We start from the raw sequence: 57,671 nt of genomic DNA, 5'->3' as shown, positions 1-57,671 counted from the left end.
TCGATCCAATGGCACGGCGTGACGCGGTCGTGGGGGGACGGTCCCGAAGTCGTGTTTCTCAGCAATCCACTCGCCGATCCCGTCATGTGGTCAGAGCCGGTCCGTCCTCGCCTGCTGGAGCTCGGGTACCGGGTCACCACGTTCGAGCACCGTTGCACCGGCCTCGACTGGCGTAGCGCCGTCGCCTGCACCACCGACTTCGTGCGATCCCGGCCCGATCCGGTTGCTGTCGTCGGCTGGTCGCAGGGCGGCGCGCTGGCCCAGGAGGTCGCCCTGGCCCTACCGGAGCACGTCACCTGCGCAGCGCTGCTGGCCACCTACGGGCGTCAGAACGAGATCGACAAGACGCTCCAGGAGTGCTGGGACCTCCTCGCGGAGGGAGGCGATGAACTCGCGCCGCTGCGGCTGGCGATGTCGCTGCTGACCGCCTTCCCGCCGGCGCGGCTTGCCGACGACACCTTCGTTGCGCGAATGCGCCAGACCGGGCCCGAATGGGCAGGTCGCCCGGACCCGGCCCGGCGCCGGCGGTCGGCGCAGTTCATCGCGACCTATCAGGACCGTCTCGAGGCGCTCAGCCGGGTCAGTGTTCCGGTCCTGGTCATGGCCTTCGCCCTCGACGCCGACACCTTCGCCGACCGCGCCCGCGAAGTCGCCGAAGCGATCCCCGATGCCGACTTCATGGAGCTGCCCGGACTGGGACACGCCGCTCCCATCAGCGACCCGGACCGGGTCTGGCCGCCGGTGCTCGAGTTCCTGCAGCGGCATCACACCGGTCGAACGGTACGGAGCGCATCGCGCCGACCGTCCATCAGCGACTCCGGGAACCTCTCGACGGGCACTACGGCGTCTCGAGCGTGGCGAACCGGATCGTGTCACGGGCGTCGCCGTCCGGGTAGGCGCCGGTCTCGTACAGGAGCCCGACGACGCCGGGCGCCAGCACGGCCAGATCCGAGTAGCCGGCCCGGTCATCGCTGAGCGGTCCCACCTCGGACCAGGTCACGGCATCGTCGTCGCTGCGCCAGATCGTCATGGTGCGCCGCGTGTCCGGGTCCGACGGCGAACTGAACAGGACCGCGGTCCCGGGTGGCGCCGGTGCACCCACGGGGGCCACCCGCACCACCGAGCCCTGGATCCTCGGCGTGGTGATCAGGTCGGGGACTCCGGCGAACGGCGCCTCGAAGCTGTCGCCGCCATCGGTGGAGACAGCGTGCTGCCGGGTGAGCGGCGCGTAGGAGTTCTGCCGAGCGAACGCGTGCAGGCGCCCGCCCGCCGTCTCCACGAGGCCGAGTTCCTGCGGGATGTCGCCGCCTTCCCCGCCGGTGACGGTCGCACCACGGAACCACGTCTGCCCGGCGTCGTCGCTGCAGAGGAGCCCGCCGTGGCAGGCACCGTCGACGTCGTAGTTGATGCCCACCAGCAATCGGCCGGCACGCGGGCCCTCACCGAGCTCCAGACCATGCTGCGGACCTGTCGCGAACCACCCCACGCCGTCGGGCAGGACGTGGGAGATGTTCCGTGCCGGCGAGAAGGTCCTGCCGTCGTCATCGCTCACCTGGGCGAACGGAGTGCGCGTGCGCACGCCCGCCGGATTGTGGCAACTGAGCAGGGCCACCCGGCCGGCGTGTGGTCCCCGGGTGACGACCACCGGCGCCGGGTTGCCCCGGGTCGCCTGGCCGTCAGGACCGGTGAGCCCGGAGTCGTCCTGCCCGGCGCCGCGCAGCAGGACCTGCAGCGGCCCCCAGGTGGCACCGCCGTCGGTGGAGCGGCGCAGCACCAGGTCGATCGGTGCGGCGTCATGACACCAGGCGTCGGTGTGGATCGCTGGCATCCTGCCCTCGGCGAATGCGAGCAGGGTGCCTGCCGGAGTTCGGACCAGGGCCGGGATGCGGAAGCACTGGTAGCCGTGGGTATCGCGTTCGAAGACGGTGATCGGCGCGGGCATGTGAAAGCTCCTGTGGCTGAGTGGCGGGTCGTGGTGACGGCGGGGCGCTGCGGAGTCAGCCCTTGACGGCGCCGATCATCATCCCCTTGGCGAAGTGCCGCTGCAGGAACGGATACACGATCAGGATCGGGACCAGCGAGACGACGAGGATCGCCATCTGCAGCGACGGTTGGGCGGGCAGGTTCTCGGCGACGCTGAGGTCGGTGTTGGACAGTGCCGTCTCGTTGATCACGTAGGTACGCAGCACGAGCTGCAGCGGCCAGAGCCCGGAGTCGTTGAGGTAGATGAGCGCGTTGAAGTACGCGTTCCAGTAGCTCACCGCGTAGAACAGGCCGATCACGGCCAGGACCGCCTTCGAGAGGGGGATCACGATCCCCGAGAAGATCCGCCACTCGCCGGCGCCGTCGATGCGGGCACTCTCCAGCAGCTCAGCTGGGATGTTCATGAAGAACGAGCGCAGCACCACCACGTTGAAGCCGCTGATCATGGTCGGCAGGATGAGTGCCCACAGGGTGTCGATCAGGCCGACGCCTCGCACCAGCAGGTAGGTGGGGATGATCCCCGCAGAGAACAGCATCGAGAACAGGATGATGAGCAGCATCGGCCGGCTGGCGAAGGAGCCGGGCCGGGACAGCCCGTACGCGAGCAGGCACGAGGTGAACAGGCTCAGCGCCGTACCCACGACGGTCACGCCGACGCTGATCAGCGCCGCCTGGGTGACGACGCCACCGGAGAGGATCGAGCGGTAGGCATCCAGGTTCACCGCGTCCGGCCAGAGCACCAGTCCGCCGGCCCTCGAGATCTGGTCACGGGGGGCGATGGACGTGGAGATGATTGCAACGAACGGCGCGATCACCACGGCGCAGAAGACTCCGAGGACCAGCGCCTTGGCCAGTTGTACGTACCACGGCGGCAGCGGGGTGCCGAGGACGAGCCGCCGGCCGCGCCGCTGCCGGCTCGGCGGCATCACGGTCCGGTTCGACGGACGTTCCACGGTCCGGGTCGCGCTCATGACTTGTAGACCCCCTGTTCTCCGAAGATGTGGGCGACCTTGTTCGCGCCGAGCACGAGGATCACCCCGACCACGCCCTTGACCAGACCCACGGCGGCCGAGACGCCCCATTGCCCGCCGACGATGCCGTTGTTGTAGACGTACGTATCGAGGACCTCGCTGACGCCGCGTCCGACGGCGGCCTGCTGCAGGATGATCTGCTCGAAGCCGACCGAGAGCGAGTCGCCGAGGCGCAGGATGAACAGCAGGATGATCACGCCCTTGAGCGCGGGCAGCGTGATGTGCCACATCTGCCGCAGCCGTCCTGCGCCGTCGACGGCGGCAGCCTCATAGAGCTGAGGATCGACCGTGGAGAGCGCCGCAAGGAAGATGATCGTGGCCCAGCCGGTGTCCTTCCAGATGATCTGGGCGGTCAGCAGCAGGTGGAAGACGTCCGGGTTGCCGATGATCTCCAGGGCCGCCATGTCATGGCTACGCAGGAAGTTGTTCAGCAGTCCACTGCCCCCGAGCATCTGCTGGAAGACCGCGACCACGATCACCCAGGACAGGAAATGCGGCAGGTACAGCACGTTCTGCACGAGCCTCTTGATCCGGTCCGAGAACAGGCTGTTCAGCAGGAGTGCGAGCACGATCGGCGCGGGAAACACCAACAGTGCCTGCAGCCCCGTGAGGATCAGGGTGTTCCGCAGCGCGGCCAGGAACGCGGGGTCGCCGTTGAAGATGATCCGGAAGTTCTCCAGCCCCACCCATGGGCTCTCTCCGATGCCGAGGAACGGCTGGTAGGCCTTGAACGCGATGACGTTGCCGAGCAGCGGCACGTACTGGAACAACAGCACGGCCAGCATGCCGGGCAGCGCGAACAGCACCAGCATGCGGTCCCGGCTCAGCCGGCGCCACCATGGCAACCGCGGCCGCCGGTGTGCGGCGCCGACCGGCTTGCTCGGCGCCGCGGCGACCGGTGGTGCGAGCCGCTCAGCCGTGCTCGGCGGCATACGCCTCCTCCAACTCACCCCGGATGGCGTCGCCACCGTTGACGCGCCAGGTCTCGACGGCGTCGGTGAAGGTCTCGATGCCCGCGTTCCCCTGCACCACCTGGTTCATGGCGTCGTTGACGGCGCCCTCGAGCTGGGCGTTCATGCGGGACTTGGTCTCCGAGTACAGGCCGTACGACGCGTCGTCGACGAGGCGATCGACCATCGCGGCCTGCACTGCGGCCTGCGTCTCGGGGACGTCGGGGCGGCCGGGCAGGTAGAGCGCCATGGGAGCGTCGCTGATGTACTGCAGGCCGATCCCGACCTCGGAGCTGCCGAGCGCGGTAGGCACCGGGTCCGTCCCGGTCAGCTCGTAGTGCTCGCCCTCCACACCGAACTTGCGGAACAGGTACTCCTCGGTGCCGAACGGTGCGGCCATCCAGTTCGCGATCGCGAGCAGGACCTCGGGGTCGTGCGTGGTCTCGGCGTTGAATGCGGTGATGTTGTTGTTCGCCGCACCCATCCAGGGAGATCCCTGGCCGCCGTCCCGTCCCGGCACGTCGAGCATGTTGAGCCGCATCTCGGTGATGGTCGGGTTGTCCGTGTAGAACTGGTTCCACGCGACGAAACTGTCGTGGATGAAGGTCGCCGTCCCAGCGGCGAGCCACTGCTTCTTCGCACCACCGGTGGCCGTGTACGCGTCCGGGTTCACGACCCCGGCGGCCCAGACCGCGATCATGTCCTCGATCGCGCCGAGCATCTCCTCCGTCTCGTACATGTGGGTGAAGGCGCCACCATCCTCGGCCCAGAGGTAGGGCGTGCCCCACATCTGCTGGATGTACTGGGAGGGCATCGAGGCCCACGCCCACCGATTGGCTCCCGGCGCCGTCATCTCGGCGCAGAGGTCCATGAACTCGTCGAAGCTGCCCGGATTAGCCTCGCTGATGCCCGCCGCCTCGGTCAGGTCCTGGCGGTAGATCGGGGCCGATGTGCGCGACATGCCGCGGGGCACCGGGACCGCGAAGATCTTGCCGTTGAAGCGGGTGTCCGGCCAGGACTGGGGCGGCAGGTTCGCCAGGAACGGGTAGTCCAGCACGGCGTCGCCCGAGAGGTACTCGGTCAGGTCGAGGCAGGTGGCTTCGAGCAGGTCCGGTAGCTGGGCCACGTCCTTCGGGATGTTCAGGATGTCCGGGATGTCCCCACCGGCGATGCGGGTGGCGAACTTGTCCTTGTACTCGTCGTTGGAGGACATCGAGATCTCGAGCGGCGAGCCGATCCGCTCCTCGACCGCCTGCCAGAACGAGTTGGAGTCCCGGGTGGGCGGGATGGCCCCCGGGATGTTGGTCATGAAGCTGATGACCTCACCGTCGCCGAGGTCATCGGTGATCATGCGCTCGGGGCCCGAGGGGTAGGCGCGGAACCCCTCGTTCATCCCTTCCGCGGCGGCTGGGAAGTCCGGGGTGGCACCCTCGAACCGCTGGTAGGTCGGAAGGTCGACGGTCGCGCCGCCGCCGCCTCCGCCACCACCTCCGCCGCCGCTTGGCGACCCCTCGCTGGAACAACTGGCGAGCACGCCGCCGCCGAGTGCAGCGACGGCTGCGGCGACCCCGCCCCTGAGCACGGTGCGTCGGTCTGTCTCTAGGAACTTCAATGAACGCGACATCCGGTTCTCCTTCGGACCTGGACTGGTACAAGACCGAGCCACTATGACATAGTACGTCCCATGTCCTCAAGAGCCCAGATCTCGGGTCCTCCGGCGGCTGCGAACGAGCGCGAACTCTTCACGGCGGGCACGCTCGGCTACGCCTCGTTCCGGATCCCGGCCCTGCTCGCATCGGGTCGACACCTGCTGGCGTTCTGTGAGGGACGCCGCGACTCAGCCGGCGACACCGGTCGGATCGACGTGGTGGTGCGGCACTCCACCGACTCCGGCTCCACCTGGGCACCGATGACCGTGGTGGCCCGGCGCCCGGACCACACGACCGGCAACCCGATGCCGTTCCTCACCGCAGCAGGCGAGGTCGTCCTGCTGACGGTCACCAACGGGGCGTCGGTCTCCGAGTCGGACCTGATGCGCCCGGGGGTCGCCGAGGACGACCGGCGCCGCGTCTGGGTCCAGCGCGCACCGAGCCCTGGTGAACCGTTCGGCAACCCGATCGAGATCACCGACCAGGTTCGTCGCCCGGACTGGGGCTGGTTCGCCACCGGTCCCGGTCACGGGCTCACGCTCGCCAACGGTCCGCACCGCGGCCGTCTGGTCGCGGCGTGCACCCACTCGGTCCTCTCCGACGCGCCCGGTGACCACGCCTACGGCGGCCATCTGCTCCTCAGCGACGACGACGGTCATACCTGGCGAGTCGGCGCCGTAGACTCCACGGCACGTCCGGCGGGTGCGGCGCTGAACCCGAACGAGGCCACGGCCGCGGAACTGCCCGACGGCGTCGTGTACGTCAACGCGCGCAACCAGGCTCGCGTAGGTGGTCGCCTGGGCGCGTGGTCCGAGGACGCCGGGGAGGGATTTCGGGCGCCCTTCCGCCCGCACCCGGAACTCGCCGTACCCGCGGTCCAGGGCAGCATGCTGGCCACCGGCGCCGATGAGTTGTGGCTGAGCACCCCGGGGCATCGAACCGAACGCCGCGACGTCACCCTCTGGCGCAGCGGCGACGCCGGCGCCACCTGGACCCGCGGCCCCGTGCTGCACGAAGGTCCCGGGGCCTACAGCGACCTGACACTCCTGTCGAACGGGTCGCTCGCAGCCCTCGTCGAGTGCGGGTCGCAATCCGCGTACGAATCCATACGCTTCATCCAGTTCAGCCCTACGGAAGGAATCTCGTGACGAGCCACGGCCGCCTCGCCGGCGTCATCCCACCCCTGTGCACCCCACTCACACCCGACGGGAGGGTCGACGAAACTTCACTGGATCGGCTCGTCGACCACCTGATCGAGGGCGGCGTCCACGGACTTTTCGTGCTCGGCACCACCGGTGAGGTCAGCGGACTCACCGACGCCCAGCGCGAACTGGTGGTCGCAGCCACGGTGGCGCGGGCGGCCGGACGACTGCCCGTGCTTGCCGGCGCGATCGACACGGGTACGGACCGGGTGGTGGACCAGGCACGGCGCGCCGCGGCCGCGGGTGCGGATGCCGTGGTGGTGACCGCGCCGTTCTACGCGGCGACGCATCCCGAGGAGATCCGCCGGCACTTCGCCGAGGTCGCGGCGCGCGTGGACGTGCCGGTAGTGGCCTACGACATTCCGTCCAAGGTGGGCACGAAACTGTCGCCGGACACGGTCATCGAGCTCGCCACCGAAGGTGCGATCGTCGCCGTCAAGGACTCCAGCGGCTCCGACGTCTCCTTGCGCGCCCTGTTGTCGCGGCGGTCCGCACGGGGCCTTGACCTGTCCATCTTCACGGGGTCCGAGCTCACCGTCGACTACGCGATCGGGCTGGGCTGCGACGGTGTGGTGCCGGGTCTGGGCAATGTGGACCCGGCCGGCTACCGGCTTCTGTTCGACCTGGCCCGCGCGGGCAAGGTCGAACAGGCACGCGCCGAGCAGGACCGCCTCTTCGAACTGTTCAGGATCACCACCGTCGCCGACAGGGCCCAGCGGTCGGCCACCTCGGCCGCTCTCGGCGCGTTCAAGGCAGCCCTGGTGGACCTGGGGGTGATCGCCGGAGCCACGCTGGCGCGACCCGGCGTACCCCTCGACGAGGCGGAGCGGGCAGAGGTCTGCGCACTCATCGCCGAGTTCGGACCGCGGATCGGTGCGATAGTAGGTGTTGGAACGATCGGATCGGGAAGCGAGGAGCCCGCGGGGCAATGACGACGCAGAGCGGAGCAGGACGGGCCCTGGCCAGCCAGGCCGTGACCCGGACCAGGATCCGCGACCTGATCGTCGAACGCAGGCTGAAGGCCGGCGACCCGCTGCCCACCGAACCGGAGTTGATGGCCGAACTCGGCGTCTCCCGGAACTCGCTGCGCGAGGCGATCAAGGCCATGCAGGCCGTCGGCATCATCGACGTGCGGCACGGCTACGGGACGTTCGTCGGCTCGGCCGGGCTGAAGTCCCTGGAGGAAGGGCTCGGCTTCCGGCTCTCCCTCTCCGCGAGCGGAGACCTCACCGACGTCCGGGAACTGCTGCAGTTGCGGCGCGCCCTCGAGGTCGGCCTCGCCCACGAGGTCACCGCGTACTGGTCCCAGGGCTCGCGGGCGCCGCTGGAGGCTGTGGTCGCGGAGATGGATGCGGCCGCGGCCGAGGGCCGGTACTTCCCTGATGAGGACTGGCGCTTTCACGCCACTATGTATGAGCCCTTGAACAACGGTCTGATCCTCGACCTGCTCCGCGTCTTCTGGCGGACCTTCCAGCACGTCGACGAAAAACTGCCGGGTCCGCGCTACACGCCCACGGATGCCGTGAGCTGGCACCGGGAGATCTGCGATGCACTCGCCTCCGGTGAGCCTGAGCGCGTGGCCCAGTCCCTCGTCGACCACTTCGACGGGATCAGCGTTCGGCTCGCCGCAGCCGGGAAGCCCGGCACCACGATCACGAAGGACTGATCGCAGACTCCCCCACGATCTGCCGTGACGACCGGACAAGCCGTCGAAGTGAGCGTGGACGGCTCGAACCCTGAACTTCACGATGTCGGCCTCTCTCAGCGTGCGCGACTGCTCCGCCGCCGGAACGTGCCAGGGCGGACGGGCGGTTACGACACGCCTGTGACGTCTGCCGGGTGGGGTGGTCGGGTCTGTGGATGGTGTGGCATCCGGGGGTGATTCGGTCGGTCGTGGGGACTGTTCGAGGGTCTGGTGCCTCGTTGTCCACAATGGGTTGACATCCTCCTTGTCTCGTCGGTCAACTCCCGTAGCGTGGTTCTCACTAGCACACACGTTCGAGGGTGGGGGTGAGGATCATGGACTGGACCACGGGTCAGACGCCGGGCGAGGGCGCACCCGAGCAGGGCACCGGTCCGGTGGACCTCGCCTCGGACCCGCGGCGCGAGGCCAGCCTGGGTGCGTTGTTGGGCGGGTCGTTGGATGACCGGCTCTTCGTCCTCGACTGTGTCACCGCCGCGATTGCGGCCGCGGACCCGTTCGAGGAGCAGCATGAGCACACCGGGCGGGTGTTGGGTGCGGCGAGTGTGCGGGCGCACCGCGATATCGAGATCCTGACCGGTCGGCGGTTGGACTGGCTCGCGGCCGAGCGCGCCGAGGGCATGTGGGACTTGTCTGGGAAGGTCCGCACCTACCCCCAGCACGTCGCGCGCACCCACAGGATGTCCTTCGCGCGGGCCGCGCGTGAGGTCCGCCTGGCGGACCGGCTCACCAACGACCTGCCCGAGGTCCGCGCAGCCCTGCGCACCGGCGACCTCGGGGTGGAGCAGGCCGGCCTGATCGCGACCCTCGCGGCCTCGAGCCCGGCCCGCCGGGCCGCACTACGCCTACCCGCACGCGGCATGCGCGACAGTGCTGAAACGGACCCGACCCAGGCGGGCGACGTAGCGCAGACCGGCGAAGGCCCGGAGACGGGCGACGGGCCGGCAACGGGCGACACCACGGAGACAGCCGACACCACGGAGACAGCCGACACCACGCAGGCGGGCGAGGCCGCAGGGGCGGGCGCGGCCGACGATGGGGCGGTCGCGGCCGGCGGTGAGGCGGGCGGGGCTGCGGGCGTGGGTCCGTTCGATGATGATGCGACCGCGGAGTCGGTGATCCTCAAGCTCGCCAGTGCGGGGTCGTTCGAGGACCTGCGGGTGGTGTGCAAGTACTTCGCCGCGCTCTCGGACGCCGAGTCCGACGAGCGCGGCTACCGGGAAGCGTGCGAGCGGGAGTTCTTCGACCTCGCCGCCACCACCGGCGGGTTCCACCTGTCCGGGTTCCTCACCGAAGAACACGGCCACCTGGTCAAGGAAACCCTCGCCGCCCTCACCCCGGTCCCGGCTGCCGGTGATACCCGAACCGCCAGCCAACGCCGCGCCCAAGCCCTCGCCGACGCCGCACAACTCATCCTGAACCAAGGCCTCGCCGGCACCGGCCAATCCGTAAGACCACACATGGGCGTGCTGATCAGCGCCCCCGAATTCGAACACATCCTCGCCACCAGCGCCCACCACGGCTGGGGCACCACCGACACCGGGGCCGAGCACCCCGAGGCCGAGCACCCCGGCGCCGAGCAACCCGGGGCCGGGGCCGCTGGGGTGGACATCCCCGACTGGGCCCGCCTGGACCCCGACACACAGGCACTCCACGCGTGTGACGCGCGGCCGGTGTTCGGTCGGGACCTGCCACCGCTACGACCGGGCACGAGTGGGCTGACGACCCTCAGGGCCCTCGAGGGCGTGGACTGGGCCGCGATCTTGTCCCAACCCCCAGCGACCTGGGCCGACGGCACCGGCCCCGTCCCACCCTCAGTACTACGCCGGATCGCCTGCGGCGGCGAGATCTACCGCGTCATCTTCGGCCCCGACTCCGAAATCATCAACGTCGGACGCGCCCACCGCCGCTTCACCAACGCCCGACGCCGAGCCATGATCGCCAGAGACCGGCACTGCACCTACCCCGGCTGCGCCGCCCCACCGCCACTGTGCGAGGGACACCACTCCGTCGTCCACTGGGCCGACGGCGGCGACACCGACCTGCACAACGGCGCCCTCCTATGCTTCTACCACCACCGCTACGTCGACACCCACCAGATCACCATGATCTGGAACGGCGGAGAATGGCAATTCTTCACCAAAGACGGCGACCAGATCCACGGCCCCGGCCCCTAACCAGCACGCACGCCCCCGGGGCGTGCCGACCGGGCTGTCCAGGTTGGTCGCGACAACGGCGATCGAGCCGGCGCGCTGGCTCAGGACCGCCCGTGCCGTCACGCTCGCCCGTACCCACGTTCCTCGATGGCGCAGCCAGGCGCGCACCCCTTCCGACTACCAGGTGTCGTGGTGCAGCACCGAGTCCACGCCTTCGCGCGGCGCCGGTCGGAACGTCTCCCCGGTGAAGTACGCGGTCGGGAGCAGCACCCCCTGGCGCACATGTGCGGGCACGCCGAGCAGATCGGCGACCTCCCGCTCATACGGCAGATGCAGCGTGGTCCAGGCCGTGCCCAACCCGCGGGCACGGGCAGCGAGCGCGTAGCTCCACGCCGCTGGGAGCAGCGACCCCCACAGGCCCGCCTGGTTCCCCTCAGGCAGCTCGGGAGCCTCGATCGCGGCGATGGTCAGCACCGGAACCCGGCCCATGACCTCGGCGAGATGGTCGGAGGAGGATGCCACACGGGCCTGGGCAGCGACGCGGCCGGACGGGACGGGGCGGCTCGCCCGTTGGCTCCGATAGGCGCCGTAGGAGCGGGCGTAGTACTCGCCGATGGCGGCGCGCTTGGCCTCGTCGGTCACCACGATCCAGTGCCATGCCTGCCGGTTGCCGCCGCTCGGGGCCTGCAGTGCCACCTCGATGCACTCCCGGACCAGGCCGAAGGGGACCGGGCGGTCGAGGTCGAGGCGCTTGCGCACCGAGCGGGTCGTGCTGAGCAGTTCATCCGGGGACAGCGAGAGCGTCATGTCTAGATCCTGCCCCAACCCGGCCGCTCCCCCGGTCCGGGCCGCGATGGCTCACATGGCGGACAGCGGATCTCACCGCTATGACAGGCGAATGTGTCGCGGCACGCGCCCTCGAAGGCCTGCCCGAGCCCGCCGCGACGGTAGCGTGTCGGCGTGCAACGACACCACGAGCCGATCGCGTCCGCCCTCGACCACCACCTCCCGAATCGCGAGGCCGCACGATGACCGGCGCGGGACTGGTACTCGGGGCGTACGCGCTGTTCGCCGGCCGTGAGCCCGACGAACTCCCCGATGCCTACCGTGCCCTTGAGAGCCTCTCTGACGTGGATGCGCTCGAGATCCCCCTCGAGAACGCCGTCGGCGCGACGCCCGGCTGGCAGGCGGGCGCCGACGGGCTGCCGACGCTCGTGCCCGAGGGCTGGGACCTCGTGATCACGTGCATCCCCACGGTGATGGGCCAACTGTCAGCGAACGCGAACTACGGACTCGCGTCGACGGACGCCGATGGCCGCGCGGCAGCGGTCGAGGACGTGCGCCGCGCCCTCATGCTCGCGCAGCGCTCCGCGGACCTGGCAGGTCGGCAGCGCATCCGCGCCATCGAGATCAACAGCGCTCCGACCGGGACCGCGTCCGTCGGTGAGTTCGAGCGGTCCCTGACCGAGCTGCTCGAGTCGGACCCGACCGGCACCACCCTCGCCGTCGAGCACTGCGACGCCCCGCGGCCCGGCCGGAACCCGGAGAAGGGCTTCCTCGAGCTTCACGCCGAGCTCACCGTGATCGAGGCCGTCGCGGACCCCCGGCTCGGCGTCACGGTGAACTGGGGCCGGAGCGCCATCGAAGGCCGCTCCGCCGAGACCCCCGAGGAGCACGTCCGGATGGCGGCGGCGCGCGGCCGACTGGCCGGCCTCATCTTCTCCGGAGCCACCCCCGCGGCCGGGGCCTCGGGTGTGGAATGGCAGGACGGGCACATCGCCCCCCGCGGCGCGGGTGGCGGCGACGCCTGGCCGGAGAGCCTCCTCGGATCCGAGGAGATGCGCTGTACGTTCGCGGCCGCCGCGCCTTCGGCACCGGCCTACCGGGGCCTGAAGGTCACCGCCGGTCCGCCGAGCCGGACCGTGGCGGAACGCCTCAAGGTCGCACGCGACGCCATCGCGATGCTGCTAAACGCGGAACGCCAGGCCGCCGCCACTACCTGCTGAGGCCGTCCTGAGGACTTGCGTTCGAGCGCGCTTCAACCCCTAGCGTCGGCGCCATGGACAAGGACACCTCACCAAGGACATGGCTCATCACCGGCGCGACCTCCGGGCTCGGACGGGCCCTCGCCACTGCCGCACTGGAGGCCGGGGAGAACGTCGTCGGAACCGCACGCCGCCGCGGACGCTTCCAGGACCTGACCGCACGCTACCCGCGGCTTCTGCCCGTCGAGCACGACGTGCGGGACACCGAGCGGGCACGCGGGGTTGTCGACGAGGCGATCGCCGCATTCGGGCGAGTCGACGTCCTCGTGAACAACGCGGGGCAAGGGCAGGTAGGAGTCGCCGAAGAGATCGGCGATGTGCAACTGCGAGACATGATCGAACAGCATCTGCTCGGGCCCGCCGCGCTCGTCAGGGCGGTGCTTCCGGCCATGCGCGAGCGCCGGAGCGGGACGATCGTGCAGATGAGCAGCCAGGGTGGGCGGCTGTCGTTCCCCGGCGTCGGCAGCTACTCGGCAGGTAAGTTCGCACTCGAGGGGTGGTCCGAAGCACTCGCCGGCGAGGTACGACCGTTCGGGATACGTGTGCTCGTCGTGGAGCCGAGTCGGTTCCGCACGGCATTCAACGCACCCGACGTGCTCCACGCGGCCCGAGCGGACGCGGCGTACGGGCACGTGGCCGCTGTACGTGCGAACATGCGCGACGCGGACGGTGCCCAGGAGGGCGACCCCACCCGGGCGGCGAGCGTGATCCGCGAAGTCCTGGAGATGTCCGATCCACCGTTCCGCCTCCCGCTCGGCGCAGAGGCCGTCCGCAACCTCATCGGCACGTATGAGCGCAACCTCGTCGAGGTACGACGCATGGCCCCCATCGGTGAGTCCGCGGACTTCCCGGGCCTTCCACCCGCGGTGCGTGCCTTGTGACGGCCGCGACCCCGGAGGTAGGTTCATAGGCATGTCGACAGATCTGCTCGTCGCACAACTCCTCGACGCCGCGCCGGATTCGACCGGGGCACCGATCGGCGCGCTGCACCGGCTGCTCGACGACTCTGCGATCGACGAGTCCGATCCCGCGAAGAGCATTGCGGAGGCCGCCGCGCTCGTCGGACTGTCACCGACGACGCTTCGGTACTACGAGCGGCAGCAGCTGGTGCGACCGGCTCGTAATGCCGCCGGCCACCGGGAGTACTCCGCCCTCGACCTGCGCCGCCTGGTGTTCATCGCCCGCATGCGCCTATCCGGAATGAGCATGCAAGAGCTCACCCGCTACATCGCACTGGTCGACGACGGGCACACCACTCAACAGGAGCGGCAGCAGATCATGAGTGCGCAGCGTGACCGAATCCTGCACCGGATCCGCGAGCTCACGCTGGCCCTGGAGGTGACCGAGTACAAGATCCGGACCTACGGCGCCCCCGAGTGAGCGAGCGCGGCCATGCTTCAGAGCGATGGCGTCAGATCCCGTCCCGGTGGGTGAACCGGCCGCCGAGCAGGGTGGCCAGCACCGGCATCTCCCGCAGCCCACGGACCGGGTCCGCGCCGAGTGGGTCCGCGCCGACCAGCACGAGGTCGGCCGCGTCCCCGACCCGGACGCTCCTGCGCCCGTCGGCAGCGCAGGCGAGCGCCAGGGCTGCGCCGATGCGCTGCTCGGGGTGCCACGGCTCGCGCTCGTCCTTGGTGCGGGCCACCGCGGCGGAGATGCCGAGCCAGGGATCCAGCGGGGAGACCGGCGCGTCCGACCCGAGCCGGATTCGCGCGTCTGCCGCGGCCAGCGACGCGAGCGGGAACGCGTCCATGGTCCGGCCGGGCCAGTACACGTCGGCGACGTCGCGGTCATCGAGGAGGTGCTCGGGCTGCACGCTGGCCGTGATCCCGAGCTCGGCGAACCTGGGCACATCGGCGGCCTCGATCAGCTGGGCGTGCTCGATCCTCCCGCCGACGCCGGCTGCGGCGAACACATCGAGGGCGATCGTGTTGGCCCGGTCCCCGATCGCGTGGATGGTCGTGGTCAGGCCCGCGCCGTGGGCCCGGACGACCAGGTCGAGCATCTGTTCCCGGCTCCACTCCTGCACGCCGTGGCCGCCGTCGGGATAGGCATGCCGACAGTGCGCGGTGCGGGTGTTCAGCGCGCCGTCGGAGATGATCTTGAGCGGCCCGACGGTGAGCAGCCCGCCGGTTCCGTCGACCTCGGCGCCGGTTCGGAGCCCTGCGGCGATGGTCTGCTCGAGGCGTTCCGGGTAGCAGCCGGCCCGGACCCGCAGCTGATCCACCCCGGTGCCGATCCGGCCCTGCCAGGCGGAGACGTTGTCCGCCAGTTCCAGGTCCACGATCCCGGTCACCCCGCGTGCCGCGGCGGCCCGGACGGCCCTCGCCACAAGTTGCTCGCGCAGTGCTTCGGGCGCCTCTTCGTAGTCGCGGGACGCCTCGAACCAGGGGCCCTCGCGGACCATGCCGTCGGTCCCGACCGCCACGCCGAGCAGCCGCGCGCCGGCGCCGTTGACCCAGGCGCTGTGCACGTCGCCGCTGACCAGCACCACCGGAACCTCGCCTGCCACGGCGTCGAGCGCGGCCAGGGTCGGCCCATCGGGCCAGAGTCCGTCCCGGAACCCGAAGCCGTTCAACGGGCCGCGGTCGCCGGGCTCGCGGGCGTCGAGGTGGTCGGCGACCGACCGCAGGACCTGCGCCGCGGACGACGCGGCGCTGACGTCGAGTCGCTCGCGGAGCAGTGCCCACTGCTGCATGTGCACGTGCGCGTCCCACAGGCCGGGCACCAGAACGGCACCGTCGGCATCGAGCGACGCCACCGACTCGACCAAGGAATCGGTGCCATCGACGCCCGACCGGCCTCCGCCGTCGGACATCGACGCGACCCGGCCGTCTCGGATCAGCACATCGATCGGCTCGCCGCCACCGGGACGGCGCACGTTGCGCAGCAGCATGCTGCTCGGGTCCCTCGGAGTCGACACAGCGGCAGCGTATCCGGCCCGGCGTGGGACGATCACTGCCATGCCGGTCGTCGAGTCAAGCGTCGTTGTGGACCTAGATCCCGCGACTGCGTTCGCGGTTTCCCAGACCACCGGGGACGTGCGGCTGCGCTGGGACCCGTTCATCCGCCGTCAGCGCTTCCTCGACGGTGCGACCACGCCCGCGAAAGGCGTGCGCACGATGACCCGGCACCGCAGCGGGCTGCGGATGGTCAGCGAGTACGTCTCCTACAACCCGCCCCGCAACGTCGGGATGAAGATGGTCACCGGACCCTGGTTCTTCGCTCGCCTCGGCGGTGGGTGGCGGTTCGAAGCGGCCGACGGCGGACGTACCCGGGCGATCTGGCGGTACAACTTCTCGTGTCGGCCGGCGTGGCTCGCTCCGCTCGCGGAGCGGGTCGGCGCCTGGGTCCTGCAGGGCGACATCGACAAGCGGATCGCGGGCTTCGCGGCCGGCTGCGCCGACCCCGTGGTGGTGGCGGCCGCAGCCACCACCACGCCCTGACGGCGGCGGCGTCCGAAGCCTCACTCGTCGGAGACCGGGACCGGCACGCACTCGCCCACCGGACCGTCGGCAACCGCGACGCTGGTGGCCGCCATCTCGCCGGGTTGCAGCCCGTCGCGCGTACCGATGTACACGACGACCAGGGTCTCCCCCTCGTTCAGTGCACCCGCGGGGACCGTCACGGTCACGCCGGCGTCTGCGATGACGGGCTCGGCCATCCAGTCCGGGTATTCGTTCTCGCCGGCGAACCGTCCGGTCGCGCAGGTCGTGTTCTGCGGGAGCAGCGTGACGTCCGCGGCGATCCCGTGACTGGCCAGTGCTGTTTCCAGGCCGGCGGCTTCGTCCGCGTCGAGCAGGATGAAGGACACGTCACCGGCTGAGTTCTCCGAGACGGCGTACGCGGGAGGGCCCGCTGTGGTGCCGAGCCCCCAGATGGTCAGCCCCACGGTGGCGGCCGCGACCCCGGCGATCACCCAGCGTCGACGTGGCGGCACGCCCTGCTTCCGGGCGGGCGCCGCGATGGCGGCGGGCGTTCGCAGGGCCACCACGTCGCGAAGCTCACCCAACAGGCGCGACTCGAAGTCATCCAGCGGTTCCTCGGTTCGGGTGTTCATGATGTGACCTCCTTCAGAGCCGAGCCCGGAGACTCGGACGTGACGAACGCACGCAGGGTGCGCCGGGCGCGGTGAAGCCGAACCCGCGCGGTGACCGGCTGCACCCCCAGCACACGTGCCGCATCGGCGACGGTCAGGCCGTCCAAGGCCACCAGTTCCAGCACGGCTCGCTCGTCGTCGGAGAGCCGTGCCATTCCCACGTAGACCTGGCGTGCGCCGAGTTCTGCGTCGAGCCGTTCCTCGACCCGACGCAACCCGTCACCATCGAGTAATGCCCGTCCACTGATCCGTGAGATCGCACGCCGTTCGCGCGCTGAACTGCGTGCCCACTGAGCAACGACGTTGCGTGCGATCCCATACAGCCAACCCACCGGCGTCCCGCGGGTGGGGTCGTAGCCTGCGGCGGACTCGATGGCGGCCAGGAAGATCTCTGCGGTCAGGTCGGCAGCGGAGTGCGGATCACCGACGCGACGCGCAACGAATCCCTCCACGGCACGGACGTGGGCTCGATAGAACCGTTCGAAGGCATCGGGATCGGTGCCGATGCCCTTGATGTCGTTCATACCCATACTTGGCCGTCCGCGTCCGAAGCGTTACGGACCGCTGGCCCTGGTGAACCGGCGGAGTATCGATCATGGGGTCAGGCTGTCGTGAATGTCACCAGGCCGGCCCACAGGAGCGGCGAGTCCGCCACCGTACGACTCGAGCGCCAGGCGGCGAGGCGCTCGCGCTGCCAGGCGCTGAAGGCGGCGACGGCGTCCGGTGCGTCGTGCGCGGCGTCGACCGCAAGCACCGCGTCCGTGATCGGGTTGCCGGCTACGTCCGCGAGCGAGGACAGTGCGTGCTCGGTGAGCAGCGGCCAGCGGGTGCCGGTGACCAGGGTCGCACCGGCGCGCACCACGGCGCCGACCAGGCCGTAGGGGTCGCGGAACCGGGCGTCCGCACCGGAATCGCACCCGATCAGGGCGACCCGCTCGGGCATCGGCCAGCGCTGCGGGTCGGCCAGCAGGTCCCGCGCCGAGAGCGGACGGTGCTCACGCATCGGCTCGGCCAGACCGGGCGTGTCCGCGCTGCAGGACAGGTGCAGTTGGCTGTCGTCCGCCTGGCCGCGTTCGGTCGCGGCAGCAGTGACATGCCCGACGTAGACGAACCGCTTCGGGCCGGCCCGCAGGGCGGCGGAGAGCCAGTCCCGGTCGGCGTCGGTGCGGCGGAAGAGGCTGGTCAGATCGTCGCCGGGCACGTCGACGCGGCCGGCGCGCGCGTAGGAGTCGAGCTGTTCGAGGAGCCCGGCGTACCGGGCGTCGCCGGGCGTGACCCGGCCGAGCACGGAGCCGAGGGCGGACGCGGCGGGCCAGCCGGGGATCCGCGGGTCGAGGGCCATGACGGTATCGGCCGGCGACGAGGTCGCCGGGACCTCGGGTGCGGCCCACTCGGCGGCACCCGCCGCGCCGGGCGGGGCGACCACGGCACGATCCGCACCGGACGAGGCGGGGACCGCACCCGCCGAGGCGGGCACGGCACCACCCGCACCGGACCGCCGCAGCCGCCCGAACAGCCCGCCACGCGCCGGCCGGGCGTCGGTCGCGGACGCGCCGGACGCCGTCGCCCCACTCCTGTCGCGACCACGGAACCGGCCGCCGCCGGACCACACGGAGCGAGCCCCGCCGTCGGCGGCGTCGTTCCCGCTGCCGGGCCCGTGGCCCGGCGCCACCACGGTGACGTCGGCGATCTCCACCAACCGCACGTCGGTCGTGTCCACCGCGAGCAGCTCCCACGGGACCGCCGCGGTGCGCGGCGACGGCTGCACCCGCACGTGGGCGCGGACCCCGGCCTCGTGATATGCCGCGAGCTGGTCGACGAGCTGGGTGGCCAGGAACACCCGCGCGAGTCCGACCGCCAGCTCCCACTCCGCGTCATAGTCCACGAGCGGGCCGGACGTGAGCAGGTCGGTGTAGGAGGCGACCTTGTCGACGCCGGCTGCGACCGACGGCAGCCCCTGCGCGAGCCGGCTCAGCACGCGCTCCATCTCCTCGTGCTCCATCCGACCGACACCGCCGGGCGCACCGTCGATCCGCCAGTTGCAGAACGTGCCGTGCCCGGTGTCCACGTAGGTCAGCACGACCGTGGGCCGGTCGCCCGGCTCGGCCCAGCGCTGGAGGAGCTCGGGTGAGCGCAGTTCCTGTCCGTACCTCGTCCGCGCCGTGGCGTACTCCTCGCCGAGGACCTCGCCCTGCCCCGGGGCGAGCAGCATCCTCGGCACCGGCTTCACGGCCACCGCCGGGCCGCTCGGGAGCATGAGCTCGACGGCCTCGTCGGCGCTCGCACCAGCACCCTCGACCGGCCGGGCCGCGGCGGCCGGCGGGAGCACCACGGTGGGGGTTCCGCTCGCGGCCTGCCACTCGATCAGGGCGAACACGGCCATCCCGTTCGAGGACTGCAGCGCGGCCCGGAACGCGGCATCCCGGGCCGGGTCGGCCACCTGGGTGACGAACCGCTCCCGCTGATAGCCGGACGGGAACTGGGTGCGCATCGCGTCCAGTGCCAACGCGGCCGGGATGGCGTAGTCGACGGCGCCCCCGAGCAGCAAATCGTTCTGATGGTCCTGGGACAGCGTGTACGGATCGGTGTTCGCATCGACGCCGGTCCAGTCCAGGTTCAGCGCAGCCCGGTCATGTTCCTCGGGCACCCAGGCGAGCATGAACTCGGCCTGCATGTAGTCGATCTCGGCGATCGCCCGGAGCTCGCCGCGGCTGCGGAACGCCTCCCGGACCTCCTCCATGTGTGCCGCGAACTGCGGGCCGTCGCCGCGCTGGGCGGCGAGCCTCGCCAGCACCAGCCCCACCTGGGCGCTCTCCAGGTGCGCGCCGAGCCGGGTCAGCACGTCCTGCGCGCGACCCAGGTAGTCGGCCGCGCCGTCGAGATCGTCCTCCAAGGAGGCGATCGTGCCGAGCAGTCGCAGCGCCTGCCCCTCGGGCATCATCGAGCCCTGCCCGGTGGCGGCCACCAGGGCATGGTTGGCGTGCATCTTCGCCTCGTCGAACCGGGACTCCCGGGCCGCCTGCGCGGCGAGGTTGTTGCGGGTGGTCGCGAGCATCTCCACGTCCTCCGGACGCGGCGCGGTCATCGACTCGAACACGTCGACGGCCCGTTGGGACAGCTCGGCGGCCTCGACATCCCGGCCGCTCTGCGCGCATACCGAGGACAGGTTCGTCAGCGCACTGCCCTGCCACTGCTTGAGGGACTCCTCCGGCTCGGCCGGGATCTGCCGGAGCATCTCGCGCAGCCGCTCCTCGGCGGCTGCCCACTCCCGCCGGTACATGTGCAGGGTGGCCCGGGCCTCGAGCAGCGCGAGCTCCAGGTGGGTACGTTCGGATCCGGCGGGCAGCGCTCGGATCGGCCGCTCCACGGATCTCAGGGTCCGCTCGGCCTCCTTCCACCGGCCGGCCATCTGGAGCTCGATGCCGGTATGGATCTGCCGGCGGATGGTGTCAGAAATCCTCATCGACGATCCTCGCCGCACCCTGCGCGAGAATCGCTGGCGAGGCCAGCAGGTCCCGCGCGGCGCCGCGCACCCGGTCCCGATCGGCGGCGTCCGGCCCGGACCTGGGCACGGCGTAGCCGGGCAGCGTCACCGCGACCGTCAGCGTGGTCCCGGTCTGCGCGGGTACCGGCGCCTGGGCGCGCCACCCGTTCTCGTCCGGACGCAGATCGAGGACGACGGCGGTGCCCGCCTCGTCCGTGACGCTCGCCCTGAGCGTGAGGCCGGCTGGTCGGCCGGGCAGACCAGCGACCTCGACGATCAGTTCGCGGCCGGTGCCGGTGCGGCGCAGGCTCCACGCGACGGCGGTCTCCGCGGCGTCGACCAGGCCGGCCGGCAAGCCGGCCCAGGTGGCGCCGTGGCGGCCGCGGGCGAGTTCGATCCCGGGGGCGGGGCTCGCGCCGGCGGCGAGCGCGAACTGGTCCCGGATCGGCGTCGCCTCGGGTGTCAGTTCCAGTTCGAGGGCGTCGGCCCAGTCCAGGGCTGCGGCGCGCGCCTGGGCCACGGTCACCGACTCGGGCGACTGCGGTTCGAAGTTGCCGTTGAGCGCGTCCAGGGTGGCCAGCGCGCGAGCGACGCCGGTCGCAGCAACCGCGCCGAGCGGGTCGTCGACGAGGCCGTCGGCCTCGTGCTCCAACCCGACCCGCTCCAGAAGCAGCAGGTCCGCGTCGAGGGGAGGGACGCCGTCGAGCACCGACGCGGGCCACCAGGCCTGCGCCCAGCAGACGTGGCCGAGGCGGTGCGCGACGCCGGTCAGCGGGCCGGCCTCGGCGGCCGCGACCACGGGCACGCCCGGCTCGATCCCCGTCGGCCCCGCGGCGAGGTCGGCCACGGCGAGCGCCACCTCGGTCCCGTAGACCTGCCAGAGCCATTGCTGGGCGGCGTCGGGGTCGTCGAGCACCGCGTGGGGTGGTGACGTGCGCGGGCTGCCGACCGGCCAGGTGAGCGAACCGCCGACGGCGTCGACCACGCCCGCGCGCCACGGCGGGGGTGGGGTGGCGCCGGCCGGGTCGATGATGACCGCGCCGAGGGGGTCGACGGCGATGCTGACGTCGGTCACTGGGGCACCGCCTGGGCGTCTGGTTGCGGTGCCGTGGCGTCGCCGAGGCGGGACAGTGCGCCCCGGACCCGGTCGCGGTGGTCGCGGATCACGGACAGGGCGACACCCTCGAGGACGTCCAGGGCCTCCTCGTGGTCGGCGAAGGGCCGGGACCTGGCGTCGCGGCCGTGCAGTCTCGACCACAGGCGGCGCACGTACCTCGGGGCGGGTGCAGCCACCTCACGGGCGACGTCGCCGAGGACGCCGCCGGCCTCACGGTCGCCGTCGATCGGGAGCCGGCGCGCCTGCCACACGTAGGCCTCGCGCTGCCAGCGGCGGTTGATGCGCCGCTCCAGCTCGGACCCGGGGGCGCTGCCAGGGCGACCGATGCTCTCGATGGGGCGCAGCCGGTGGGCCAGTTCCACGCCGACCAGGAGCCCGGCGCGCAGCGTCGGGTCGGTGTACCCGCACGGGGAGGCGGCGCGGTCCACCTCGTCGGTCACGACGTCGGAGATGTCGCCGAGCTCGTCCCGGCCCGAGGCCGAGCGGACCAGCGTGAACACCCGCTCGTAGATGCTGCGATCCAGCGGGAGCGCCAGGTCGGAGGTGGAGGCGTGCTCGCCGATCTCGGGGGCGGGCGGCAGGTCGTGGACCGAGGTGCCGTCCACGCGGGCGGCCCCGCCGGCGAACCACCAGTGCCGGCCGAGGCCGGCGCCGGCGTCGGCATCGACGAGGTCCTGCCAACGTGCCGCGGCCTGATCGGCATCGTCCAGGACTGGGGCGGCGGCGAGCCGGTGCGTGGGCCGAATCGGGTCGGCGCCGGCCGGGTCGGCGCCCGCCAGGTAGGGGGTAGCCGCCGACTCGGAGCCCGCCGGCTCGGGGGCGGGCGTCTCGGTCCCCGGCGCCTCCGCGGAGGTGTCGTCGTCCGAGCGGGCCGACCACCTGCGGCTCAGCCGGTCGGCGTGCTCGGCGCGGGTGGCCGGGTCGGCGAGGTGCTCGCGGAGGCGGGCGACGCTCGGTCCCGCGTGGTGGACCTCGGCGAGGACCTCGCCGGCGAGCCGGGCGCCGTCGGGCTCTGTCGGTTCGCCGTGGACCGTGGCGAGTTCGAAGGCGCGCTGGAAGTAGAGGTCCTGCGGGTGGCCCTCGGTGATGCCGGCCCCGCGGCGGGCCCGCTTGAGCACGGTGAACCAGGCCGCCGTGTGCGACAGGACCGTCCCGGCGTCGGCGAGGATGTCGGTCAGCTCGGCGGCGGCGTCGGGCGTGAGCGCGGTGGCCGCGAGCTCGGGTCGCTGGCCCGGCCGGATCACCAGCGGCTCCAGGATCAGCTTGACGGTCCGGGACAGCGGGCCGCCGGTGGCGTTGCTCAGCGGGTCCAGGCCGGGCGTGTGATCGGTGGCGGTGGCGCGCCACGCACGGTCCAGCACGAGGGCACGCGGCAACGTCGTCGCGACGCGCTCCCCCTCGGTGCTCACCCGCCCGAGTCTAGGAGACACCGGCCGCAGGTGCGGACGCCGGCACCTGCGGGGGCGTTCTCCACCTCGGCCAGCCAGGCAGTTGGTGCGCTGCCGGCGCCCGGGCCGGGCATGCGCGGGTGGGTCGTCGATCGATGCGGGGCATGCGCCCACGGTGTGCCCCCTGGCTGGTTGCGGTGCGGTGGCGATCGGATCGCGCTGACCATCGGATCCTGCCGGGCTCCGGCGGCTACCGATCCCACTTCAGCGGCTTCTGCCGGGCGGCACGCTGGGCCACGGGTGAACGTTCGGTCGCCTGCGTGAACCACGTCGGAACGGGTGGTGAGCAGTCGCCGAACCTGGGACCGGTTGCGGCCACGGCCTCCTAGCGTCGGTGATGTCACAAGGAGTCAGCAGTCGGCCGGGCCGCAGCAAAGCCGCCCCCGAGAAGCTAGGAGCACAACGATGGGACTGTTCAAGCGCAAGACCATGGCCGAGCGTCAGGCCGAGGGCATGCAGATGGCGAACGACATCGCCGAAGGTCGCGGCCTCACCGGCAAGCTCACCCAGGCGTTCATGGGTCGCGAGTTCACCGAGTCGATGCAGCAGGCCACCGGGGCGATGAACCAGGGCCAGACCGCCGCGCAGCTGCGCGGCGCCGGCTACCCGACCACACCGGCCCGGGTGCTCGGCCTGCAGGACACCGGCCAGCTGATCAACTACGACCCGGTGATCCTGCTCGTCCTGGAGGTCAACGGGCAGCAGCTGCAGCTGCAGTCACTGGTGTCCAAGCTGGAGATCCCGCGCACCGGGGACCACGTGCTCCTGGTGAACGACCCGCAGCAGCCGGGCAGCTACCTGTACGCCGGACTCGCGCCGCAGGGGGGCGCGGGATCGCCGCAGCAGGGTCAGGCTCAGTGGGGTCAGCCGGGCCAGACCTCGTGGGGACAGCAGCCGCAGGCCGGCCAGGCACAGACCCAGCAGGGCGGTCAGGCGCACCCCGAGCAGCCGAGCGCCCAGCCCTGGGACCGCCCGCAGCAATGACGCACGACCGGTTCACCCTGCAGACCTGGTACCGCTATGACGAGTTCGTGCAGCTGGTGGCGGCCGCGCGGGACCGGGACGTCGGGTACCACACGTACGTGCGCGAGCCGTTCGAGCCGGCGGCGTCGGCGGAGGTGTTCGTCGACGTCCCACCCGACGTTTCCGCGGACCACCGGGAGATCCTGCCGCCCGCGGTGGCCGAGCAGGGCCTCGCGCTCTTCTACACGGACGGGCTGTTCCAGGACGTGATCGACGTCCTGGCGGAGCAGCACGCGGAGATCGGATTCGACGAGGCGCTCGCGGCCATCGTTCACTACGCCAGGCACGACGTCTTCCTCGAGTAGTACCCGCTCGGTCGATCGGGGTCGGCGCGGCGATCCCCGCCGGGCCAGGTTGATCGATCCGACGAAGGCCGGCCGTGTCGCGAAGGCCGCGATGGCTAGCATGACCGGGTGACGGAGCACCTCGAGCAGGCGGACTGGCGGCCCATCCTGGCCGCGCTGGCGAACCCGCACGCGCGCCGCCTCTTCGCCGCGATCGTGCTGGACGAGTCCCCGGGCTCGATCGGCCTGAGCCCGTCGAAGCAGCGGCAGGCGACCGCCATGCTGGTGCGCGCGGGCCTGGTCCGGGAGGTCGAGGGTCAGCTCGTCGAGCAGCCGGGCGTGTTCGGCCGGGTCCTGGTGGCGGCCGCCGAGCCGCGCGCCACCGGCCCCGAGCGGTTCCTGGACGAACGTGGCGAGATCGACCGCTACCCCTACGATGCCACCGAGCGACGTGCGCTGCTGCGGCTGGTCGCCGACCGAGTACTCGCCGTCGACGAGGTGCTGTCCGAGGCCGAGCTCAACGAGCGGCTCGCCACGTTCGGGCCGGACACCGCCGCGCTGCGGCGGGCCATGGTGGATGAGGAGATCCTGGAGCGCACCCGCTCCGGGTCGGAGTACGCCCGAGTGGCGGATCCGGCCCAGTGACCGGAGCGCGACGTCTACCCGCGCAACGGGCTCACGCGTCCGCCGAGCCCTCGCGGTAGATCTTCGCCCGGGCGATCCTGCCCTCGACCAGGTCGAACACCGCGACGAGTGCAGCCTGCTTCGCCTCGCCGTCGTGGGTCCAGGCCTCGGTCATCTCGGCCACGACCACACTGCCGCCGTCGACGACTCGGATGAGATCGAGTTGTGGCGTGATGGACGCCATCGCCGCCTGGAAGAACTCCCGGAGTTCGCCGCCCGGCACCGTGTAGTCGCCGGTGACCCAACTGGCGTCGGCGGTGAAGTCGCTGAACAGCGCCTCCGCGTCCCCGGCGTTGAAGGAGTCGATGTGATGGCGGACGAGGGCCTCTGCGGAACTCACGCCTTGAGGATGCCAGTCGCGCCGCGGCCGGGGCCAATCCGATGGGCCAGCGATTGGGCCGCGCGTAGGTCGGCGATCTCCGCCGGGGTGCTGCTGCGGGCGATGAACGCGATCTCGGTGAGGTGCTGCCCCTGTTCGGCTGGGATCCGCTCGGCGAAACCGGCTGGGTCGGCCAGCAGCGCCGCATAGAGCGCGGCCCCGTCCATGCAGAACACGTCGACCAGGACCGTCCGACCATCGAGCGCCTGCATGATGTTGCCGGGATTCGTATCGAGGCCGTCCCACCAGGGCACGGTCCGCCGCGCCGTGGCATCGAGGTCCTCGGCCACCTGCCGAACCGCATCGAGGTTGGCGTCATCGCGAGCGTCCCAGGACGCCCGCACCCGCTCCGCCACGCCGGCGGGAGCGGGCAGGAGGAACTCCATGATCGTCAGCTGCCCACCGCCGTCGAGCGCGACATCGCTCTCGACCCGGGGCAGGTGGGCCGAGTCCGGCAGTCGTCGGCACAGGTCCACGAACACCGGGTAGGCCGGGTCGAACGGCGAGACCCGCGCGGCCAGGAGGCCGTCCGGGGAACGGAGTGTCACGGCCCAGTCCCCCACGCCGCACACGTTCCACCCGGCGCGCACCAGGTGCGCGTGCGCCTCCCGGTGATCGTGGCCGGCCAGCCGGGTCGCAAGCTTCGCCGTCGAGGTCATCGGCGCACCGTAACCGGCCCCGCAGTTTCGATGCCAAGGAAATTGATGTGGCCAGCACCGGTCGGCTCCGTATCGTGACCACGGCTGCACCGAGCAGACGCACGGCACCGCAGAGTGGGGAGTGGAGATGCTGGCATCGGAGGTGACGCGTGCGATCGGCGCGGCTCGCTCGATCGCTGCGTCCGTTGGCCTGGCGGCCGACGACGCGATCGTCCTGCACAACTCGAACAAGCTCGCGGTTCGGCTGCTGCCCTGTGACGTGCTGGTCCGGGTGGCACCCGTCGAGCATCAGGGCGCACAGTTCGAGATCGACCTGGCACAGCGGCTCACCGATGCCGGCTGCCCGGTGGGCGTTCTCGAGCCCCGGGTGGAGCCACGCGTCCACCACCTCGACGGCTTCGTCGTCACGTTCTGGACGTACTACGAACCGGTGACGACAGGGCCGCTGCCACCGGCCGAGTATGCACTGGCGCTGCGGCGGCTCCATGCCGGGATGCGTACCGTCGACCTACCGATGCCTCATTTCACGGACCGGGTCGAGGAGGCGCAACAGCTCGTGGCGGACCGCGAGCGGACCCATGAACTCCCCGAGGCCGACCGAGCGCTCCTCGGTGACACCCTGCGCGACCTGAGACGCGCGATCGGCGACCGGGGTGGCGTGCAGTTGCTGCACGGCGAGCCGCACCCCGGCAATCTGCTCGCCACGGAGCACGGGCCGCTGTTCATCGACCTGGAGACGTCGTGCCACGGCCCGGTCGAGTTCGACCTCGCTCATGCCCCCGAGGAGGTCGCCGAGCATTACCCGGATATCGACCCGGTCCTGCTGCGTCAGTGCCGGATCCTCATGCTGGCGATGATCACGGCATGGCGCTGGGACCGCGCGGACCAGTTCCCGGACGGACGCCGAATCGGCGAGGAGTGGCTCGGCCAGATCCGCACGGCGCTGGCGCGAGACGGCCTCGGCTAGTCCTTCGCAAGCGCCGCGCGCACGGCGGGGATGACCTCGCGGCCGTAGAGCTCGATGTTACGCACCGCGAGATCGTGCGGCAGGGTGCCGGCGCTGTACTTGAGGTCGAACCGGGACAGGCCGAGGGCCTGCACGGCTCGCACGATCTTCGATGCCACCGTCTCCGGGGACCCGACGAACAGCGCACCGTCCTCGCCGACCTCCTCCTCGAACCGCTCCCGGGTCATCGGCGCCCAGCCCCGCTCGGCCCCGATCCGGGCCATCCCGGCGGCGTAGTGCGGGAAGAACTCGTCCCGGGCCTGGGCGTCGGTGGGTGCCACGTGGCCGGGCGAGTGCGCGCCGATCGGCAGGGTCTCGCGACCGAACTCCGCGAGCGCGCGGTGGTAGAGGTCGGTGTAGGGCGCGAACCGCTCGGGCGCTCCCCCGATGATGGCGAGCATCAGCGGGATGCCGTACTGCGCGGCTCGGACCACGGACTGGGGCGAACCGCCGACCCCCAGCCAGGTACGGAGGCGGCCGGACGCCGTCGGCGGATATACCGACTGTTCCGTGAGCGCGGCCCGCACCGTCCCGCTCCAGGTGACCGGCTCCTCCTCGAGAACGTGCGTGAACAGGTCGAACTTCTCCTCGAAGAGGGTGTCGTAGTCCTTCAGGTCGTATCCGAACAGCGGGAAGGACTCGATGAACGAGCCACGCCCGAGGATCACCTCGGCGCGCCCGTCGGAGATCGCGTCCAGGGTGGAGAACCGCTCGAACACGCGCACCGGGTCGTCCGAGCTGAGCACGGTGACGGCAGACCCGAGCCGGATCCGCTCGGTGCGGGCTGCGATCGCCGCGAGCACCACATCCGGGGCGGAGACCGCGAAATCGTCGCGGTGGTGCTCCCCGACGCCGATGAAGTCGACGCCCACCTGATCGGCGAGCACCCCCTCGGCGACCACGTTCCGGATCACCTCGGCGTGGCTCAGCAACTGCCCGTCGCCACCGGTCGTGACGTCGCCGAAGGTGTCCAACCCGAGTTCGATCTCTGCCATCATCACTCCACTCGATGCGTTTGCATGTACCTGTGGAGGTCAAGGCGGGACGGCCCGGCGTTATTCCCGGCTCAGATGAGGAAGATCGGGATGACGCCCGGGTTGTGGGCGTGCACGATCGCGAGGAACACCATCAGGTCGAACAGCAGGTGCACGATCAGCACGTAGGTCAGCGACCCGGTCTTGGAGAAGATGTAGCCCTGCAGCAGCGCGAACGGGGCGGTCAGCAGCGGTCCCCACTCCCGGTAGCCGAGCTCCCACAGGAACGAGACGAAGATCGTGGCCTGGAGCAGGTTCGCCTGCCACATCGGGAAGTGCCGGCGGAGCAGCACGAAGCAGGTGCAGATGAAGAAGAGCTCGTCCCAGGTGCCGACGGCGTTCACGCCCACGAAGAACCGGCCGAGCTCACTGGCGTCGGTGATGTGCGGCCAGTTCAGGTACGCGCCGGAGTCGATGAAGTAGAACGGCAGGATCAGCCACCCGAGCACCGGCACGGCGATGATGTAGGCCTTCTCGAGGCGGGTCCACGGCTGCCCGGTGCGCCACGGGAACCGGATCGCGCGGCGCTTGTAGAGGAACCGGTCGATCAGGAAGGGCGCCGTCACGGCGAGGGCGAGCACAATCCCGATCGTGAAGAACCGGTCCCAGCTCACGTCCGCCTCGACGGAGGTCGTCGAGACGATCGCGACGCCCACCCCGATCAGGGTCAGGTCCTTGCCGAGCTCCCGCCCGACCACGAATGCCCCGGCCAGGCTGGCCACCAGGAGCAGGTGGCCCCAGCCCGACAGTTGCAGGCCGAACAGCAGGAAGGCCGAGAGGCTGACGCCGACGGCAGGCACGAGCGCGAGCGAGCGTGCCGGTCGGTCCGTGGCGGGCAGGGCGGTCTCGGAGGCCGGCATGCCCCCAGCATGGCAGGAGTCCCGCGGGTCGGCCGCCGCGTCCGCCTGACCTCCGGTGCCGACCAGCCGGCGGATCGCCCACGGCCCGCGCGGCGAGTGCGACCGGCCGGCCGGTACCGCGTCAGGCTGCCGTCCAGCGCGGATCGCGCCCGGTCCAGGCGACCAGGCGTGCGTAGGCATCGGCGTCGTCGGGAACCGCGACCGGTGCGGAGAACGGGATCGGCCCACCGCGCGGCTCGGCGGGCAGCATCTGCTGGTAGGCCGCCAACGCGATGACGGCCAGCTCGCTGTCGAGTGCATCGGTGCGGTCGGTTGCGGCGGCGAGATCCCACGAGTGCACGGTCAGCTCGCCGACGTACGAGCCGATCGCGGCGGCGCCGGAGACCTGCCCCCAGGGCACGGTGACGGCTCGCGTCAACGACTCGTCGTCGGCGAGCACCTGCTCGGTGCCGGCACGGCCGGCGGCCCAGTCCGCTGCCCAGTCGGTGCTGTCGACGTGGCTCGGCGCCTCGAAGAACGGACGGCCCTCCAGCACCACGCCGATCCGACGGACCACACCCTGCAGGTGACCCACCAGGGCGGCGACGTCGAACTCGGCGCAGGGCGTCGGCAGCGCTGACTGCGACTCGTCGGTGTCGGCGATCAGAGCACCGGTCTGGTCGAGGACGCGGGCGAGCAGCGGTCGAGGGTCGGCCCGCAGCACGGATTCGGTGGTTGTCATGGTCGTTCTCCCTTGCTGGACTGTTCGGGCCGGTGCGGCCCGTCGGAACCAGTTCATCGCGCAAACCTGACACCTAGTGTCGGGTTTGCGTGGCAGTCTCGAACTCATGCGCGCAGACCGGTTGATGCACCTACTCATGCTGCTGCAGCGCCACCGACGGGCGACGGCGGCCTGGCTGGCCGAGCAGCTCGAGGTGAGCGAGCGGACCGTGCTGCGGGACATGGACGCACTGTCCGCGGCCGGGGTGCCGGTGTACACCGAGCAGGGCAGGGGCGGCGGCTGCGTGCTGATGGACGGCTTCACCACCAGCGCATCTGGTCTGACGCCCGCGGAGGCGCAGGCCCTGTTCGCCTGGACCGCCCGGGAGGCATCCGACCAGCTCGGGCTCGGTGGAGCGTTGTCGTCGGCGCTGGCGAAGATCGCCGCGACCGCGCCGAGCCTGGCCGTCGAGCACGCCGAGTCCCTGGGCGGCGTCGTGCTCGCCGATCGCCGGACCTGGTTCGCCGCGGCGGAGGCGGTGCCGGTCCTGCCGCAACTGCGCGAGGCGGTGATCGGGCGCCGCCGGGTGCGGATGACGTACACCTCGGCCACCGCGACCGCTCCCGGGACCCGCACCGTGGACCCGATCGGGATCGTCGATCACGCGAGCCGCTGGTACCTGGTCGCCGAGCATCGCGGTCAGGTCCGTAGCTACCGGGTGTCCCGGATCGGTGGGGTGACGGTGCTGGCTGCGCCGAGCACACCGGTGGACGACCGGCCGCTGACCGTGATCTGGGAGGAGCTGCGCGCACGGTTCTCCGACCGGCTGAGTCCGGTGGCGGTGACGCTGCTGGTGTCGCCGGGCCGGGCCGGAGTGCTGCGCCGGCTGGTGGACATGCAGGTGGCGTCCGACAGCGCCATCGAGGTCGAACCGCCCGTGGTTCCCGGCGGCGCGGAGACCTGGCGCGTCACGGTACGTCAGAGCGAGGTGATGGCGGCCGTGGCGGTGCTGTTCGTGCCGGAGGTGACGGTGCTGGAGCCGGCGTCGATGGTCGACCAGATCCGCGCAGCCGCACGCCGAGCGCTCGAGCACTACCCGCCGACGAGGACCGCCGGGGCGCCGTGACGTTGGCCGCGCACCTGGGCCGTGCCACGCGCCGGGTGGACCGCCCGACGGCGGAGGCTCAGTCCGCGGTCAGCCCACCCGCCTGCGCCACCAGTTCCGCGGCCCGCAGCCGGTCGGTCACGGTGGTGGCGTGCAGCGCGACGATGAGTTCGTCGGCGTCCGCGTGCTTGGCGAACGTGGTCAGGTAGTCCCCGACCGTGGCCACGGTGCCGACCGCGGTGTAGCGCATCATCTCGAGCAGGTGCTGGCCCTGCGGGGAGGCGAGCACCATGTCCGCCTCGTCGTCGGTGAAGTCGCGCTTGCCGCCGAGGATCAGCGCGACCCGGCTGCGCTGGGTCGCGAGCAGCTGGGCCTGTGCCTCTGCGTCGGTCTCGCCGGTCGCGACACCGACGCCGGCGATCACGTACGGTTCGGCAAGCTGGTCCGACGGCGTGAACTCACGTCGGTAGACCGCCACCGCCTGTTCGAGGGCGGCCGGGGCGAAGTGCGAGGCGAACGCGTACGGCAGGCCGAGGGCAGCGGCCAGCTGGGCGCCGAACAGGGACGAGCCGAGGATGTACAGCGGCACATTCGTGCCGCTACCCGGGTAAGCCTCGACGCCGGGCAGCAGGCTCTCGCCGGCGAGGTAGCCGTGCAGTTCCTGGACATCCCGCGGGAAGGTGTCGGAGGAGGTGGCGTCCCGCCGCAGGGCGCGCATGGTGACCTGGTCGGTGCCGGGGGCGCGGCCGAGGCCGAGGTCGATCCGGCCGGGGTGCAGCGAGGCGAGGGTGCCGAACTGCTCCGCGATGGTCAACGGGGAGTGGTTCGGGAGCATGATCCCGCCGGAGCCGAGGCGGATGGAACGAGTGTTCGCCGCGACGTGGGCGATCAGGACAGCGGTGGCCGAGGACGCGATCCCCGGGCTGTTGTGGTGCTCGGCGTACCAGACCCGGCGAAAGCCCGTGCGCTCGGCCGTTCGGGCCAGCGCCACACTGCCCTCGAGTGCCTCCCGGGCGGTCTCGCCCTTTCCGACGGTGGCCAGATCGAGCAAGGACAACGGGACGGACATGGTGACCTTTCGCGAGGGTGGCGCGGGGGAACCACACCGCGTCCTTGGCGGCAACGCGAGTCCCGGCCGGGCTATTCCGATCCACCGACGGTCGGCCCCGCGGCACCCCACGGGGAACTCGTCAAGACCTCATCGCCCAGCGCGAAAACGCCTATCCGGATGTCGGTACCTCCGCCTAGCGTCTGTGTTCGTGACCACTCTCAGCGAACCCGACCTCACCAGTCTCCGCTCCACGATCTCCGGCTCCGTGCTGCTGCGCGGCGAGCCGGGGTTCGCGGACGCCGTCCGCGGCCAGAACCTGGCCGTCACGCACGAACCCGAGCTGGCGGTCGGTGCCGCCAGCGAGGCGGACGTGAGCGCCGCCGTCGCGTTCGCCGCCGCGCACGACCTGACCGTCGACGTGCTCGCCACGGGGCATGGCTCGCACGCGCCGGTCACTGCCGGCCTGCAGTTGCTCACCGGAGATCTCGACGAGGTGAGCGTCGATGCGACCACCCGGCTCGCCACGATCGGCGCCGGCGCCCGCTGGTCCGCCGTGGTCGAGAAGGCCGCGCCGCTGGGCCTGGCGCCCGTGACCGGTTCCTCCACTCATGTCGGCGTGGTCGGGTACACCCTGGGCGGCGGCCTCGGCCCGCTCGTGCGCAGCCACGGGTTCAGTTCCGACTGGGTCCGGTCCGTGCGCGTGGTCACGGGCGACGGCGCCGCGGTCACGGCCTCCGCCACCGAGAACCAGGACCTGTTCTGGGCGCTGCGCGGCGGCAAGTACGGCCTCGGCGTCGTCACCGAGATCACCATCGAGCTCGCGCCGGTCCCGTCCCTGTACGCCGGCAACCTGCTGTTCGCCACGGAGCACCGCGAGCAGGTCCTGCGCGGGTGGGTGGACTGGCTCCCGACGGCGCCGGCAGACGTGAGCACGTCCGTCGCCCTGATCACCATGCCGCCGCTGCCGTTCATCCCAGAGCCGCTGCGCGGTCAGCGCGTGCTCGCGCTGCGGTTCGCGCGGCCCGGGTCGGTCGCCGACGGCGAACGGCTCGCCGCGCCGCTGCGCGCGCTGGCCCCGGCGCTCACCGACAACCTCGGTGACCTGCCGCTGGCGCAGGTGGCCCGGATCCACGGCGACCCGGAGGACCCAGGCGAGTCGTGGTCGGCAGGAACCCTGCTCCAGAGGCTCGACCAGGGCTTCGTCGACGTGCTGCTGCGCACTGCCGCCGCTCCGAGCAGCCCGCTCGCGGTCGCGGAACTGCGCCACCTCGGCGCTGCCACCGCCACGGACGTGTCGGAGGGCTCAGCCGCCACCGGTCGCGGCGCGATCGCTGCCGTGTCGACCGTCGCCGCCGGACCGGAGCCCGTGCGTGCGCAGGGGCCGGCCGCGTTCGGGGCGTTCAAGGCAGCCGCGGGACCCTGGCTCGCGGAGCACGAGAACGTCTCGTTCGGTGACGCGAGCACGGCCGAGTCCTACCGGGCCATGTGGTCGGCCGAGGCGTACGAGCGCCTCGCGCGGGTGCGCGCCGACCACGACCCGGACGGCATCCTCAGTCCGCCCTGGCTGCGCTCGGCCTGAACCCGGTCGGCCGGCTGAGCCCGGCTCGACACAGCACGGCCCGCCGCCCCGTCGGGGACGGCGGGCCGCCGTCTGTCAGTACTGGTGCCCCGGCGGGGGCTCCCAGGGCGACGGCGGCTGGGCCGGAACCGGCTGCGGCCGTGTCCGGTCGTACTCGGGCGCGACCGGGGCCTGCGGGGAACCCTCGGTCGCCTGGATCTCCTCGGACTGCGCGATCGCCTGCACCCCGGCCGCGGGTGTTGCCGCATCGGACGCGTCACCGTCCTGGGCGTAGGCGTACTCGGGGCCCGTCGGCTCGGCCGCGCCCTCCGCGACGGATCCGGCGTGCTCGGCACCCTCGACCCGCTCGGCTCCTTCTGGCGCGATCGCACCCTCGACCCGCTCGGCGCCCTCGGCCGCGACGGCGCCGTCGGCGGCCGCATCCTCGGTCCGCACGGCCGAGATGTCGAACTCGAGGGTGATCTTCTCCGAGACGAGCACGCCGCCGGTGTCCAGTGGGACGTTCCACTGGAGTCCGAAGTCGCGGCGGTCCACCCTGCGGGTGCCCTCGAAACCGGCCCGGAGGTTACCCATCGGGTCCCGCTCCACGCCGACCAGCGTGATCGGGATGGCCACCTGCTTGGTGACATCGCGGATGGACAGGTCTCCGACCACCATGTAGGTGTCGTCCTCGACCTCATCGACGGAGGTACTCCGGAAGACGATCTCGGGGTAGGTCTCGACGTCGAAGAAGTCGGCGCTGCGCAGGTGGTCGTCGCGCTGACTGTTGCGCGTGTCCACGCTCGCCACCGCGAGCCGGACCTCGACCGTGGAGTTCTGAGGGCCATCCGGGTCCACGTACATGCGGCCGTCGACCTCGTTGAAGGCGCCACGCACCTTGGTCACCATCGCGTGCCTGGCCGAGAAACCAACGCGACTGTGGGACGGATCGAACACCCACTCGCCGCTCAGGGACGCATCGAGTACGGACATCGTTCTCCTCGTTGGGGACGCCCGCACGTCGGAAGCGGGCACGTGGGTGCACACTACCGGCCGATCGCAGCCGTCCGGACAGCGATTCCGCCGTCGATCACGCCCGTGCTGCGTGACCGACCGGCACCGATACCACCCCGGTCCGTTGCATCTTGTGCCACTTCGCCGGGCCACCGCGCAGCTCCAGCCAGAGCGCTGACACCACCACGGCCGCCATCACCGTGGAGTAGATCGGCCAGAGCGCCAGGGTCCACAGGTGGCGCAGGTCCCGCGGCGATCGGTTCAGCAGCACGGCGTAGACGACCACGAGCACCGACATGGCCAGGCCGAGCCACCCGATCACCGATGCCGCCGATCCGGTGAACGCAGGCTCCCCGACCGCGAACGCGAACGGGAGGCAGGCCAGCACCACGAGCTGCACCATCGGCATCACGACCATGCTCAGGGTGTTCACGCCGAGGTACAGGCCGAACAACCCGAACCGCGGATTGCCGATCATGTCCCGGTGCAGGCGCATGGTCTGCAGCAGCCCTCTCGCCCAGCGCACCCGCTGCCGCCAGAGCGTGCGCCAGGTGGACGGCGACTCGGCGTAGACCAGCGCGGCCGGCTGGAACCGGACTCGGTAGCCGGCCCGGTGCACCCGCCAGGTCAGCTCCAGGTCCTCCCCGATCGTGCTCTCGTCGAACCCTCCGACCTCCTCCACAACGTCCCGGGTGAAGGCCCCGACGTTGCCCGAGACGATCGGCAGCACACCTGCGAGCGCGAGGGCGCGCCGGACCAGGCCGGTGCCGGCGTGGTTGAGGATCGCGAGCATCCTGGTCTGGACCCGGTTCAGGTTCACCGGCCGGTCGTCACCGCAGACGGCCCCGACGTCCGGGTGGTCGAACCCGCGGAGCATCTCCCCGATGGTGCCCGGCGCGAAGATGCCGTCCGCGTCCACGAAGAACAGCACGTCCCCGCCCGCGGCCGCGATGCCCCGGTTCAGCGCGGCGCCCTTGCCGGCGTTGGCCTGCGTGATGAGGAGCACCTGCGTGTGCTCCTGCGCCAGCCGCGTGGCCACGGCCGCGGTGTCATCGGTGGAACCGTCGTCGACGATCACGATCTCGAGCCGGTCGTAGTCGGAGCCGACGAGGGAGTTCACGCAGTTCACCAGCACCGGGCCCTCGTTGTAGGCGGGCACGATCACCGACACTCGGGGCCGATCCTCGTATCGGCTGTGCCGACGGTGCCGGGCCCGCGGGCTGTGCCGCCGCCGCCAGGCAGCCTGGGCCTCGACGAAGGCCGCCATCGGCAGGCTGATCATCTTCAGCAGTCCGAACACCATGAGGGCGAGCCCGCCCCAGATGGCCACGTCGGCGAGCACCTCGGGCGCGAGCTGCCAGGTCATGTGGTCACCGGCCACATGTGCTCTCGCCGCCGGACCGTGTGAGCCGCGAGCACCCGTTCGAGCAGTTCCGGCGCGGCCGCGCTGTTCGCCCCGAACCGGGCGTTGACCTCGAGCACCAGCGGGGTGCCGTCCTCGCGGAGCCTGATGTCCAGGTCGACCGGGCCCACCAGGCCGAGGGCCACGACGGCGTCCCGCGCCACCGTGGCCACGTCGCCCGCGCCGTCGGGCACGGCGCGAACGCTCACGGCGTTCCCGATCCGCCCGTCGGCGAGCTCGGTCTTCTCGAGCACGATGACGTGCGGTTCGTCGTCGAGCGTGGCCCGGTGCACCACGGGGGCGAACTCGATGCCGGGTGCGAACTCCTGGACCACATGGGTCCCGCGCAGCTCGGCCCAGTTCACCGCGTCACCGGGCTCGACGAGCCGGACGCCGCGGCCACCGCGGGAGACGCGCGGCTTGACGATCACCGGCCGGCCCAGACCCGCCGCGGCACCCTCCTCGGCCGGCGCGAACGCCGGCACCGGGACGCCGTGCGCGAGCAGGTGCTCAGCGGTCAGCAGCTTGTCGTGCGCCGTCGCGACGGCCGCCAGGGAACCGACGACCACCTCGACGCCGGGCCCGAACTCGGCGGCCTCGGCCGCGATGCCCGGCAGTTCCTCGCTCACCGTCGGGATCACCATGCTGATGCCGTGCCTGGCCGCGAGCGCACGCAGCGTCGGCAGCATCGCCGGGTCCGAGGCGGGCGGGACCACGACGGTGCTGACGCCGTCGAGGTGGACCGGGACCATGTCGGCACCGAGGACCGAGATGCCGCGCGCGGTGAGCTGCTCGGCCAGGGACCAGCCGGCCGGCCCGCCGACTCCCGTGACCAGGACCCGCATCACAGGTCCCCGACGGCCGAGCCGAGCACGCGGACGGCTTCGAAACCCTCGGCGTACTGCCGCTTGGCCTGCGCGCCACGGAACGTGGCGAGGCCGCGCAGCCGCTGCGGTGTCATGTACGGCTTGCCCGCCTGGTTCTCGTGGATGCCGACGGCCTCGACCTTGACGTCCACGTAGTCCTCGATGTCGACGAACACACTCGGGTCGAACGCCCGGGTCACGGAGGGGGACTCGTAGCAGAGGATGGTCGAGTTCTGCCGTGCGGCGCGCAGCGTGGCCTGGTGGACGGCGTGGTGGTCCTGGTGCTGGTCGTTGCCGGAGTGGGTGAGCACGATGTCCGGGTTGTGCCGCCGGATCAGCGCCTCGATCGCGCCGACCATCTGCTGGCCGGACTCGGAGAGGCGGGTGTCCGGCAGTTGGTGCACGGTCACGCTGGCGGCCCCCAGGAACTTGGCGCCGCGGTGGGCCTCACCGACGCGGGTGCCGCGGTCACCGCCCTTGCTGCCGTCGCTCATGACGAGCACGTGGACCTCGTGGCCGGAGTCGACGAACTTCGCGAGGGTGCCGCCGCAGGCGATCTCGAGGTCGTCCGGGTGGGCGCCGATGGCGAGCACCCGTCGGGGCAGCCGGGTCGGCTGACGGTCGATCCGCAGCAGCGCGACCATGGCGCCGGCGGCCGCGAGCGCGGCGAGGCAGATGTACAGGATCGCGAGCGACGCGGCCGATCCGACGGCAAGGCCGGTGCCGGCGAGGTTGACCGGGACGCCGACGACGGCGAGGACCGTCAGCGCCACTCGGACCCGCTGGGGGTGGCGGACCCGGCGGCTCAGCGCCGGTGGACCGACGACGGCGGAGAGCAGGATCCCTCCGAAGATCAGGGCGAGCAGGGCGTGCAACGAGACGTACATGGTGGTCCGTTCGGGTGGAAGAAGGTGAGGGGCGCCGTCTCGATCGGGCGGTCGGCGAGGGGGGCGAGAGGAGGGCACGCGGGGGACGTACCCTCCCCTCGGTTCGGGAGACGCGTCGGACGCGTCAGTTCGTCAGCCGCGCGCGGCGGCCGACCAGGAGGAGCGCGAGGCCCGCGACGATCGCGGCAGCTGCCAGACCGGCTCCACCGACCAGCGCCTGGGAGGAGGCTCCGGTGTGCGGGAGTTCGGCCGTGGCATGGTCGCCGGCGCCGCCCGACGGCGGGGCATCGGTCGAGGGGTCAACGCCGGGTTCCGTGGTGGGTTCCGCCGGCGGCAACGCGGGCTCGGTGGGCGGTTCGGTCGGGTCCGTCGGCTCCGTGGGCGGGTCCGTCGGGTCCGTGGGCGGATCGGTCGGGTCCGTCGGCTCCGTGGGCGGGTCCGTCGGGTCCGTCGGGTCCGTCGGCGGGTCCGTCGGCGGGTCCGTCGGCGGATCGGTCGGGTCCACCGGTGTCGGAACACCGACCCCGTCACCGCCGGCCTCGGATCGCTGGACGACGCTGCCGAGAACGCGGGACTCGCCGTCGGCGGTGATCGTCGCCTCGTTCAGGTAGTCGGTCAGGGACGCGTCGGTGACCGTGGTGGAGTAGTCGACCGCGACGGCCTGGCCCGCGGTGATGGCCCCGGTCGTGAGCACGAAGCCGGAGGCGTCGCAGGACTCGAGGGTGTAGCGGTCCGCGGCGAGCGGTTCGGATGCCGTGACGTCCCCGTTCGGCGCGAAGGCGGTCAGGGCCCGCACCGTGAGCCCGTCGCAGTCGAGCCGGTGCCCGGAGGCGATGCGGTCCTCGATCGTCACCGTCTCGAACGGGCCGACGGGGGTGACGATCCGCCAGCGCAGCGCACCGCCGGGAGTGGTGTTTCCCTGATCGACCGAGTCCACCCAGTAGCCGTACTTGCGGGGCTCGGTGTTGTCCGTGTACTCGATTCCGATGTCGACGCCCACCTCGATCGGCCCGGTGTCGGTGCCGAACACGAGCTCGTTGCGCGCACCCGGCACGATCCGCTCGGGGACGAACTCGGCCTCGAAGTACGCGGTCCCGGTGACGTCGACGTGCTCGTCGGCGAACTCCGTGAGGGTGAAGGTCACCACCGAGCCGGCGACGGTGGCCCGGGCGACGATCTCGCCTCCGGCGGAGACGAGGTCGAACGACTCGGCGAGCGCGACGATCTCAGGGGGCAGGTCAAGGGTGAACGTGTCGCCCGCGACAGCGGAGTCGGGCGCAGCCCAGGTGACGTCGACGTGGAACCAGGACCAGGTGTCCAGGTCACGCTCACGGATGGTGACGTCGGTGATGCCGCTCTCGGTGGTGGTGGCGGCGGTGGCGGCGAGCGGGGCGACCGAGAGCCCGGTCAGGGCGATGATCGCGCCGACAAGCAGCGTCAAGGTTCGGTTCAGGCGGTGTTTCACAGCGGTGCAGGTCCTCGTCGGATGTCGTCGGGATGCGCATCCGGGAGTGGCTGTTCGCCGAGCGATGCGCTATCCGGTTCGACGGAGCAGCACGCGGTTCATGTCGCGCTAGCGGTGTGACGTGGCGCACAACGCCTGTCCGACGGCAGTCTTCACACGACAGTGAATGCCGAGCTGAGGGCCGGTCCTGCCAACTGGGTCCCCTCTGGGCCCATGTATCTGATCGCGATCGTGTGCGGTCCGGGTTCCATGGGGATCGCGAACTCGGTGTCCGCCCGACCCGCGTCGTGGATCGGCCCGGGAGTCCCATCGATCGTCAGCTGGAACCTGTACGCGGGATCCGTGGCGACCTGGACGAAGATGTACTCGGCCGCACCGCCTTCCTCGATTCGATATCGAGGCAGGGTGGCCCCATCGAGGGGGACCTCCTCGCCGGGATCGGTATCGGTCGGTGGGGCAACCGTCCCCGAGGCCTCGGGCAGCAGGAAGGTGTACTCGCCGACGGTCACACTGGGCGCGGACACACCGTCCGCGGTCTCCTGGGTCGCCGTGTACGTGACGCCTGCGGCTGGATCAGGGGCGTCGGCCACGACCTGCCACACGCCGCTCTCGTCCGCCGTGGTCTGCGCAACCTCCACACCGTTCTGGTCGAGGATCCTGATCACTGCACCCGGTTCGGCATCATCGCCGCTGAGGGTCGGCAGGAAGACAAGCTCCCCGGGCGGAGGCCCGAGCAGTCCGGGCGCAGGCACCACGGGCTCCTCGTCGACCGGCGGCTCGGGCTCGACGGGCGGTTCCGGCTCGACCGGCGGCTCGGTCGGCGTCGGCGTGGGCGTGGGCTGCTCGATGGGCTCCTCCGGCGCGGGCCGAGCGGTGGGCTCCGGCGCGGGGTCCACCGCGGGCTCCACCTCTGCGTCCGCGACGGGCAACGGGTCGGGAACGGCCGGCAGGAACGCCGATGCCGCCGGCCGGACCGGCTCGGGGGTGGGGACCGCTGACTGCTGGGTGATCGACTGGGGCGTCAGGGACCGGTCCGCGCTTGGCGGCGTGACCAGATTCACGAGGAGGAGCACCAGCACTGCGATCCCCGCCAGGGGCAACGCCAGCCGGGTGATCGCGCGGAAGCCGAACCGCGTCACGTACCCGCCGACGGCACCACCGGCTGCAGCTGCACCAGGCGCACGAAGCACACCTCTGCCACCGGCAGTTGCGACGCGCGCGCCCGCGGCGCCCGCACCCACCGCACCCGCGGCCGCGGCCGCGGCGCGAGCGGCACCCGACAGACCGACGCCCGCAGCTCCAGCCGCACCCGACAGACCGACGCCCGCAGTTCCAGCCGCACCCGACAGACCGACGCCCGCAGTTCCAGCGGCACCAACGCCGCCAACACCAGCCGGGCCCGCCCCGCCCTGGCCAGCCCCGCCCTGGCCGGCGTCGGCCGAGCCACCGCCATCGGCGACGTCTCCGCCGTCAGCCGAACCACCGCCGTCGGGCCCACCGTCAGCCGGCCCACCGCCGTCAGCCCAACCACCGCCGTCGCCTGCGTCACCGCCGGGGACCGTCTCGCCGGCGGCAGCCTGCTGCGCGTCCGCGGCCGCGAACAGCGCCGCGGCGAGGCCGGCCGCGCCCGCCGTGCCCGCCGTGCCGGCGCCCCCGGCGTTGCCGGCACCGACGTCCGCGGCCTCCGACCCCGAGGCGCCCGAACCAGATCCACCGGACCCTCCCTGTCCACCGGACCCGCCATCTCCGCTGGGATCCGACTCCTGCCCGGCATGGGCGCCGACACCTCCTGCGTCGACCGCGAAGGCGGCGACCTTGCCGAGCAGGTCCGGGGTGGCCAGGATCGCCGGCAGAAGCAGCGCGCGGAGCCGCCGCGAGACCTTGTCCAGCTCGGCGAGGGCCGCGGTGCACCGCTCGCAGGTGAGCAGGTGCGCGTCGACGAGCGCGACCTGCCGGGGCCGCAGCCGGTCCCGTGCGTAGTCGCCGAGCAGCGGAGCGACCGGACGACACTCCGCCGGGAGATCCGCCGAGCGCAGGTGCGCCTGCAGCCACGCCGACCGCAGCCCTTCGCGCGCCCGCATCGCCAGCGACGCGACCGCCGCGGGCCGCAGTTCGAAGTGCTGCCCCAGGTCCTGGGGCCGGCGGCCCTCCACCTCGGTCAGCCAGAGCACCTCCTGCCACCGCTCGGGCAGATCCCGGAAGGCGCGCGACATGAGGTCGCGGTCGAGGAGCGAGTCGACGCCGTCACCGGTCACGTACTCCTGCGCGGGAGCCGTGGCCTCCACGTCGTCGACCGGCGTCTCCCGGGTACCGCGCGCCCGGTCCGTCTGCAGGTTCCGGACCGCCCGGGCCAGGTAGCCGCCGAACCCCTGCTTCGGGCCGCCACCACCCTGGATGGCGCGCATCACCCGGAGGAACGCCTCCTGGACGGTGTCCTGGGCGTCCGTCTGGGAGTCGAACCGACGGGCCGTGCGCAGGGCGTCGTCGTAGTAGCGCTGGTACAGGATCGAGAACGCCTGGGTCCGCCCGTTGCGGACCATCGTGACGAGGTCGTCGTCGCTCTCCTCGGCCCAGCCATGGCCGTCCGCGGGGTCGCTGGTGCCGACGACGGCGTCGGCCATGGGCGATCCCTTCTTCACGTGTTACCCCCGCGGCAGGATACGTCGTGAGGGACGCCGAATACGAGCCCTGACCCCGTCCGCCCGCGCACGGTCACGGTTTGCGGGACTGGACCCAGCTATCGCCGAACTCGACGGATCCTGGGCCCGATCATGTCGCGACTGTGACCGGCCTCACTGCCCGTGCCCTCGCCGACGTCGGCGACGGACCGGCTGCGCGGCTCGACCTGCCCGCGTCTCACAATCTGGATAGACTCGCCAATCGGGTACACAGGCGTGGAAGCGACTCAAATTGGTGGGCAATGAACTCGGCAGCGACCGTCCCGACCGCATCGACGCGAGAGGCCATCCTCCGGGCGGTCACCGACCTCGCCGAACAGACCGACGAACGCCACCTGACCCCGCTCGTGGACCGGATCCTGGAGCACGTCGCCACCGAGGACCTCGCCGAACGCGAACCCCGTGACGTCCTCGGCATGGTCCGGTCGATGTCGGCGCTGGCGGAGCACCGCGGGGCCGACGAGACCCTGGTGCGCGTGTTCACCCCGACCCTGTCGGAGGACGGCTGGGCGAGCAAGCACACGATCGTGCAGATCTGCACCGATGACATGCCGTTCCTGGTGGATTCCGTCACCGCCGCCCTGTCCGACCACGGGCGCGTCGTCTATCTGATCGTGCACCCCCAGATCGTGGTCCGCCGGGACCCCGCCGGTGCGCTCACCGCGGTCCGTGAGGAGCGTCCGCCGACCGCTGCCGGCACGGTCGAGTCGTGGATGCACATCGCCATCGACCAGATCCCCACCGAGGCCGCCCGCACCGAACTCACCGCTCGCCTGGAGTCCGTCCTCGGGGACGTGCGCCGCGCCGTCGTCGACTGGGCCGCCATGCGGCACGCGTGCGAGGAGCTCGGCCGCCAGCTCGAGGCGGGCGCGCCGCCCACGGTCGACCCGGACGAGGTCGAGCCGACCGAGAGGTTCCTGCGCTGGCTCGCCGACGATCACTTCACGTTCCTCGGGTACCGCGAGTACACCCTCGACACCGTCGACGGCGAGGATGTGCTCCGCCCCGTGACCGGCAGCGGGCTCGGGATCCTCCGTGGCGATCCCGGCGCCGACCACGAGTACTCGCGGCTGCGCCCGGAGGCCCAGGAGAACGCCCGCGAACCGCGGTTGCTGACCATCACGAAGGCGAACTCCCGGGCCACCGTGCACCGGCCCGTGTACCTGGACTACATCGGCATCCGCACGTTCGACGCCGACGGGAACGTCACCGGCGAGCGCCGGTTCCTCGGGATGTTCACGTCGACGGCGTACGCGGACTCGGTCCTGCGCCTCCCGATCGCCGCGGAGAAGGTCCGCGCCGTCCTCGCGCGCAGCGGTTTCGCCGCCCACTCGCACTCGGCCAAGGACCTGCTCGGGGTGCTCGAGGCCTACCCGCGCGACGAACTGTTCCAGACCGACGTCGACACGCTCTGGAGCGTCGCCTCCGACGTCCTGTACCTGCAGGAGCGCCGCAAGGCGAAGCTGTTCCTGCGCAAGGACGAGTTCGGCCGGTTCGTCTCGGCGCTCGTCTACATCCCCCGGGACCGGTACAACACGGTGGTCCGGCTGCGGATGGAGGCCATCCTGCGGGAGGCCTACGGCGCCGAGCACGTCGACTTCACCACCCGGGTGAGCGAGTCGCCACTGGCCCAGCTGCACTTCGTGGTTCGGGTCCCGCGCGGCTCCGACATCCCGGACGTCGACACGGCCGCCGTCCAGGAACGGCTGCTGCGGGCGACCCGCACCTGGGAGGAGGACCTCCTCGACGCGCTGCACGTCTCCCCCACCGATGATGCAGGCGCCGGCCGCGGCTACGTGCACGGCTTCCCGGAGGCGTACAAGGAGGACTTCGGCGCCGACGCCGCCACCTACGACCTGGCCCAGTTGCAGGCCCTCACGCCTGGCGACACCAGGGTGCACCTGTACGACCCGGACCGCGGCGAACCGACCGAGCGACGACTCAAGGTCTACCGCCGCGAACCGCTGAGCCTGACCGCGATGCTGCCCACGTTCAGCCACCTCGGCGTGGTGGTTGCCGACGAGCGTCCGTACCTGATCACCGGCGACTCCGACGACGACACCGTCCGGATCTACGACTTCGGGCTGCGCACCGCGAGCGCGGACCTCTGGGACGCGACGGCCGACACGGCCGCCGAGTTCGAGGACGCTTTCCTCGCCGTAGACGGCGGCCGGGCGGAGAGCGACGGCCTGAACGCGCTCGTGCTGCACTCCGGACTGACGTGGCGGCAGGTGGTGATCCTGCGCACCATCGCCCGCTACCTCCGGCAGATCGGCTCGACGTTCAGCGTCGAGTACCTCGAGGCGGCACTGGTCGCGAACCCCCGCCTGGCCGCACGGGTGGTGGCCCTGTTCGAGACACGCTTCGACCCCGATCACGCCGAGGCCGGCGATCGGGACGCCGCCCAGAACCGGATCACCGCCGAGATCGACGCAGACCTGGAGCAGGTGGCGAGCCTGGACCAGGACCGCATCGTGCGCTCGTTCGTCGGCATCATCGGCGCGACCCTGCGCACCAACTACTTCCAGGTGGGCGACGACGGCGAACCCGTCAACCGGGTCAGCCTCAAGCTCGACTGCCATCTGGTGCCCGGTCTGCCGTCACCGAAGCCACGGTTCGAGATCTGGGTGTACTCGCCGCAGGTGGAGGGCGTGCACCTGCGCTTCGGCGCCGTCGCCCGCGGCGGGCTGCGCTGGAGCGACCGACGCGAGGACTTCCGCACCGAGGTGCTCGGCCTGGTGAAGGCCCAGATGGTCAAGAACGCCGTGATCGTGCCGACCGGTTCCAAGGGTGGCTTCTTCGCCAAACGGCTGCCGGATCCGGCAGCCGACCGCGCCGCGTGGCTCGCGGAGGGCCGGTCCGCCTACTCGGCGTTCATCCGCGGCCTGCTCGACGTCACGGACAACAGGGTCGGCTCCGAGGTGGTCCCGCCCGCGCGCGTGGTGCGCCACGACGATGACGACCCCTATCTCGTGGTGGCAGCGGACAAGGGCACCGCCGCCTTCAGCGACCTGGCGAACTCGATCTCCGCGGAGTACGGCTTCTGGCTCGACGACGCGTTCGCCTCCGGCGGGTCCGCCGGGTACGACCACAAGGAGATGGGCATCACGGCCCGCGGTGCCTGGGAGTCGACCAAGCGCCACTTCCGCGAGATGGGTGTGGACACCCAGACCGAGGACTTCACCGTGGTCGGCATCGGGGACATGAGCGGGGACGTGTTCGGCAACGGGATGCTGCTGTCGGAGCACATCCGGCTCGTCGCGGCCTTCGACCACCGGGACGTCTTCATCGACCCCGCGCCCGACGCCGCAGCCTCCTTCGCCGAGCGGCGTCGCCTCTTCGAGCTGCCACGCTCGAGCTGGGCCGACTACTCGCCGGAACTGATCAGCGCCGGTGGTGGCGTGTTCTCGCGGTCGGCGAAGTCCGTGCCGATCAGCCCGGAGACCCGGCGGGTGCTCGGCCTGGCGGACGACGTCACCGGCCTGACGCCCGCCGAACTGATCCACGCGATCCTGCTCGCCCCGGTGGACCTCGTCTACAACGGCGGCATCGGCACCTATGTGAAGTCGTCCGCGGAGGCCAACGCCGAGATCGGCGACCGGGCGAACGACGCGATCCGGGTGGACGGGCGCGAACTGCGCTGCCAGGTGCTCGTCGAGGGCGGCAATCTGGGCGTGAGTCAACTGGGCCGGATCGAGGCGGCCATCCACGGGGTGCGGATCAACACCGACGCCATCGACAACTCCGCCGGGGTCGGCACCTCCGACCGCGAGGTGAACATCAAGATCCTGCTCACCGCGCTCACCCGCGACGGGGAGCTGACCCTGGACCAGCGCAATGAGCTGCTCGCGTCGATGACCGACGAGGTGGCGGCGCAGGTGCTCCGGGACAACTACGTGCAGAACGTGCTCCTGGGCAACTCACGCGCCCACGCACACGAGATGCTCGCCGTGCACCACCGGCTCATCCAATGGCTGGAGGGACGCGGCGACCTGGACCGCGCCCTCGAGTTCCTGCCCACCGACCGGCAGATCGCCGAGCGGGACGCCGCCGGCCAGGGCCTGACCAGGCCCGAGTTCGCGGTTCTGGTCGCGTACGCGAAGCTCGCGCTCAAGGCCGACCTGGCGCCGACCTCCCTCGCCGACGGGCCGTGGTTCACGCGGACCATGGCCGAGTACTTCCCGGCACCGCTGCAGGAGCGGTACGGCGACCGGCTACCCGAGCACCCGCTGCGCCGGGAGATCATCGTCAACTCGGTGGTGAACTCGATGGTGAACCGCGGTGGCATCACCTTCGCGTTCCGCGCCGGCGACGAGACCGGCGCCTCCAGTGAACAGGTCACCCGGGCGTTCGTCGCGTGCCGCGAGATCTTCGCCATGGAGCGCTTCGTCGCGGCCGTCGAGGCTCTGGACAACAGGGTGGACGCCGCCGTGCAGACCCAGCTCTACCTCGACTACCGGCGCCTCCTGGACCGGAGCTCGCGCTGGTTCGTCCAGCACCGCCCCGAGGCGCTGGACGTGGCCGACGCCGTCGCCGAGTTCGCCGAGCCGGTGGGCGAGCTGACGACGCAACTACCTGACCTGCTGCGCGGCGCGGAACTGGACCGGTTCCATGCGCGTGTCGCCGCCCTCACCGAGGCTGGTGTGCCGACCGAGCTGGCCGAGAGTGCGGCCGGTCTGCTGCCCGCACTGTCCCTGCTGGATGTGGTCGAGCTCGCCGCCGCCTCCGGCGAGGACCTGACCGCCGTAGCCGGCCTGTACTTCGCGGTGTCCGACCGGTTCCAGGTGGACGACCTGCTCATCCGGGTGGCCGGGCTGCCGCTCGACGACCGCTGGGACGCGCTCGCGCGCGCAGCCATGCGCGACGACCTCTACGGGACCCTCGCCTCGCTCACCCGCACGGTGCAGGCAGCCACCCCCGCCGAGACGGACCCCGAGCAACGGTTGGCTCAGTGGGCCGCGACCGCGGGCACGGCATTGACTCGAGTCCAGGAATCCGTGGCCACCATCACGGCGCTCGAGGGCGCGGACGTGGCACCGTTGTCGGTCGCATTGCGCAGCCTGCGCTCCCTGGTGCGCTGACGCCACTGCTCGCCCGCATCCACCGATCGACTGCACGGGCACGAGTGCCGGTGATTTCCTTGACGCTCTTGCGCTGGTGCATGCACTATCTACCACATGCGCGATGAAGCCATAGATTCGATCGCTGCCCCAAATAGTGTTGGGGCAATCTCCCGCCGGTCGGCGATACGCCTTCTCGTGGGCGCGGCGGTCCTGCCCCCGGTCCTGGGCGCCCTGCATCCCACCGCGGCCGCCGCGGACACCGTGACGAACGCACCGCTACCGGACGCGCTGCGCCGTATCGAGATGCCTGACCTGGAGGTGACCGAGCTGCTCCGGGTGACCGGGCCCCGCCACCGCCTGACCATGCACCGGGCCACCTGGACCGGTGGCGGCACCTATGTGCGGGATCTGGAGGTGCGCACCTCGTCCGGCTGGTTGCCGGTCACCTCACCCGACCAGCGCTTCGACGAACAGTGGGTGGTGCTCACCGGCGAGGAGGGCAGCCCCAACGACTACTACGCGTCGATGCACCCGAACTGGGTGGCGTTCGACTCGATGGAGCAGGTCGGGCGGCGCACCGTCGAACTGCGCAGCAGCGTGCCCGAGGCGTACGACCTCGTGGTGCGCTGGAACCTCGATGGGGACAACCCCGAGGTGCAGTGGACCGTCACCGCGGCACAGGCCCAGCACTACGTGGTCGGCTACCAATCGTTCGACACCCGGTCCGGCGACGAGGTGGACGAGGTGTTGTGCGGTTCCCGCCAGCACGCCCGGGTGATCGAGGACGCGCAGTCCCTCGGCGCCTGGGAACTCATGGCGCCCATGACGCTGGCCGAGCAGCAGGTCGGCGGCGTTGCCGTCACGCTCGGGCTCTACACACCCCGCGACGTCCTGGAGTTCGAGCATGAACGCGAGCTCGGACCGGACGGCCAACCGTTCGGGATGAGCCTGCGCAACGACACCCGCGACGTCCAGCCCGTCGCGTACGCACCACAGGCCGGGCGCCGCTCGTCCCTCGAGGCAGGCGAGGCGTTCGGCTACGCATTCGGGATCTGCGCCCTGCCCGGACCGCTCCACGAGGCGTACGCCGAGGTGGTCCATGACGAGTACGGCTACACCGACTACCGGGAGAACGTGTTCGGCACCTCGCTGACCCAGACGGTGTTCAACCTCATCGACCTGACCATGATCGAGCCCTCGGAGGACGACAGCGAGACGTTCATCCCCTCCTTCAGCGGATGGTGGAACCGCGCGAAGGGTTTCGTGGACATCGAGAACGACCAGTCGGTCCGGACCCCGATCGCGGGCGTGCTGCTCGCCGCCTTCTACCTCACCGGCACCCCGGACCTCTACGCTCGCCGCGCCCGCCCGCTGATCGAGTACCAGCTCTCCCGGGCCGACGTCGGGCACTCGCCGATCAAGGGAAAGCCGGTCTACGGCAGCCTCGAGAAGTACCGCGTCGGGCAGATCGCCGGCGACGCCTCCACCCTCGTCCCGCTCTACCGGCAGACGCGTGGCCAGAGCGGCGGCCTGCATCAGCTCGCCATGCGAATGATCGCGCGACGCCCCGCCAAGGACGCCCGGACCCCGATGAGTACGCCACTGCAGGCGTATGAGCTCACCGGGAACCCGGCCTACCTCGCCGAGGCCACGGCCGAAGGGCGGCGCTACCTCCGGGACAACATCGTCACCGCGTACACGACGAACCGGGGCGAGAACGACTTCGGCTACAACTACTCGAAGGCCTGGACCGAGCTCCTCGTCCTGTTCGAGCTCACCGGGGACACCGACTTCCTCGACGCCTCCCTCGCCGAGGCGCGCCGCTACATCACCCAGACGCAGGTGCGCCCGATCCCGCGCGGGAACGTCACCGTCCCGAACCAACCGTTCATCGATGCCCAGCTCGACCGGTGGTACGACAGCGAGGTGCTGCCGGACTATCCGCTCGACGACATCGCAGCAGAGTCGGTACCCGCCTGGACCGTCTCGACCAGCGGTGTCACCTTCGAGCAGCTGAGCACGTTCAAGATCGGCCGCGGGATCGAGAACCCGGGGGGCGGGTTCTCGATGATCCCGGTCTGGGCACCGTTCCTGCTCCGGCTGGCCCAGCACACCGGTGACGCTCTGATCCGCGAGGTGGCCCACAACCTGGTGGTCGGCCGGTTCACCAACTACCCGGGCTACTACAACCGGCAGTTCGTGGCCGCCAACATGAAGCCGGACTTCCCGCTCACCGGCCCGCCGGGGACCACCTGCATCTACTTCCACCACATCCCGGCCCAGCTCGGTCTGGCCCTGGACTACCTGATCACCGAGCACCTCACGCGGTCCGCCGGCCAGATCAGCTTCCCGCGCCAGTTCGAGTCCAACTACGTGTTCTTCAAGTACTCCACCTATGGTCATGCACCCGGCTCGTTCTACGGCGAGGACGGTGTCTGGCCGTACTTCCCACCAAGCATCGTGGACCTCTCGGACCACCAGCTCAACTGGATCACCGCCGTCGGCAACGACAGCCTCTACCTCAGCCTGACGAGCGAGACGACCACCCCCTCCATGGCCACCGTGACGTTCTCGCCGGAGTTGACCGGGATCCACCCGCGGAACCAGTACGAGGCCGAGCTGATCAACATGGACGGAACCCGCGAGAGCGCCACGATCCGCGGCGGCCGGCTGCGGGTGCTCGTCCCGGCGAAGGGACTGCGCGCCGTGGTGGTGCGTGGCGTGACCATGGACGTGCCGTGGCACTGGGAGCCGACGGCGACCGACCGCTCCGGAGCGAGCTTCCACGAGGAGGACACCGACCCGGCGTCGAACTTCGGCCTCGCCCGTGCGCTGCTGCTGCCGCGGCCCGCCCGCGACGGGTACGACGCCTACGTCCAGATCGATACCGAGACGCCCACCGGCCTGAGCTACCGGGTGGGTGACGGGCCCTGGCAGGACGCGCCGGAGAAGGTGTTCCCCTTCGAGTGGTCCATCGGCGTGGACGATCCGGCCGCCATATTCAGCTACCGGCTCACCAACAGTGACGTGACCACGGCCGAGCACACGCTCCTGCTCCCAGCCTCGGTCACCGGGGTCTGCCCGCCCGGCGTGGACGCCTGCGGGGAGATCGAGATCAGCCCGGACACCACGCCGGGCGACACTCTCCGGGCCCGCGTCCGGGTCCGCAACGGCACCGCCACGGCGCTGTCCTCGGCGCAGGTCCAGCTGGGTCTGCCGGACGGCTGGACCCCGGCGGCCGTGGACGCACCGGCCCTGGTACCGGCCACCGGTTCCGCCGACTGGACCTTCGACGTCACCGTCCCCGGCGCCCAGCCCGCCGGGCCGGTGGCCCTGACCGCCGTCGCCTCCTGGTCCGGTGGCACGACCGCCCTCGACGGCGCCGAGGTGAACGTCCTCGAGCCGTTGCGGATCTCGGCTCTCACGGCGGCGCCGGCCCGCCTCGACCTGCCCGGCGAGTCCACCGAGGTGACGTTCGCCGTCCTGAACGTCGGCCCGCTCGCGCGCAGCGGTGCACTCACCTTGAGTGTGCCCGCGGGGTGGACCGCCTCGGCCACCACGGTCTTCTACGAGGTACCCGGACGGCAGGAACGTGAGTACAGCGTCACGCTCACCTCGGCGGCCACCGCCCGGCCCGGCACCGGGCACCGCCTGGTGGCGACCCTGGAGAACGGTACCGAGCGCGCGCTGACCATCCAGATCGCCGGGACGGAGGTCATCGTCGACAACGCCGACCTGTGGCCGCGGTACACGGAGGCCGGGTTCTGGCTGCCCAGCACGCTCGCGGGCTGGAACGGCACGGCCACCCGGTTCAGCGAGGAGGGCAAGCTCGGCGGCACTGCCACCTGGCGGCCGCAGTTGCGGACCGCGGGCCTGTACGACGTCGCCATCTGGTACCCCACGAACCCGGAGACCACCCGGGCGGCCATCTACAGCGTGCACCACCTGGCCGGCGTGGACGAGTTCGAGGTGGACCAGCAGGCCGGCGCGAACGGTTGGTTCCCGCTGGGCCGCTTCGAGTTCGAGGCCGGCTCCGAGGGGTTCGTGCAGGTGGAGGTGCGCAACCCCGGGTACCACCGGATCGACGCCACCCGCTTCCTTCCGGTCGACGCGGCCTTGCTGCGTCCGGCCATCGAAGCCCTGCGGGCCCCGGCGGTTCCGGCGCCCGGTGCCGCCACGACACTGACCGCGACGATCCGCAGTCAGAGCGATGCCCCGGTCCGGGGTGACGTGACGGTCCGGACACCGCCCGGCTGGACCGTGGTGCCCGAGGCGGTCCCGATCGACCTCGCGGCCGCGAGTTCCGTGGACGTGGAGTTCGCCCTGACCGCACCCGCCGATGCGGTCGTCGGCTCCCAGCACGAGATCGTGCTCAGCATCGGTGACGCAGGCGCGTCCACCGCCGTCGCGATCACGGCACCGGACGCGGCCGGCACGTTCCAGATCGACAACGAGGATCCGGGTTACGCCGAGTCCGGGACCTGGAGCCCGAGCAGCCTGCCCGGGCACGACGGCAGCGCCAGCCGCTACGCCGGCGGACTCACCGGGGCGGCGTGCTCCTGGACCGCGAACGTCCCGGCCGGGCGGTACCGGGTGAGCGTCTGGTTCCCCGGGAACGCGACCACCACCACGGCCGCCCCCTACACGGTGGTGACCGCCGACGGCGACGTGCTGGTCGTCGTCGACCAGCAGGCCGATGCCGGCGCGTGGCGACAGCTCGGCTTCTTCGACCTCACGCCCGACACGGCACAGATCCGGCTGGAGACGACGTCGTCGGGCCACTTCCGCAGCGATGCCGCACGCCTCGAGCCCGTGGTCGGCGCCGTGTGACGCCGGCAGGCAGATCCGTGTCCCGAACGGGGGTCACAAAGCTGCCCGCGCCGGGTACGTTAGGTCATAGTCATCGCTGCCGCCGTCGGTTCGGAAGGGGCCCGGTCGCGCATGGGCGCCACGAAGCACGTCCTGCGGAGAGTCGCACACACCTCCATCGACCTCGCCACCGGTTCCGTATCGACGATCACGGGCCGGTTGCCCTACCTCGTGCTGACTCCCACCGACGACCCGGGTGTGATCGCCGACCTGGCCGAGGCGCTCGGGCTGCCCGAGGCGGACCGGTTCGAGGCAGAGGACCCGCCGGTGTTCGCCCGAACGGTCAAGCCCCGGTTCCGCATCGAACCGGTGCCCGCGGAGCCGGACGCCGAAGCCCTCGCGCTGACGCATACCAAGCGTGGCCCGGTGCTGACCTGGCCGGCGGACCTGCGCACCCTCATGGAGGTGACCCGCGGCGGGCAGGCGCTCCTGCTGCTCGGCGTCGCCGTGCGCGCCGACGGCGAGCCGCTGCATGACTATCTCGATCGGGCCAAGGTGCACTCGGGCTGGATCGACGTGGTGCGCGACCGGGTCACGACCGGCTGACCATCCCTGACGAGCGAGAGGCACCACGATGACCGAGGCCACCCACATCGACACCACGGCCGCACCGAGCGGGACCGGCTGTCAGGAGTGTGAGAGCCGCGGCGCCTGGTGGGTCCACCTACGCCGGTGCGCCGCCTGCAGTCACGTCGGCTGCTGCGACAGCTCCCCCGGTCAGCACGCCACCGCCCACTTCCGCGAGACCGGGCACGAGCTCATGCGCTCGTTCGAGCCGGGCGAGGACTGGTACTGGAACTTCCGCACCGAGGCCACGGTCACCGGTCCGGACCTGGCTCCGCCGACGTCGCACCCGGTCGACCAGCCGGCGCCCGGGCCGGCCGGGCGCGTCCCCGCGGACTGGCTCGATCACATCCACCGCTGACCGGCGCCGTAGCGGGCGCGGTCCGGCGGGCTGCCCGGGCGCACGTGCGCCGCTGACCGGCGCCGTACCGGGCGCGGTCGGGGCAGCGTCGCCGGGTCAGTGCTCGTCGGCCACGCAGAACTCGTTGCCCTCCGGGTCCCCCAGGACCGTCCAGCCGTCCTGCTGCGCCACCACACGCGCACCGAGGTCGACGAGCCGGGCCACCTCGGCCGTCCGGTCGTTCGAGGACAGGTCGACGTGCACCCGGTTCTTGACCGTCTTGACCTCCGGCACCTGTTGGAGGAACAGCGTGGGACCCGGTCCGTCGACCGCCACCGTCGGGTCGGTCTCGGGTGTGAGCCCGAGGCCCGCCAACCGGGCCACCTCGGCGTCGTCGTACGCGCGCACCTCGTAGCCGTCCAGGGCCGCGGCCCAGAACCGGGCCAGTGCCGGCGCGTCCCGGCAGTCGATGACGATCTCCCGCAGCGTGGCCACGGCTTCCTCCCTCTGTCACCGGCCCGGGCCACCTCACCCGGGCCCGCTCATCCGCTGAACGTATGCTCCCCCGCGCCCACCTTGACCGAACCCCGCTTCACCCCGGGCGGATACACCCGAGCCAACACGCCGGGCGGGACGCTCACGTCGAGCCGCACCACGCCGTCGGGCTGCTTCTCCCACGAGACGGCGATCTCGCCGTACGGGCTCAGGTGCCGCGCGCCGGCGTGCGTCAGTGGACCCTCGGTGAGCGGGTCGACCTCGACCTCCCGGTAGCCGGGAGCGATCGCGACGAGGCCGGCCACCCGGCGGTGCAGGAAGTTGGCGACGGCGCCGAGCGCGTAGTGGTTGAACGATGTCATCTCGCCCGAGTTGATGGAGCCGTCCGGCAGCATCGAGTCCCACCGTTCCCAGATCGTGGTGGCCCCCATCGTGACCGGGTAGAGCCAGGACGGGTTCTGCGTCTGCAGGAGCATCGCGTAGGCGAGTTCGGGGTGCCCGGCGATCACCAGTGCGTCCAGGATCAGCGGTGTGCCGACGAACCCGGTCGCGACGGTGGCGTCCGCCTCCCGAACCAGGGTCGCGAGCCGCTCCCCGGCCCCTTCGACCTGTTCGCCGCTACCGAGCAGCGCCCAGCACAGGGCAAGGGCGTAGACGGTCTGGCAGTCCGAGGTGACCCGGCCGTCCGGTGCCACGTACGCGTTCTGGAACGCGGCCCGGGCCGTGTCCGCCAGGTCCTCGTACTCCTCGGCGAGCGCACCCTGGCCGAGGGCTCGCGCGGACCACGCCAGCATCTCCGTGGAGCGCACCAGGTATGCCTGCTGGATCACGTGCGGGTCGGCCTGGGCCGCGGCGGCATCCTCCGGTGGGGCCGTGGGGTCGAGCCAGTCGCCGTACTGGAACCCGGTGCGCCAGAGTGCGGAGTCGTCGGCCTCGGCCCAGAGCCGGTCGACCCAGGCACGCATCGAGGGCAGCTGCCGCCGGAGCAGGTCCAGGTCGCCGTAGCGCCGGTACAGCACCCACGGAACCATCGTGGCCGCGTCCCCCCAGGCGGTGGCGATGACGTTGTCGTCACGGAGCACGTCCGGGACGACCACCGGCACCCCACCGTCGGGCCGCTGGTCCGCGGCGAGGTCCCGGAGCCATGAGGACAGGAACCCGTCCACGTCGAACAGGAACGCGGCGGTGCGCGCGAACACCTGGATGTCCCCGGTCCAGCCGAGCCGCTCATCCCGCTGCGGGCAGTCGGTGGGGACGTCCAGGAAGTTGCCGCGGGTGCCCCACACCACGTTCTCGTGGAGCTGCTCGAGCATCGGTTCGGAGCAGGTGAACCACCCGGTGCGGGTCAGCTCCGAGCCCACGACGGCGGCGCTGACGTCCTCGAGTCGGAGCTCGTCGACGCCCGTGACCTCGGCGTAGCGGAAGCCGTGGAACGTCAGCTGCGGTGCGAGCTCGGTCTCCTCAGGGCCGGCGAGGTCGTAGGTGTCCGTCGCCTCCGCCTTCCGGAGCGGCCGAGTGCCGAGCTCTCCGTGCTCGAGGACCTCGGCGTGCCGGACGGTGATGCGGTCCCCGGCGGCGTGGCCACGGACGGTGAGGTTGACCCAGCCGACGAGGTTCTGGCCGAAGTCGACGATCTGCTTTCCGGTCGGGCTGTGGACGATGTCGACGGCGGGCACCACCTTGGTGATCCGCACCGGCGGGCCCTCGGGCGCGACCAGGATCCGCGGGTCGACGTCGAGCTCGTCGACCTCGTCGGCCGCACCGTGCACCCCTTGCAGGCGCAGGTCCGTGTGCTGGCCGCCGTACAGGTCATCCGAGAGCACGTGCGAGGAATGGGCCCGCCAGCTGCCGTCGGTGCCGACGGTCTCGACGCGGCCGTCGGCGTAGCGCAGCTCGACCTGGGCGAGCAGGGCCAACCGGTCCCCGTACAGGTCGCGACGCAGGTCCCAGGTGAGCGCACCGCGGTACCAACCGTTGCCGAGGAGCGCGTCGATGTCGTTGCTGCCCTCACGCAGGAGGTCGGTGACGTCGTAGCCGTGGAAACGCAGCCGCTTGTGGTAACTCGTCCAGCCGGGCGTGAGCTCGTCGGCGCCGACCCGGGTGCCGTTGATCCGGGCCCGGACCACACCGAGAGCCGAGAGCAGCAGCCGGGCTCCGACGAGCCCCGGCCCCACGGTCACGGTGCCGGCCAGGACCGGGGCCGGGTCGTCCAGCCCGGCCAGGTGCCGCGGCGAGATGAACCGGGCCACCCAGTCCTCGGGCGCCAGGGGTGCGACGTGGAAGGTGAGCGGCTCGCTCCATGGCGACCACCCGCCGTCGCCATGGCTGGTGCGCACGCGCACCGAGCCGACCTCACCGGCGGCGAGCGGCTCGTGCGGCCAGGCGACCGCGACCTGCTCGGCACCGCCGGCGCCGGTCACCGCGACGGTCGCCGGGCCGGCGGAGCCCCGTACGAGCTCCACCTCGTAGCCGTCCTGCGGGCCGGTACCGGCGGCGTGACGCCATCCCAGGTGCGGTGTGGGTGTGCCCAGGCACCCAGCCTGCTCGGTTCGCTCGAGGCGGAGATCCAGGGGCGCTGACTGATCGAGGCCGGGCACGGTGCTGAGAAACCTCCGGGAAGTGTCGTCGACATTGCGGCCGACGGATGGGAACGCCCCCTCCTGCCACCCCTGACCGTACACGTCACCGCCGGGAACGCACGTGTCGATTTCCACGCGCCGGATCGGCGGTCAGGACCGGACCGGTACCGCGCCGTCCCCCTCCCGGCCACCCGCGAACTGGGTGCGGTACAGCTGCGCGTACCGGCCGCCGTCGGACAGCAGTTCGGCATGTGTACCCCGCTCGACGATCCGGCCGGACTCGACCACGAGGATCTGGTCTGCGCCGACGACCGTCGAGAGCCGGTGCGCGATCACGAGCGCGGTGCGGCCCTCCAGTGCCGCACCGAGGGCGGCGCTGACGTCGGCCTCGGACGTGGCGTCCAGGCTCGAGGTCGCCTCGTCAAGGATCACCACCCGGGGCCTGGCGAGCAGCAGCCGGGCGATGGTCAGCCGCTGCCGCTCGCCGCCGGAGAAGCGGTAGCCGCGTTCACCGATCACGGTCTCGAGCCCGTCCGGAAGGCTGGTCACCAGGTCCGCCAGCCGTGCCCGCTCGAGTGCCTGCCAGAGGTCGGCATCGGTGGCCTCCGGCGCCGCGTAGCGGAGGTTCTCCGCGACCGAGGCGTGGAACAGGTGCCCGTCCTGCGTGACCATCCCGAGCGCGCCGCGCAGGTCCGCGAATGCGAGGTCCCGGACGTCCACCCCGCCGAGCCGGACCGCCCCGGAGTCCACGTCGTAGAGCCGCGGCAGCAGTGAGGCGATGGTCGACTTCCCGCTGCCGGAGGACCCGACGAGCGCCACCACCTGCCCCGGCTCGGCCCGGAACGAGATCCCATGGAGCACCTCGACGCCACCGCGACGGTCCAGGGTGGCAACCTCCTCCAGGGAGGCCAGCGACACCTTGTCCGGGCTCGGGTAGGCGAACCGTACGTCGTCGAACTCGACTGCCAGGGGCCCGGCCGGCAGCGGTGTGGGCTCGGCGGGCTCCTCGATCAGCGGCGGCAGGTCGAGCACCTCGAAGACACGCTCGAAGCTGACCAGCGCCGTCATCGCGTCGACCCGGGCACTCGCCAGCGCGGTCAGCGGCCCGTACAGCTGGCCGAGCAGCAGGGCGAGGGTGACCACGGTGCCGGCCTCGAGGGATCCGGCCACGGCCATCCAGCCGCCGAGCCCGTAGACGAGGGCGAGCGCGAGCGCGGAGACGAGAGTCAGCGCGAGCATGAACACGCCCTGTCCCATCGCGGTGCGGACCCCGATCGTGGCGACCCGCCCGGCCCGGGCGCCGAACTCGGCCTCCTCCGCCTCGGGCCGGCCGAACAGCTTCACCAGGGTGGCGCCGGGAGCGGAGAACCGCTCGGTCATCTGCGTGGTCATCGAGGAGTTCAGGTTCGCCCGCTCCTTCTCCAGCTGCGCCAGCCGCCCACCCATCCGCCGGGCCGGGATCAGGAAGATCGGCAGCAGCACCAGCGCGAGCAGGGTGATCTGCCAGGACAGCCGGAGCATCACGGCGAGCGTGAGGATCAGCGCGATCGCGTTCGTGACCACGCCGGAGAGCGTGAACGTGAACGCCCGCTGGGCACCGATCACGTCATTGTTGAGCCGGCTCACCAGCGCGCCGGTGCGGGTGCGGGTGAAGAAGGCGATCGGCATCCGCTGCACGTGCGAGTAGACGGCCCGGCGCAGGTCCAGGATCAGCCCTTCGCCGATCGTCGCGGACAGCCAGCGGGAGACCAGCCCGACCCCCGCGCTCACCAGAGCCACCCCCGCGATCGCCACGGCCAGCAGCAGCACCGTGGCCGCCGGGCCGTCCGCGATGATGGCGTCGACCACCCGTCCGGCCAGCACCGGCGTCATCACCGTCAGCACCGCGCCCACCACCGACAGCGCGATGAAGCCGATCAGCTTGCGCTTGTGCGGGCGGGCGAACCCACCGATCCGGCCGAGCGTCGCGCGGGTGAAGGTTCGCTTGGGCTGGTCCGTGCGCATCGCCGACTCGAGCGCGCGCCAGTGGCTGAAATTCATACTCATCCCCAGAGCATGCGACCTCAACCGCCGTTCAGGTCAACCGTTCCGCCGCCGGCGAACGCCGACGCGCCCTAGGGCGTGTCTCCTAATGCTCGGAGCCAGATGGTGATGGCGCGTAGGACGAGGCCGCCGCGGTAGGTCAGGGCGAGTTTGTCGTAGCGGGTGGCCAGGGCGCGCCATTGCTTGAAGATGTTGAA

The 57,671-nt window shown here is 71.5% G+C and carries 44 protein-coding genes and 1 pseudogene (1 of these 45 running past the window's edge); 19 read left to right on the top strand and 26 right to left on the bottom strand.

All coding sequences use genetic code 11. The annotated features are described in order from the left end of the window. A pseudogene (locus tag KCQ71_RS27940) lies at positions 1–672 on the top strand (alpha/beta fold hydrolase) (its annotated part extends 15 nt beyond the left edge of the window); the annotation flags it as partial. Between the two features lie 166 nt (positions 673–838). Here KCQ71_RS27940 and KCQ71_RS22255 read toward each other — a convergent pair. Genes KCQ71_RS22255 through KCQ71_RS22240 form a run of 4 tightly spaced genes read right to left on the bottom strand, consistent with a single transcriptional unit; the run spans position 839 to position 5,588 of the window. Further along, positions 839–1,942 (bottom strand): sialidase family protein, encoded by a 1,104-nt coding sequence (locus tag KCQ71_RS22255; protein ID WP_223410495.1) that lies wholly within the window; start codon positions 1,940–1,942, stop codon positions 839–841. Positions 1,943–1,997: 55 nt separating this feature from the next. Continuing rightward, complete coding sequence (locus tag KCQ71_RS22250; protein WP_223410494.1) at positions 1,998–2,954, bottom strand: carbohydrate ABC transporter permease; 957 nt, start codon at positions 2,952–2,954, stop codon at positions 1,998–2,000. Continuing rightward, on the bottom strand, positions 2,951–3,946 hold the full coding sequence (locus KCQ71_RS22245; RefSeq protein WP_223410492.1) for an ABC transporter permease: 996 nt from the start codon (positions 3,944–3,946) through the stop codon (positions 2,951–2,953). The genes KCQ71_RS22250 and KCQ71_RS22245 overlap by 4 nt, the downstream gene beginning before the upstream one ends. Next, positions 3,927–5,588: an extracellular solute-binding protein gene (locus KCQ71_RS22240; RefSeq protein WP_223410491.1), complete on the bottom strand. Its 1,662-nt coding sequence runs from the start codon at positions 5,586–5,588 to the stop codon at positions 3,927–3,929. Before KCQ71_RS22240 ends, KCQ71_RS22245 begins: the two co-directional genes overlap by 20 nt. 60 nt (positions 5,589–5,648) lie before the next feature. Between KCQ71_RS22240 and KCQ71_RS22235 the strand changes: the two genes are divergently transcribed. From KCQ71_RS22235 to KCQ71_RS22220, 4 genes are all read left to right on the top strand, one after another. Next, a complete protein-coding gene (locus KCQ71_RS22235) occupies positions 5,649–6,761 on the top strand; it encodes a sialidase family protein (protein WP_223410489.1) in 1,113 nt (370 codons plus the stop codon). Beyond that, complete coding sequence (locus KCQ71_RS22230) at positions 6,758–7,747, top strand: dihydrodipicolinate synthase family protein (RefSeq protein WP_223410487.1); 990 nt, start codon at positions 6,758–6,760, stop codon at positions 7,745–7,747. Before KCQ71_RS22235 ends, KCQ71_RS22230 begins: the two co-directional genes overlap by 4 nt. Then, complete coding sequence (locus tag KCQ71_RS22225) at positions 7,744–8,481, top strand: FadR/GntR family transcriptional regulator (RefSeq protein ID WP_223410485.1); 738 nt, start codon at positions 7,744–7,746, stop codon at positions 8,479–8,481. Before KCQ71_RS22230 ends, KCQ71_RS22225 begins: the two co-directional genes overlap by 4 nt. Positions 8,482–8,834: 353 nt before the next feature. Beyond that, the gene (locus tag KCQ71_RS22220; protein ID WP_223410483.1) at positions 8,835–10,694 is read left to right on the top strand and encodes an HNH endonuclease signature motif containing protein; all 1,860 of its coding nucleotides are present in this window, start codon (positions 8,835–8,837) and stop codon (positions 10,692–10,694) included. 156 nt (positions 10,695–10,850) lie between these two features. Here the strand turns inward: KCQ71_RS22220 and KCQ71_RS22215 are convergent, their stop codons facing one another. Next, positions 10,851–11,480, bottom strand: coding sequence for a nitroreductase family protein (locus KCQ71_RS22215; protein ID WP_223410481.1), 630 nt, complete (start codon positions 11,478–11,480; stop codon positions 10,851–10,853). 221 nt (positions 11,481–11,701) lie between these two features. On the opposite strand from KCQ71_RS22215, the gene KCQ71_RS22210 reads away from it, so the two are divergent. Genes KCQ71_RS22210 through KCQ71_RS22200 form a run of 3 tightly spaced genes read left to right on the top strand, consistent with a single transcriptional unit; the run spans position 11,702 to position 14,098 of the window. Continuing rightward, complete coding sequence (locus tag KCQ71_RS22210; protein WP_223410479.1) at positions 11,702–12,679, top strand: DUF4862 family protein; 978 nt, start codon at positions 11,702–11,704, stop codon at positions 12,677–12,679. Positions 12,680–12,732: 53 nt separating this feature from the next. Continuing rightward, positions 12,733–13,599 (top strand): SDR family oxidoreductase, encoded by an 867-nt coding sequence (locus tag KCQ71_RS22205; RefSeq protein WP_223410477.1) that lies wholly within the window; start codon positions 12,733–12,735, stop codon positions 13,597–13,599. Between the two features lie 31 nt (positions 13,600–13,630). After that, positions 13,631–14,098, top strand: a complete 468-nt coding sequence (locus KCQ71_RS22200) for a MerR family transcriptional regulator (protein WP_223410475.1) — start codon at positions 13,631–13,633, stop codon at positions 14,096–14,098. A gap of 31 nt (positions 14,099–14,129) precedes the next feature. On the opposite strand, the gene KCQ71_RS22195 is transcribed toward KCQ71_RS22200, so the two are convergent. Next, positions 14,130–15,641 (bottom strand): amidohydrolase, encoded by a 1,512-nt coding sequence (locus KCQ71_RS22195; protein ID WP_223410473.1) that lies wholly within the window; start codon positions 15,639–15,641, stop codon positions 14,130–14,132. Positions 15,642–15,681: 40 nt separating this feature from the next. Between KCQ71_RS22195 and KCQ71_RS22190 the strand changes: the two genes are divergently transcribed. Further along, a complete protein-coding gene (locus KCQ71_RS22190) occupies positions 15,682–16,164 on the top strand; it encodes a type II toxin-antitoxin system RatA family toxin (protein ID WP_223410471.1) in 483 nt (160 codons plus the stop codon). Positions 16,165–16,184: 20 nt separating this feature from the next. Here the strand turns inward: KCQ71_RS22190 and KCQ71_RS22185 are convergent, their stop codons facing one another. The 5 genes from KCQ71_RS22185 to KCQ71_RS22165 form a co-directional block, all read right to left on the bottom strand. After that, on the bottom strand, positions 16,185–16,778 hold the full coding sequence (locus KCQ71_RS22185) for a hypothetical protein (RefSeq protein WP_223410469.1): 594 nt from the start codon (positions 16,776–16,778) through the stop codon (positions 16,185–16,187). Beyond that, the gene (locus KCQ71_RS22180) at positions 16,775–17,341 is read right to left on the bottom strand and encodes an RNA polymerase sigma factor (RefSeq protein WP_223410468.1); all 567 of its coding nucleotides are present in this window, start codon (positions 17,339–17,341) and stop codon (positions 16,775–16,777) included. The genes KCQ71_RS22185 and KCQ71_RS22180 overlap by 4 nt, the downstream gene beginning before the upstream one ends. A gap of 77 nt (positions 17,342–17,418) precedes the next feature. Beyond that, the gene (locus KCQ71_RS22175; RefSeq protein ID WP_223410466.1) at positions 17,419–20,280 is read right to left on the bottom strand and encodes a CHAT domain-containing tetratricopeptide repeat protein; all 2,862 of its coding nucleotides are present in this window, start codon (positions 20,278–20,280) and stop codon (positions 17,419–17,421) included. Beyond that, positions 20,267–21,376, bottom strand: a complete 1,110-nt coding sequence (locus KCQ71_RS22170) for a hypothetical protein (protein WP_223410464.1) — start codon at positions 21,374–21,376, stop codon at positions 20,267–20,269. Before KCQ71_RS22170 ends, KCQ71_RS22175 begins: the two co-directional genes overlap by 14 nt. After that, positions 21,373–22,827: a hypothetical protein gene (locus KCQ71_RS22165; RefSeq protein WP_223410462.1), complete on the bottom strand. Its 1,455-nt coding sequence runs from the start codon at positions 22,825–22,827 to the stop codon at positions 21,373–21,375. The genes KCQ71_RS22170 and KCQ71_RS22165 overlap by 4 nt, the downstream gene beginning before the upstream one ends. 444 nt (positions 22,828–23,271) lie before the next feature. Between KCQ71_RS22165 and KCQ71_RS22160 the strand changes: the two genes are divergently transcribed. The 3 genes from KCQ71_RS22160 (at position 23,272) to KCQ71_RS22150 (ending at position 24,818) form a co-directional block, all read left to right on the top strand. Then, complete coding sequence (locus KCQ71_RS22160; protein WP_223410460.1) at positions 23,272–23,850, top strand: hypothetical protein; 579 nt, start codon at positions 23,272–23,274, stop codon at positions 23,848–23,850. Further along, positions 23,847–24,194, top strand: a complete 348-nt coding sequence (locus KCQ71_RS22155; protein ID WP_223410457.1) for a DUF7716 domain-containing protein — start codon at positions 23,847–23,849, stop codon at positions 24,192–24,194. Before KCQ71_RS22160 ends, KCQ71_RS22155 begins: the two co-directional genes overlap by 4 nt. A gap of 108 nt (positions 24,195–24,302) precedes the next feature. After that, a complete protein-coding gene (locus KCQ71_RS22150) occupies positions 24,303–24,818 on the top strand; it encodes a DUF2087 domain-containing protein (protein ID WP_223410454.1) in 516 nt (171 codons plus the stop codon). A gap of 31 nt (positions 24,819–24,849) precedes the next feature. On the opposite strand, the gene KCQ71_RS22145 is transcribed toward KCQ71_RS22150, so the two are convergent. Continuing rightward, positions 24,850–25,197 carry a nuclear transport factor 2 family protein gene (locus tag KCQ71_RS22145; RefSeq protein WP_223410451.1) on the bottom strand — a complete coding sequence of 116 codons (348 nt, stop codon included), beginning with the start codon at positions 25,195–25,197 and terminating at the stop codon, positions 24,850–24,852. Further along, on the bottom strand, positions 25,194–25,895 hold the full coding sequence (locus KCQ71_RS22140) for a hypothetical protein (protein WP_223410448.1): 702 nt from the start codon (positions 25,893–25,895) through the stop codon (positions 25,194–25,196). The genes KCQ71_RS22145 and KCQ71_RS22140 overlap by 4 nt, the downstream gene beginning before the upstream one ends. Positions 25,896–26,022: 127 nt before the next feature. Between KCQ71_RS22140 and KCQ71_RS22135 the strand changes: the two genes are divergently transcribed. Next, on the top strand, positions 26,023–26,862 hold the full coding sequence (locus KCQ71_RS22135; protein WP_223410445.1) for a phosphotransferase: 840 nt from the start codon (positions 26,023–26,025) through the stop codon (positions 26,860–26,862). Here the strand turns inward: KCQ71_RS22135 and KCQ71_RS22130 are convergent. The 3 genes from KCQ71_RS22130 to KCQ71_RS22120 form a co-directional block, all read right to left on the bottom strand. After that, positions 26,859–27,899 (bottom strand): LLM class flavin-dependent oxidoreductase, encoded by a 1,041-nt coding sequence (locus KCQ71_RS22130; protein ID WP_223410443.1) that lies wholly within the window; start codon positions 27,897–27,899, stop codon positions 26,859–26,861. The two genes, KCQ71_RS22135 and KCQ71_RS22130, sit on opposite strands and share 4 nt — an antisense overlap. Positions 27,900–27,967: 68 nt before the next feature. Beyond that, the gene (locus KCQ71_RS22125; RefSeq protein WP_223410440.1) at positions 27,968–28,795 is read right to left on the bottom strand and encodes a CPBP family glutamic-type intramembrane protease; all 828 of its coding nucleotides are present in this window, start codon (positions 28,793–28,795) and stop codon (positions 27,968–27,970) included. Positions 28,796–28,916: 121 nt separating this feature from the next. Continuing rightward, positions 28,917–29,516 carry a TIGR03086 family metal-binding protein gene (locus KCQ71_RS22120; protein ID WP_223410437.1) on the bottom strand — a complete coding sequence of 200 codons (600 nt, stop codon included), beginning with the start codon at positions 29,514–29,516 and terminating at the stop codon, positions 28,917–28,919. 106 nt (positions 29,517–29,622) lie between these two features. Here KCQ71_RS22120 and KCQ71_RS22115 point away from each other — a divergent pair, with 106 nt between their 5' ends. Next, positions 29,623–30,621: a helix-turn-helix transcriptional regulator gene (locus KCQ71_RS22115; RefSeq protein ID WP_223410435.1), complete on the top strand. Its 999-nt coding sequence runs from the start codon at positions 29,623–29,625 to the stop codon at positions 30,619–30,621. A gap of 58 nt (positions 30,622–30,679) precedes the next feature. On the opposite strand, the gene KCQ71_RS22110 is transcribed toward KCQ71_RS22115, so the two are convergent. Beyond that, the gene (locus KCQ71_RS22110) at positions 30,680–31,669 is read right to left on the bottom strand and encodes an LLM class flavin-dependent oxidoreductase (RefSeq protein ID WP_223410432.1); all 990 of its coding nucleotides are present in this window, start codon (positions 31,667–31,669) and stop codon (positions 30,680–30,682) included. A gap of 190 nt (positions 31,670–31,859) precedes the next feature. Between KCQ71_RS22110 and KCQ71_RS22105 the strand changes: the two genes are divergently transcribed. Next, positions 31,860–33,230, top strand: a complete 1,371-nt coding sequence (locus KCQ71_RS22105) for an FAD-binding oxidoreductase (RefSeq protein ID WP_223410428.1) — start codon at positions 31,860–31,862, stop codon at positions 33,228–33,230. 75 nt (positions 33,231–33,305) lie between these two features. On the opposite strand, the gene KCQ71_RS27790 is transcribed toward KCQ71_RS22105, so the two are convergent. The 6 genes from KCQ71_RS27790 to KCQ71_RS22075 form a co-directional block, all read right to left on the bottom strand. After that, positions 33,306–34,202 carry a YceI family protein gene (locus tag KCQ71_RS27790; RefSeq protein WP_308116677.1) on the bottom strand — a complete coding sequence of 299 codons (897 nt, stop codon included), beginning with the start codon at positions 34,200–34,202 and terminating at the stop codon, positions 33,306–33,308. A 97-nt stretch (positions 34,203–34,299) separates the two neighbouring features. Next, positions 34,300–35,589 (bottom strand): glycosyltransferase family 2 protein, encoded by a 1,290-nt coding sequence (locus KCQ71_RS22095; RefSeq protein WP_223410425.1) that lies wholly within the window; start codon positions 35,587–35,589, stop codon positions 34,300–34,302. Then, complete coding sequence (locus KCQ71_RS22090; protein WP_223410422.1) at positions 35,586–36,470, bottom strand: ATP-grasp domain-containing protein; 885 nt, start codon at positions 36,468–36,470, stop codon at positions 35,586–35,588. Before KCQ71_RS22090 ends, KCQ71_RS22095 begins: the two co-directional genes overlap by 4 nt. After that, complete coding sequence (locus KCQ71_RS22085; protein WP_223410419.1) at positions 36,470–37,378, bottom strand: PIG-L deacetylase family protein; 909 nt, start codon at positions 37,376–37,378, stop codon at positions 36,470–36,472. Before KCQ71_RS22085 ends, KCQ71_RS22090 begins: the two co-directional genes overlap by 1 nt. Before the next feature lie 124 nt (positions 37,379–37,502). Further along, complete coding sequence (locus KCQ71_RS22080; protein WP_223410416.1) at positions 37,503–38,843, bottom strand: Ig-like domain-containing protein; 1,341 nt, start codon at positions 38,841–38,843, stop codon at positions 37,503–37,505. Between the two features lie 152 nt (positions 38,844–38,995). Continuing rightward, on the bottom strand, positions 38,996–41,464 hold the full coding sequence (locus KCQ71_RS22075) for a sigma-70 family RNA polymerase sigma factor (RefSeq protein WP_223410413.1): 2,469 nt from the start codon (positions 41,462–41,464) through the stop codon (positions 38,996–38,998). Positions 41,465–41,763: 299 nt separating this feature from the next. On the opposite strand from KCQ71_RS22075, the gene KCQ71_RS22070 reads away from it, so the two are divergent. The 4 genes from KCQ71_RS22070 (at position 41,764) to KCQ71_RS22055 (ending at position 52,378) form a co-directional block, all read left to right on the top strand. Continuing rightward, positions 41,764–46,602 carry an NAD-glutamate dehydrogenase gene (locus KCQ71_RS22070; protein WP_223410410.1) on the top strand — a complete coding sequence of 1,613 codons (4,839 nt, stop codon included), beginning with the start codon at positions 41,764–41,766 and terminating at the stop codon, positions 46,600–46,602. Between the two features lie 177 nt (positions 46,603–46,779). Then, on the top strand, positions 46,780–51,414 hold the full coding sequence (locus KCQ71_RS27785; RefSeq protein WP_223410407.1) for a golvesin C-terminal-like domain-containing protein: 4,635 nt from the start codon (positions 46,780–46,782) through the stop codon (positions 51,412–51,414). 111 nt (positions 51,415–51,525) lie between these two features. After that, entirely contained in the window at positions 51,526–51,999 is a 474-nt protein-coding gene (locus tag KCQ71_RS22060) for a hypothetical protein (protein ID WP_223410404.1), read from the top strand. Positions 52,000–52,027: 28 nt separating this feature from the next. Continuing rightward, positions 52,028–52,378, top strand: a complete 351-nt coding sequence (locus KCQ71_RS22055; RefSeq protein WP_223410401.1) for a UBP-type zinc finger domain-containing protein — start codon at positions 52,028–52,030, stop codon at positions 52,376–52,378. Positions 52,379–52,474: 96 nt separating this feature from the next. Here the strand turns inward: KCQ71_RS22055 and KCQ71_RS22050 are convergent, their stop codons facing one another. From KCQ71_RS22050 to KCQ71_RS22040, 3 genes are all read right to left on the bottom strand, one after another. Continuing rightward, positions 52,475–52,852, bottom strand: coding sequence for a VOC family protein (locus KCQ71_RS22050; protein ID WP_223410398.1), 378 nt, complete (start codon positions 52,850–52,852; stop codon positions 52,475–52,477). Positions 52,853–52,899: 47 nt separating this feature from the next. Then, positions 52,900–55,449 carry a family 78 glycoside hydrolase catalytic domain gene (locus KCQ71_RS22045; protein ID WP_223410395.1) on the bottom strand — a complete coding sequence of 850 codons (2,550 nt, stop codon included), beginning with the start codon at positions 55,447–55,449 and terminating at the stop codon, positions 52,900–52,902. 132 nt (positions 55,450–55,581) lie between these two features. Then, entirely contained in the window at positions 55,582–57,477 is a 1,896-nt protein-coding gene (locus tag KCQ71_RS22040) for an ABC transporter ATP-binding protein (protein ID WP_372454084.1), read from the bottom strand. Between the last annotated feature and the right edge of the window lie 194 nt (positions 57,478–57,671).

It is taken from the genome of Occultella gossypii (genome assembly GCF_019947135.1).
GTDB classification, from domain to species: Bacteria; Actinomycetota; Actinomycetes; order Actinomycetales; family Beutenbergiaceae; genus Occultella; species Occultella gossypii.
The sequence above is the reverse complement of the archived record's forward strand: the minus strand, read 5'-3'. Positions and strand labels throughout refer to the sequence as shown.

Bases quoted from the DNA above. Each gene is read 5' to 3' on its own strand.
- KCQ71_RS22255 (WP_223410495.1), bottom strand. From the start codon at position 1,942: ATGCCCGCGCCGATCACCGTCTTCGAACGCGATACCCACGGCTACCAG.
- KCQ71_RS22250 (WP_223410494.1), bottom strand. From the start codon at position 2,954: ATGAGCGCGACCCGGACCGTGGAACGTCCGTCGAACCGGACCGTGATG.
- KCQ71_RS22245 (WP_223410492.1), bottom strand. From the start codon at position 3,946: ATGCCGCCGAGCACGGCTGAGCGGCTCGCACCACCGGTCGCCGCGGCG.
- KCQ71_RS22240 (WP_223410491.1), bottom strand. From the start codon at position 5,588: ATGTCGCGTTCATTGAAGTTCCTAGAGACAGACCGACGCACCGTGCTC.
- KCQ71_RS22235 (WP_223410489.1), top strand. From the start codon at position 5,649: ATGTCCTCAAGAGCCCAGATCTCGGGTCCTCCGGCGGCTGCGAACGAG.
- KCQ71_RS22225 (WP_223410485.1), top strand. From the start codon at position 7,744: ATGACGACGCAGAGCGGAGCAGGACGGGCCCTGGCCAGCCAGGCCGTG.
- KCQ71_RS22220 (WP_223410483.1), top strand. From the start codon at position 8,835: ATGGACTGGACCACGGGTCAGACGCCGGGCGAGGGCGCACCCGAGCAG.
- KCQ71_RS22215 (WP_223410481.1), bottom strand. From the start codon at position 11,480: ATGACGCTCTCGCTGTCCCCGGATGAACTGCTCAGCACGACCCGCTCG.
- KCQ71_RS22210 (WP_223410479.1), top strand. From the start codon at position 11,702: ATGACCGGCGCGGGACTGGTACTCGGGGCGTACGCGCTGTTCGCCGGC.
- KCQ71_RS22205 (WP_223410477.1), top strand. From the start codon at position 12,733: ATGGACAAGGACACCTCACCAAGGACATGGCTCATCACCGGCGCGACC.
- KCQ71_RS22200 (WP_223410475.1), top strand. From the start codon at position 13,631: ATGTCGACAGATCTGCTCGTCGCACAACTCCTCGACGCCGCGCCGGAT.
- KCQ71_RS22190 (WP_223410471.1), top strand. From the start codon at position 15,682: ATGCCGGTCGTCGAGTCAAGCGTCGTTGTGGACCTAGATCCCGCGACT.
- KCQ71_RS22185 (WP_223410469.1), bottom strand. From the start codon at position 16,778: ATGAACACCCGAACCGAGGAACCGCTGGATGACTTCGAGTCGCGCCTG.
- KCQ71_RS22180 (WP_223410468.1), bottom strand. From the start codon at position 17,341: ATGAACGACATCAAGGGCATCGGCACCGATCCCGATGCCTTCGAACGG.
- KCQ71_RS22175 (WP_223410466.1), bottom strand. From the start codon at position 20,280: ATGAGGATTTCTGACACCATCCGCCGGCAGATCCATACCGGCATCGAG.
- KCQ71_RS22160 (WP_223410460.1), top strand. From the start codon at position 23,272: ATGGGACTGTTCAAGCGCAAGACCATGGCCGAGCGTCAGGCCGAGGGC.
- KCQ71_RS22155 (WP_223410457.1), top strand. From the start codon at position 23,847: ATGACGCACGACCGGTTCACCCTGCAGACCTGGTACCGCTATGACGAG.
- KCQ71_RS22140 (WP_223410448.1), bottom strand. From the start codon at position 25,895: ATGACCTCGACGGCGAAGCTTGCGACCCGGCTGGCCGGCCACGATCAC.
- KCQ71_RS22135 (WP_223410445.1), top strand. From the start codon at position 26,023: ATGCTGGCATCGGAGGTGACGCGTGCGATCGGCGCGGCTCGCTCGATC.
- KCQ71_RS22130 (WP_223410443.1), bottom strand. From the start codon at position 27,899: ATGATGGCAGAGATCGAACTCGGGTTGGACACCTTCGGCGACGTCACG.
- KCQ71_RS22125 (WP_223410440.1), bottom strand. From the start codon at position 28,795: ATGCCGGCCTCCGAGACCGCCCTGCCCGCCACGGACCGACCGGCACGC.
- KCQ71_RS22120 (WP_223410437.1), bottom strand. From the start codon at position 29,516: ATGACAACCACCGAATCCGTGCTGCGGGCCGACCCTCGACCGCTGCTC.
- KCQ71_RS22115 (WP_223410435.1), top strand. From the start codon at position 29,623: ATGCGCGCAGACCGGTTGATGCACCTACTCATGCTGCTGCAGCGCCAC.
- KCQ71_RS22110 (WP_223410432.1), bottom strand. From the start codon at position 31,669: ATGTCCGTCCCGTTGTCCTTGCTCGATCTGGCCACCGTCGGAAAGGGC.
- KCQ71_RS27790 (WP_308116677.1), bottom strand. From the start codon at position 34,202: ATGTCCGTACTCGATGCGTCCCTGAGCGGCGAGTGGGTGTTCGATCCG.
- KCQ71_RS22095 (WP_223410425.1), bottom strand. From the start codon at position 35,589: ATGACCTGGCAGCTCGCGCCCGAGGTGCTCGCCGACGTGGCCATCTGG.
- KCQ71_RS22090 (WP_223410422.1), bottom strand. From the start codon at position 36,470: ATGCGGGTCCTGGTCACGGGAGTCGGCGGGCCGGCCGGCTGGTCCCTG.
- KCQ71_RS22085 (WP_223410419.1), bottom strand. From the start codon at position 37,378: ATGTACGTCTCGTTGCACGCCCTGCTCGCCCTGATCTTCGGAGGGATC.
- KCQ71_RS22075 (WP_223410413.1), bottom strand. From the start codon at position 41,464: ATGGCCGACGCCGTCGTCGGCACCAGCGACCCCGCGGACGGCCATGGC.
- KCQ71_RS22070 (WP_223410410.1), top strand. From the start codon at position 41,764: ATGAACTCGGCAGCGACCGTCCCGACCGCATCGACGCGAGAGGCCATC.
- KCQ71_RS22060 (WP_223410404.1), top strand. From the start codon at position 51,526: ATGGGCGCCACGAAGCACGTCCTGCGGAGAGTCGCACACACCTCCATC.
- KCQ71_RS22055 (WP_223410401.1), top strand. From the start codon at position 52,028: ATGACCGAGGCCACCCACATCGACACCACGGCCGCACCGAGCGGGACC.
- KCQ71_RS22040 (WP_372454084.1), bottom strand. From the start codon at position 57,477: ATGAGTATGAATTTCAGCCACTGGCGCGCGCTCGAGTCGGCGATGCGC.